Source organism: Pseudoalteromonas sp. L23 (genome assembly GCF_021728455.1).
Classification (GTDB): Bacteria; Pseudomonadota; Gammaproteobacteria; order Enterobacterales; family Alteromonadaceae; genus Pseudoalteromonas.
Genome location: NZ_JAKKCW010000005.1, coordinates 137,017 through 194,687, shown reverse-complemented (window position 1 = coordinate 194,687; position 57,671 = coordinate 137,017). Strand labels below are relative to the sequence as shown.

Annotated in this window: 53 protein-coding genes, 1 tRNA gene and 2 pseudogenes (2 of these 56 only partly in view); 22 read left to right on the top strand and 34 right to left on the bottom strand. The window is 41.2% G+C overall.

All coding sequences use genetic code 11. The features are described 5' to 3' along the window. Positions 1 to 42: the 3' portion of a 23S rRNA (guanine(745)-N(1))-methyltransferase gene (gene rlmA / locus L3V43_RS11010; RefSeq protein ID WP_102056986.1), read on the top strand. The gene continues 759 nt to the left of window position 1, outside the view; only the last 42 of its 801 coding nucleotides appear in the window; the start codon falls outside the window, past its left edge; it ends in the stop codon at positions 40 to 42. 67 nt (positions 43 to 109) lie between these two features. Here rlmA and yfbV read toward each other — a convergent pair whose 3' ends face one another. After that, on the bottom strand, positions 110 to 556 hold the full coding sequence (gene yfbV, locus L3V43_RS11005) for a terminus macrodomain insulation protein YfbV (RefSeq protein WP_010605045.1): 447 nt from the start codon (positions 554 to 556) through the stop codon (positions 110 to 112). Positions 557 to 708: 152 nt separating this feature from the next. Here yfbV and L3V43_RS11000 point away from each other — a divergent pair, with 152 nt between their 5' ends. From L3V43_RS11000 to L3V43_RS23810, 8 genes are all read left to right on the top strand, one after another. Next, complete coding sequence (locus L3V43_RS11000; protein WP_237116524.1) at positions 709 to 1,908, top strand: acetate kinase; 1,200 nt, start codon at positions 709 to 711, stop codon at positions 1,906 to 1,908. A 2-nt stretch (positions 1,909 to 1,910) separates the two neighbouring features. Further along, complete coding sequence (gene pta, locus L3V43_RS10995) at positions 1,911 to 4,058, top strand: phosphate acetyltransferase (protein WP_174169075.1); 2,148 nt, start codon at positions 1,911 to 1,913, stop codon at positions 4,056 to 4,058. A 157-nt stretch (positions 4,059 to 4,215) separates the two neighbouring features. Beyond that, positions 4,216 to 4,596: an ACT domain-containing protein gene (locus L3V43_RS10990; protein WP_010605048.1), complete on the top strand. Its 381-nt coding sequence runs from the start codon at positions 4,216 to 4,218 to the stop codon at positions 4,594 to 4,596. Continuing rightward, positions 4,593 to 5,105, top strand: coding sequence for a PTS glucose transporter subunit IIA (locus L3V43_RS10985; RefSeq protein WP_174168711.1), 513 nt, complete (start codon positions 4,593 to 4,595; stop codon positions 5,103 to 5,105). The genes L3V43_RS10990 and L3V43_RS10985 overlap by 4 nt, the downstream gene beginning before the upstream one ends. Further along, positions 5,102 to 5,449 (top strand): ArsC family reductase, encoded by a 348-nt coding sequence (locus L3V43_RS10980; RefSeq protein ID WP_237116525.1) that lies wholly within the window; start codon positions 5,102 to 5,104, stop codon positions 5,447 to 5,449. Before L3V43_RS10985 ends, L3V43_RS10980 begins: the two co-directional genes overlap by 4 nt. Next, the gene (gene dapE / locus L3V43_RS10975; protein ID WP_237116526.1) at positions 5,449 to 6,576 is read left to right on the top strand and encodes a succinyl-diaminopimelate desuccinylase; all 1,128 of its coding nucleotides are present in this window, start codon (positions 5,449 to 5,451) and stop codon (positions 6,574 to 6,576) included. The genes L3V43_RS10980 and dapE overlap by 1 nt, the downstream gene beginning before the upstream one ends. Then, a complete protein-coding gene (locus L3V43_RS10970; protein ID WP_102056990.1) occupies positions 6,569 to 7,261 on the top strand; it encodes a M15 family metallopeptidase in 693 nt (230 codons plus the stop codon). The genes dapE and L3V43_RS10970 overlap by 8 nt, the downstream gene beginning before the upstream one ends. A 143-nt stretch (positions 7,262 to 7,404) precedes the next feature. After that, complete coding sequence (locus L3V43_RS23810) at positions 7,405 to 7,647, top strand: hypothetical protein (protein WP_102056991.1); 243 nt, start codon at positions 7,405 to 7,407, stop codon at positions 7,645 to 7,647. Here the strand turns inward: L3V43_RS23810 and L3V43_RS10965 are convergent. The 8 genes and pseudogenes from L3V43_RS10965 to L3V43_RS10930 form a co-directional block, all read right to left on the bottom strand. Then, positions 7,569 to 8,072: pseudogene (locus tag L3V43_RS10965) on the bottom strand (NAD(P)-dependent oxidoreductase); the annotation flags it as partial. The gene L3V43_RS23810 and the pseudogene L3V43_RS10965 overlap by 79 nt on opposite strands. Positions 8,073 to 8,152: 80 nt before the next feature. After that, positions 8,153 to 9,025, bottom strand: coding sequence for an NAD(P)-dependent oxidoreductase (locus L3V43_RS10960; protein ID WP_237116527.1), 873 nt, complete (start codon positions 9,023 to 9,025; stop codon positions 8,153 to 8,155). A gap of 90 nt (positions 9,026 to 9,115) precedes the next feature. Continuing rightward, positions 9,116 to 10,420, bottom strand: coding sequence for a hypothetical protein (locus tag L3V43_RS10955; protein WP_237116528.1), 1,305 nt, complete (start codon positions 10,418 to 10,420; stop codon positions 9,116 to 9,118). Then, the gene (locus L3V43_RS10950; protein ID WP_237116529.1) at positions 10,413 to 12,269 is read right to left on the bottom strand and encodes an AAA family ATPase; all 1,857 of its coding nucleotides are present in this window, start codon (positions 12,267 to 12,269) and stop codon (positions 10,413 to 10,415) included. The genes L3V43_RS10955 and L3V43_RS10950 overlap by 8 nt, the downstream gene beginning before the upstream one ends. Further along, on the bottom strand, positions 12,269 to 15,169 hold the full coding sequence (locus L3V43_RS10945) for a type I restriction endonuclease subunit R (protein ID WP_237116530.1): 2,901 nt from the start codon (positions 15,167 to 15,169) through the stop codon (positions 12,269 to 12,271). Before L3V43_RS10945 ends, L3V43_RS10950 begins: the two co-directional genes overlap by 1 nt. 24 nt (positions 15,170 to 15,193) lie before the next feature. Then, on the bottom strand, positions 15,194 to 16,405 hold the full coding sequence (locus L3V43_RS10940) for a restriction endonuclease subunit S (protein WP_237116531.1): 1,212 nt from the start codon (positions 16,403 to 16,405) through the stop codon (positions 15,194 to 15,196). Continuing rightward, positions 16,402 to 17,961 (bottom strand): type I restriction-modification system subunit M, encoded by a 1,560-nt coding sequence (locus L3V43_RS10935; protein WP_237116532.1) that lies wholly within the window; start codon positions 17,959 to 17,961, stop codon positions 16,402 to 16,404. The genes L3V43_RS10940 and L3V43_RS10935 overlap by 4 nt, the downstream gene beginning before the upstream one ends. Positions 17,962 to 17,975: 14 nt before the next feature. Continuing rightward, positions 17,976 to 18,848: a WYL domain-containing protein gene (locus L3V43_RS10930; RefSeq protein ID WP_237116533.1), complete on the bottom strand. Its 873-nt coding sequence runs from the start codon at positions 18,846 to 18,848 to the stop codon at positions 17,976 to 17,978. Between the two features lie 196 nt (positions 18,849 to 19,044). Here L3V43_RS10930 and L3V43_RS10925 point away from each other — a divergent pair, with 196 nt between their 5' ends. The 3 genes from L3V43_RS10925 (at position 19,045) to L3V43_RS10915 (ending at position 20,872) form a co-directional block, all read left to right on the top strand. Then, positions 19,045 to 19,362 (top strand): hypothetical protein, encoded by a 318-nt coding sequence (locus tag L3V43_RS10925; protein ID WP_237116534.1) that lies wholly within the window; start codon positions 19,045 to 19,047, stop codon positions 19,360 to 19,362. 14 nt (positions 19,363 to 19,376) lie between these two features. Continuing rightward, positions 19,377 to 20,015 (top strand): hypothetical protein, encoded by a 639-nt coding sequence (locus tag L3V43_RS10920; RefSeq protein ID WP_237116535.1) that lies wholly within the window; start codon positions 19,377 to 19,379, stop codon positions 20,013 to 20,015. A gap of 641 nt (positions 20,016 to 20,656) precedes the next feature. Beyond that, positions 20,657 to 20,872, top strand: coding sequence for a hypothetical protein (locus L3V43_RS10915; RefSeq protein WP_237116536.1), 216 nt, complete (start codon positions 20,657 to 20,659; stop codon positions 20,870 to 20,872). A 75-nt stretch (positions 20,873 to 20,947) separates the two neighbouring features. Here the strand turns inward: L3V43_RS10915 and L3V43_RS10910 are convergent, their stop codons facing one another. From L3V43_RS10910 to L3V43_RS10885, 6 genes and pseudogenes are all read right to left on the bottom strand, one after another. Continuing rightward, the gene (locus tag L3V43_RS10910) at positions 20,948 to 21,262 is read right to left on the bottom strand and encodes a hypothetical protein (protein WP_237116537.1); all 315 of its coding nucleotides are present in this window, start codon (positions 21,260 to 21,262) and stop codon (positions 20,948 to 20,950) included. 155 nt (positions 21,263 to 21,417) lie between these two features. Further along, a complete protein-coding gene (locus L3V43_RS10905; RefSeq protein ID WP_237116538.1) occupies positions 21,418 to 22,326 on the bottom strand; it encodes a hypothetical protein in 909 nt (302 codons plus the stop codon). Continuing rightward, positions 22,319 to 22,846 carry a hypothetical protein gene (locus tag L3V43_RS10900; RefSeq protein WP_237116539.1) on the bottom strand — a complete coding sequence of 176 codons (528 nt, stop codon included), beginning with the start codon at positions 22,844 to 22,846 and terminating at the stop codon, positions 22,319 to 22,321. Before L3V43_RS10900 ends, L3V43_RS10905 begins: the two co-directional genes overlap by 8 nt. Further along, the gene (locus L3V43_RS10895; protein WP_237116540.1) at positions 22,839 to 25,019 is read right to left on the bottom strand and encodes a hypothetical protein; all 2,181 of its coding nucleotides are present in this window, start codon (positions 25,017 to 25,019) and stop codon (positions 22,839 to 22,841) included. Before L3V43_RS10895 ends, L3V43_RS10900 begins: the two co-directional genes overlap by 8 nt. Positions 25,020 to 25,258: 239 nt before the next feature. Next, entirely contained in the window at positions 25,259 to 27,175 is a 1,917-nt protein-coding gene (locus L3V43_RS10890; protein ID WP_237116541.1) for a hypothetical protein, read from the bottom strand. 372 nt (positions 27,176 to 27,547) lie between these two features. Next, positions 27,548 to 27,937 (bottom strand): annotated as a pseudogene (locus L3V43_RS10885) (NAD(P)-dependent oxidoreductase); the annotation flags it as partial. Between the two features lie 128 nt (positions 27,938 to 28,065). Here L3V43_RS10885 and L3V43_RS10880 point away from each other — a divergent pair. Both L3V43_RS10880 and L3V43_RS10875 read left to right on the top strand, forming a co-directional pair. After that, positions 28,066 to 28,581, top strand: a complete 516-nt coding sequence (locus tag L3V43_RS10880; protein ID WP_010373899.1) for a glutathione peroxidase — start codon at positions 28,066 to 28,068, stop codon at positions 28,579 to 28,581. Next, positions 28,547 to 29,527 carry a 2-hydroxyacid dehydrogenase gene (locus L3V43_RS10875; RefSeq protein ID WP_237116542.1) on the top strand — a complete coding sequence of 327 codons (981 nt, stop codon included), beginning with the start codon at positions 28,547 to 28,549 and terminating at the stop codon, positions 29,525 to 29,527. Before L3V43_RS10880 ends, L3V43_RS10875 begins: the two co-directional genes overlap by 35 nt. A gap of 79 nt (positions 29,528 to 29,606) precedes the next feature. On the opposite strand, the gene L3V43_RS10870 is transcribed toward L3V43_RS10875, so the two are convergent. Further along, entirely contained in the window at positions 29,607 to 30,194 is a 588-nt protein-coding gene (locus tag L3V43_RS10870; protein WP_237116543.1) for an ABC transporter substrate-binding protein, read from the bottom strand. Between the two features lie 322 nt (positions 30,195 to 30,516). Next, positions 30,517 to 31,497, bottom strand: a complete 981-nt coding sequence (locus L3V43_RS10865; protein ID WP_233525161.1) for a zinc-binding dehydrogenase — start codon at positions 31,495 to 31,497, stop codon at positions 30,517 to 30,519. 155 nt (positions 31,498 to 31,652) lie between these two features. On the opposite strand from L3V43_RS10865, the gene L3V43_RS10860 reads away from it, so the two are divergent. Further along, positions 31,653 to 32,624 carry a LysR substrate-binding domain-containing protein gene (locus L3V43_RS10860; protein WP_010605058.1) on the top strand — a complete coding sequence of 324 codons (972 nt, stop codon included), beginning with the start codon at positions 31,653 to 31,655 and terminating at the stop codon, positions 32,622 to 32,624. Positions 32,625 to 32,685: 61 nt separating this feature from the next. Here L3V43_RS10860 and L3V43_RS10855 read toward each other — a convergent pair whose 3' ends face one another. Both L3V43_RS10855 and L3V43_RS10850 read right to left on the bottom strand, forming a co-directional pair. Continuing rightward, entirely contained in the window at positions 32,686 to 34,188 is a 1,503-nt protein-coding gene (locus tag L3V43_RS10855) for a bifunctional diguanylate cyclase/phosphodiesterase (RefSeq protein WP_233525162.1), read from the bottom strand. Between the two features lie 252 nt (positions 34,189 to 34,440). Further along, the gene (locus tag L3V43_RS10850) at positions 34,441 to 34,683 is read right to left on the bottom strand and encodes a DUF465 domain-containing protein (RefSeq protein ID WP_010373888.1); all 243 of its coding nucleotides are present in this window, start codon (positions 34,681 to 34,683) and stop codon (positions 34,441 to 34,443) included. 385 nt (positions 34,684 to 35,068) lie between these two features. On the opposite strand from L3V43_RS10850, the gene purM reads away from it, so the two are divergent. Genes purM through L3V43_RS10835 form a run of 3 tightly spaced genes read left to right on the top strand, consistent with a single transcriptional unit; the run spans position 35,069 to position 37,480 of the window. Beyond that, positions 35,069 to 36,121 (top strand): phosphoribosylformylglycinamidine cyclo-ligase, encoded by a 1,053-nt coding sequence (gene purM, locus L3V43_RS10845; RefSeq protein ID WP_237116544.1) that lies wholly within the window; start codon positions 35,069 to 35,071, stop codon positions 36,119 to 36,121. After that, entirely contained in the window at positions 36,121 to 36,771 is a 651-nt protein-coding gene (purN, locus tag L3V43_RS10840) for a phosphoribosylglycinamide formyltransferase (RefSeq protein ID WP_017219541.1), read from the top strand. Before purM ends, purN begins: the two co-directional genes overlap by 1 nt. 13 nt (positions 36,772 to 36,784) lie before the next feature. Next, positions 36,785 to 37,480 carry a DUF3108 domain-containing protein gene (locus L3V43_RS10835; protein WP_019647394.1) on the top strand — a complete coding sequence of 232 codons (696 nt, stop codon included), beginning with the start codon at positions 36,785 to 36,787 and terminating at the stop codon, positions 37,478 to 37,480. Positions 37,481 to 37,544: 64 nt separating this feature from the next. Here L3V43_RS10835 and L3V43_RS10830 read toward each other — a convergent pair whose 3' ends face one another. From L3V43_RS10830 to L3V43_RS10810, 5 genes are all read right to left on the bottom strand, one after another. Beyond that, on the bottom strand, positions 37,545 to 38,309 hold the full coding sequence (locus L3V43_RS10830; RefSeq protein WP_010605063.1) for a class II glutamine amidotransferase: 765 nt from the start codon (positions 38,307 to 38,309) through the stop codon (positions 37,545 to 37,547). 332 nt (positions 38,310 to 38,641) lie between these two features. Then, positions 38,642 to 38,818, bottom strand: a complete 177-nt coding sequence (locus L3V43_RS10825) for a YbaK/EbsC family protein (RefSeq protein ID WP_237116604.1) — start codon at positions 38,816 to 38,818, stop codon at positions 38,642 to 38,644. A 360-nt stretch (positions 38,819 to 39,178) separates the two neighbouring features. After that, positions 39,179 to 39,439: a YbaK/EbsC family protein gene (locus L3V43_RS10820; protein WP_237116545.1), complete on the bottom strand. Its 261-nt coding sequence runs from the start codon at positions 39,437 to 39,439 to the stop codon at positions 39,179 to 39,181. Positions 39,440 to 39,643: 204 nt separating this feature from the next. Next, positions 39,644 to 39,928 (bottom strand): hypothetical protein, encoded by a 285-nt coding sequence (locus L3V43_RS10815; protein WP_010605066.1) that lies wholly within the window; start codon positions 39,926 to 39,928, stop codon positions 39,644 to 39,646. A 119-nt stretch (positions 39,929 to 40,047) separates the two neighbouring features. Continuing rightward, entirely contained in the window at positions 40,048 to 40,935 is an 888-nt protein-coding gene (locus L3V43_RS10810; protein WP_237116546.1) for a LysR family transcriptional regulator, read from the bottom strand. Between the two features lie 147 nt (positions 40,936 to 41,082). Here L3V43_RS10810 and L3V43_RS10805 point away from each other — a divergent pair, with 147 nt between their 5' ends. Both L3V43_RS10805 and L3V43_RS10800 read left to right on the top strand, forming a co-directional pair. Continuing rightward, entirely contained in the window at positions 41,083 to 41,799 is a 717-nt protein-coding gene (locus L3V43_RS10805) for a haloacid dehalogenase type II (protein WP_237116547.1), read from the top strand. 113 nt (positions 41,800 to 41,912) lie between these two features. Further along, positions 41,913 to 43,556: a HAMP domain-containing sensor histidine kinase gene (locus L3V43_RS10800; RefSeq protein WP_206470972.1), complete on the top strand. Its 1,644-nt coding sequence runs from the start codon at positions 41,913 to 41,915 to the stop codon at positions 43,554 to 43,556. A 61-nt stretch (positions 43,557 to 43,617) separates the two neighbouring features. Here L3V43_RS10800 and L3V43_RS10795 read toward each other — a convergent pair whose 3' ends face one another. Then, a complete protein-coding gene (locus L3V43_RS10795; protein ID WP_237116548.1) occupies positions 43,618 to 45,138 on the bottom strand; it encodes an aldehyde dehydrogenase family protein in 1,521 nt (506 codons plus the stop codon). A 158-nt stretch (positions 45,139 to 45,296) separates the two neighbouring features. On the opposite strand from L3V43_RS10795, the gene L3V43_RS10790 reads away from it, so the two are divergent. After that, positions 45,297 to 46,208, top strand: coding sequence for an AraC family transcriptional regulator (locus tag L3V43_RS10790; RefSeq protein ID WP_237116549.1), 912 nt, complete (start codon positions 45,297 to 45,299; stop codon positions 46,206 to 46,208). On the opposite strand, the gene L3V43_RS10785 is transcribed toward L3V43_RS10790, so the two are convergent. From L3V43_RS10785 to L3V43_RS10775, 3 genes are all read right to left on the bottom strand, one after another. Further along, positions 46,144 to 47,661: a trehalase family glycosidase gene (locus L3V43_RS10785; protein ID WP_237116550.1), complete on the bottom strand. Its 1,518-nt coding sequence runs from the start codon at positions 47,659 to 47,661 to the stop codon at positions 46,144 to 46,146. The two genes, L3V43_RS10790 and L3V43_RS10785, sit on opposite strands and share 65 nt — an antisense overlap. An 8-nt stretch (positions 47,662 to 47,669) precedes the next feature. Next, complete coding sequence (locus tag L3V43_RS10780; protein ID WP_010605073.1) at positions 47,670 to 48,932, bottom strand: MFS transporter; 1,263 nt, start codon at positions 48,930 to 48,932, stop codon at positions 47,670 to 47,672. A 129-nt stretch (positions 48,933 to 49,061) separates the two neighbouring features. Further along, positions 49,062 to 50,063, bottom strand: a complete 1,002-nt coding sequence (locus L3V43_RS10775; protein WP_102057002.1) for a substrate-binding domain-containing protein — start codon at positions 50,061 to 50,063, stop codon at positions 49,062 to 49,064. Positions 50,064 to 50,316: 253 nt separating this feature from the next. Between L3V43_RS10775 and L3V43_RS10770 the strand changes: the two genes are divergently transcribed. Beyond that, the gene (locus L3V43_RS10770) at positions 50,317 to 52,569 is read left to right on the top strand and encodes a TonB-dependent receptor (RefSeq protein ID WP_237116551.1); all 2,253 of its coding nucleotides are present in this window, start codon (positions 50,317 to 50,319) and stop codon (positions 52,567 to 52,569) included. 109 nt (positions 52,570 to 52,678) lie between these two features. Here L3V43_RS10770 and L3V43_RS10765 read toward each other — a convergent pair whose 3' ends face one another. From L3V43_RS10765 to glmM, 6 genes are all read right to left on the bottom strand, one after another. Continuing rightward, the gene (locus tag L3V43_RS10765; protein WP_237116552.1) at positions 52,679 to 53,083 is read right to left on the bottom strand and encodes a PaaI family thioesterase; all 405 of its coding nucleotides are present in this window, start codon (positions 53,081 to 53,083) and stop codon (positions 52,679 to 52,681) included. 324 nt (positions 53,084 to 53,407) lie between these two features. Continuing rightward, complete coding sequence (locus tag L3V43_RS10760; RefSeq protein WP_237116553.1) at positions 53,408 to 55,651, bottom strand: TonB-dependent receptor; 2,244 nt, start codon at positions 55,649 to 55,651, stop codon at positions 53,408 to 53,410. Between the two features lie 488 nt (positions 55,652 to 56,139). After that, positions 56,140 to 56,224 (bottom strand) — tRNA-Leu (locus tag L3V43_RS10755). Between the two features lie 23 nt (positions 56,225 to 56,247). Beyond that, complete coding sequence (gene secG, locus L3V43_RS10750; RefSeq protein WP_010373860.1) at positions 56,248 to 56,595, bottom strand: preprotein translocase subunit SecG; 348 nt, start codon at positions 56,593 to 56,595, stop codon at positions 56,248 to 56,250. A 4-nt stretch (positions 56,596 to 56,599) separates the two neighbouring features. Further along, positions 56,600 to 57,340, bottom strand: a complete 741-nt coding sequence (gene tpiA / locus L3V43_RS10745) for a triose-phosphate isomerase (RefSeq protein ID WP_237116554.1) — start codon at positions 57,338 to 57,340, stop codon at positions 56,600 to 56,602. Positions 57,341 to 57,419: 79 nt separating this feature from the next. Then, positions 57,420 to 57,671, bottom strand: partial view of a phosphoglucosamine mutase gene (gene glmM, locus L3V43_RS10740; protein WP_010373858.1) — the end only. The gene runs 1,089 nt beyond the window's last position; the window shows 252 of its 1,341 coding nt (coding positions 1,090-1,341); its start codon lies off the right edge, out of view; it ends in the stop codon at positions 57,420 to 57,422.

Genomic DNA, 57,671 nt, shown 5'->3' with positions numbered 1-57,671 from the left:
ATCACGCTCTCGTTTTTGATAAACCAATATCAGCGCATGTAACCCAACATCAGATCACCCATTATGAGCAAATCGCTGCCTACTTGCTTGGTAGGCAGGCAAACAGAAACTACAGATTTTCTTGCGTAAACGCTTTGTCCATTTTATCGAACATATCTTTTAGCAATCGCGCTAAATCTCTATATCTAGGCTTTCTTGAGGACAGGGGTGCATCGTAGCCATTGGCAACCATCTTTTGATGCAGTTCTGTATACCAAGAATACAAAGCCGGATTTAACGGCGTTTCAGCTCTTTTACCAAGCCATAATAACCCTTGGACAGGAAGCGATAAAAAGAATAAAGCAATCGCAATGGCTTGCGGCAGATATTGAAAACCCAATTGGCTGGTCTGCAAAAACAGAGTAAACACCGCCAGCATAGGCATTGTATTTAAAGCAAGTTCTGTCGCCTTGATCACCCTAAATTCGGGGAACAACGGTGCTAATTCCTTGCGCATAGGCCACTCTTTCGAGTATTGACGTCCAAGTTGCACTTGCGAAATAAGACTTTTTTGCATCATAACTCCTAGGTGCTAACTTTTATATAAAAAATGAGGTAAAATCGACGTCTTTACTGTCAACTATACCTTAGTCTAAATGCGTAGCTTATATGCGCTATAGCTTTAAGCTTAATACGCAATAACTGTTATTGTCAAAACGGAAAGTCATTATGTCATCTCAGCATGTTTTGGTTCTTAATTGTGGAAGCTCCAGTCTTAAGTTTGCAATCATCGATAACGCAACGGGAGAGGAGATATTATCAGGTCTGGCTGAACGCCTAGCTGAACAATCACCACAAATTAAATATAAGTTCCAAGGCAACAAGGAAATCGTGCCCCTCAATAGTGGTGATGCGCACCAAGTTGCGATCACAACGCTTGTAAAACTCATCAAAGATCTCGCGTTAGACGCAAATCTTGTCGCTGTCGGCCACCGCGTTGTACACGGCGGTGAGCGCTTTACACAATCTGTCATTATCGATGACTCCGTTCTCACAGCTATCCAAGAAACGGCTAGTCTGGCGCCTTTACATAATCCAGCTAACCTACTTGGGATCCGCGCAGCTCAAGCCGCATTTGCACATTTACCGCAAATTGCTGTCTTTGATACGGCTTTCCATCAAAGTATGGATCAAACAGCGTACCTTTATGCCCTACCCTATTCACTATATCGTGAGCATGGTGTTAGACGTTACGGTTTCCACGGCACCAGCCATGCTTATGTATCGGCGCAGGCCATCGAGATTTTAGGCTTAAAAGATAAGCCATCTCGTATTATTACCGCACACTTAGGCAATGGTTGTTCCGTTACCGCAATTAAAGACGGTAAATCGGTGGACACCAGCATGGGCTTAACTCCATTAGAGGGTCTAGTGATGGGCACCCGAAGTGGTGATATTGATCCGGGCTTATTCTCGTTTTTAGTTAATCACCTCAACTATTCAACACAGCAAATTGACACCTTGTTGAATAAACAAAGTGGCCTTTTAGGGATTAGTGAGCTTTCTAACGATTGCCGTACTATCGAAGAAGCAGCGCAGGAAAACCACCCTCAAGCAACACTGGCGCTGGATATTTTCTGTTATCGTTTAGCCAAACAAATTGCTAGCTTCTTGGTACCACTAAACGGTTTAGATGCACTTGTATTTACCGGTGGAATTGGCGAAAACTCTGATGTTATCCGTGAAAAAGTAGTAAACCAGCTTAACTTCCTTGGAATGCATATCAATAAAGAGTGTAACCTCAACGCACGCTTTGGTAATCAAGGTGTGATCACTGATGAGTCTCACTCTCCTGTCGCTATGGTCATCCCAACCAATGAAGAGTGGGTGATTGCCAACGATGCAGCCACGCTTGCTAAAGGAGTGTAATGATGGGTCGTCGTATTATGCTTATTCCCATTTCTACGGGCGTTGGTTTGACGTCGGTGTCTGTAGGAATCGTCCGAGCACTGGAACAAAAAGCGGTAAAAGTAAACTTCTTTAAGCCAATTGCACAACCTCGCAAAGATGAAGTCGGCCCTGAAAAGTCAACACTCATCGTTCAGCAAGGTTCTACTATTGCTCCACCCACGCCGTTTGGGCTGAGCTACGCTGAGCAAATGATAGGTGATGGTAAAGGCGATGATTTGTTGGAAGAAATTGTGGAGCGCTTTGAAGGCACAGTACAAGACGATGAAGTTGCCATCATTGAAGGAATGGTTCCTACCCGTCGTCAACCTTACGCTGGCCGTGTAAACCGCGAGATTGCGCAAACACTAGGTGCAGATATCGTGTTTGTCTTAACGCCGGGTAATGACTCTATCGACGAGCTTGAAGACCGTTTAGAGATTGCTGCAGGCAATTATGGCGGTGTAAACCACCCTCGCGTATTGGGGTGTATTTTCAATAAAGTGAATGCACCGCTGGATGAAGATGGCAGAGCGCGCGCCGATCTGGTTGATCAATACAAACCAGAAGAGCTTGAAAACGAAATGAATCGTTTGGCATCGCTGCCTATTTTCAGAAAACACCCATTTCAACTTTTAGGTGCCATACCATGGGACTTTGACTTAGTAGCGCCGCGAGTTATCGACTTAAGCAATTATTTAAAAGCCGAAATCATCAATGCGGGTGATATGGAGCACCGTCGTCTGCGCCGTGTTACTTTTTGTGCAAGAACGGTATCGAACATTCTTAACCACTTTACGCCAGGTGCCCTGTTAGTTACTCCTGGCGATCGTTCAGATATCTTAGTCGCTGCGTGTTTATCGGCCATGAATGGCACCAAGATTGGCGCTATCTTGTTAACTGGTGGATTCAAACCAGAAGAGAAGATCATGACCTTATGTGAGCAAGCGATGGATACAGGTCTACCTATCCTTGCTACTGAGGCTGATACTTGGCGCACTTCTTTGCTATTACACAATTTCAATATGGAAGTACCCAGCGATGACGAGCAGCGCATCGAGCGCGTAAAGCAGCACAACGCCCGTCACATCGATAGCGAGTGGCTGGAAAGTTTGGCCAAAGGGGTCGCAAAAACCCGCAAACTCTCCCCTCCTGCGTTTCGTTACCTGCTGACTGATTTAGCTAGGCGTGCGAGCAAAACCATTGTGCTGCCTGAAGGTAATGAGCCGAGAACAATTAAAGCGGCTGCTATCTGTGGTGCGCGAAATATCGCTAAAACCGTACTGCTTGGAGATAGAGAAGAGATTGAACGTATCGCACAGCAACAAGGTGTTGAGCTTAATGAAAACGTGACTATCTTATCTCCTGAAGAAGAGCTGCAAAAGTACATTGCGCCTATGGTTGAGCTACGTAAAAACAAAGGCCTAACCGAGGTCGTTGCGGCAGAGCAACTGCAAGATAACGTCGTGCTCGGCACCATGATGTTAGCCGAAGGCCAAGTTGATGGCTTAGTATCTGGTGCGGTAAATACCACCGCCAATACTATTCGCCCACCCCTGCAGTTAATCAAAACGGCACCAGGCGCGTCGTTGGTAAGCTCAGTATTTTTCATGTTGCTACCGGACCAAGTGCTAGTATACGGTGACTGTGCAATTAACCCAGATCCAACGGCAGAACAGTTAGCAGATATCGCAATTCAATCTGCAGATTCCGCTGCAGCATTCGGCATTGAACCTCGCGTTGCCATGATCAGCTACAGCACAGGAACATCTGGACAAGGTGCAGATGTAGAAAAAGTGCGTGAAGCCACCGAGATCGCACAAAAGAAACGCCCTGATCTCGATATTGACGGGCCGCTGCAATATGATGCCGCCATTATGGAAAATGTCGCACGTAAAAAAGCGCCAAACAGCAAAGTCGCTGGTAAAGCAACGGTATTTGTCTTCCCAGATTTAAATACAGGTAACACCACATACAAGGCGGTGCAGCGAAGTGCTGAACTTGTTAGCATCGGACCTATGTTACAAGGTATGCGTAAGCCTGTTAACGACCTAAGCCGCGGGGCTTTGGTTGATGACATAGTATACACCATTGCCTTGACTGCTATTCAGGCAACACAAATCGAAGAATAATCTTTATACCAAGGGCTCAATGCATGAGCCCTTTTCTTTTTCATCTCACTAATCCTTTCTTTTGCCTAGAATTCAGGCGAACGCTCTGGTCTTTAAATTGACTTCGCTATACTATGAATTATACCAATTGGTATTTTTCCAAAAACAAGGGTTGGTAATGTCAAAGCAAACGCTGCAATTGCTCAAACAAGAATTTACGATACATAGCTTGGATTGCGATGACGCTGTTCCACAAGCAGTGTTAAACAGTGAAATCTTTTTTATTGCCAAAACTGAGGATGAACTCTCTATAGTTTGCGCGTCAGATATCGCAGTCAGTAGCCTCGCGGCTGAAAGTCATTGGAGAGCATTGGAAGTCGTGGGCCCGCTGGGGTTTTCGCTTACGGGAATTATGGCCAATATTTCTGGTGTGCTAGCAAAGTCCAACGTCTCTATTTTTACGTTATCAACGTACGATACCGATTACATTCTGGTAAAAGAAAGCCAAATCCAGCAAGCGATGCAAGCACTTAAAAAAGATGGATATTTATTACTTTGATTGAACTCTCACCACCAATCCAATATCGGCCAATATCCCAAATCGCAAACCCTATTGCCCATATTCCAAGTCCCTTTTCTGGCAAAGTCTTACCGCTAAGTACATATCCAAACGCGGCGATTGCGTCAGGTATGTTAGGGATTGGTGTTTGTGTACAAATGCGCGTGCCTTTGCTGCTATCTCCTTGTAACGGAAAACTAATCCAGATCAGAAAAAATAACTGCGAATACATTTTACACGCCAATAACGGCTTAAAAATGTTACTGAGCTTAGAAATCGGCAATGAGTTTGCCAAACCCGAATATCTCAAAGCAAACAGCTTTGGCAAAACCACGGTAAAGCTTGGAGAGCCGCTATGCTTTTTTGATATTCCACTCAGTGAAGCAAAAACCATGGCCGCCATTGTGCTACTCAATGCACAAAAGCTTGGTGCGTGTTATTATCCTTTAAAACAAGTATCTGCGGCCAAAGAGCCGATAATCACAATTGCAAGGGCGTGTGCTTTATGACAATCACAATGTATGGGATCAGCAACTGCGATACCATTAAAAAAGCCAAAAAATATCTTCAAGACAACAATATCGAATTCACCTTTCACGACTACCGCAAAGATGGATTAGACGAAGCTCTACTCACCGCTTTTATTGACCAACTTGGCTGGGAAAACGTGTTAAACAAACGCGGGACCACATACCGAGCTCTTAGTGAAGAACAAAAACAAAATCTCGATGCGCAGTCAGCGAAACAACACCTTTTGGCGACACCAGCCATGATAAAACGTCCTATTTTGCAGTACCAAGGTCAATATCACTTGGGTTTTAAAACTGCACAGTATGATGAGATTTTTGCCTAATGAGCGAAGTAGTTAAGCTCGCTCAAGCTCTGATCCAAAGGGCTTCTGTTACACCTGATGATGCTGGTTGCCAACAATTAATAAATGAACGCTTGGCAAAGTTTGGCTTTACCATCGAAGAACACTTCTTTGTTGATACGCTCAACACGTGGGCACGAAAAGGCGACAGCGGACCACATTTTTGCTTTGCTGGACACACAGATGTAGTACCGGTTGGTGACGAGAGTCAATGGCAGCACCCGCCATTTGCTGCAGAGATTGAAAATGACATGTTACATGGCCGCGGAGCCGCTGACATGAAAGGCTCACTTGCAGCTATGGTCGTGGCAACGGAAAGGTTTATCGAAAAACACCCCAACCACAAAGGGTCATTGTCTTTTTTGATAACCTCTGATGAGGAAGGTCCTTTCGTGAACGGCACAACTCGAGTTGTAGATTTATTAGAAGCCCGAAACGAAAAAATTGATATGTGCTTGGTTGGTGAACCTTCGTCACGTCATGAGCTTGGCGACGTAGTAAAAAATGGTCGTCGCGGTTCACTCACCGGACACCTAAAAGTGATTGGAAAACAAGGTCACGTAGCCTACCCTCATCTCGCTAAAAACCCCATTCACTTGTCTGCGGCGGCGATTGCTGAACTCAGTCAAACCGAGTGGGATCAAGGGAATGCATTTTTCCCCGCAACAAGCTTCCAAGTTTCCAATATCAATGGCGGAACTGGAGCTGGCAATGTGATACCGGGCTCTTTGCAAGTACAGTTTAACTTTCGCTTTAGCACTGAAGTTACAGCCGATGAGCTCAAACAACGTGTTATTGCAATTTTAGACAAGCATCAACTTGATTATGAGCTTAATTGGATACTGAATGGGCTACCGTTTTTAACAGAGCCAGGCCCATTGCTCGATGTGACGATTGCAGCCATCAAAGAAGTGACGGGAATGCAAACCACACCGGAAACTTCAGGTGGCACATCTGATGGCCGATTTATTGCCCAAACGGGATGTAAAGTAATTGAGTTTGGTCCAATTAATGCCACAATCCATCAAGTCGATGAATGCGTGAGTTGCAAAGACTTAGATCAATTGGCCTTAGTCTATGAAAAGATCTTGGAGAAGTTACTTGCCTAGCCGCTATATGCTTACAAGCGCTGAATGCAGCGCTTGTGGCGTTAATGAATCACATCTGGTTTTTTACCATGGCCGCCATGTGCATAGCGCAATCGTTTCCGATCTCAACGCCCTCTCACAAGCTGCAAAAAAGGCAGGTTTTGAATTCTACATGGCGTCCGCATATCGAGGGTTTGAAAGGCAAAAAGCGATTTGGAATAGCAAGTTTGCGATGCGCCGTCCTGTTTTTGATATCTCTAACCAAGAGGTAGAACTGAGCAACCTCTCAGACATCGACAAAGTAAAAGCAATTATGTTGTTCTCCGCCCTACCTAGTGCTAGCCGCCACCATTTGGGTACTGATCTGGATGTGTTCGCCAAAAACCTTGTACCGACAGGACAATCACTACAACTAGAACCATGGGAATACCAGCAAGATGGACATCAGCACGAATTTTCACTGTGGCTTGATGCGCATTTAGCAACTTTTGGTTTCTACCGGCCTTATGATTGCTATCGAGGGGGAGTTGCTGCGGAGCCTTGGCATATTAGCCACCAGCTAACGGCATCAAAACTTGCCACGTTGCAGTCCGTTGATGCGATTGATGCCGTGCTGAAACGCAGCGATATCAAAGGTAAAGGCGCAATATTGGCGAATCTCAGCGCACTACATCAGCAATTTATCACCAATGTAGCGCAGCCATAACGACTGATCCGAGCTTAAGTTACTTAGACTAGGGCCTGTTGATCTTTCAAGTTTGTTTTTGCAGCAGTTTGATTGGTATTTATACAAGGCAGAGCCAGCGTAGCATAGTCATTCTATGTAAGTCTGGCTATAACACAGTAGAAATGCTAATCAAGCGCTGCCCTTTGGGTTCATCTGAGTGCGCTTTGTTCATTGTTGCTCAACTTTTGCCTAGATTACTAGGCGGCAAGTCGAGCGTCGCGACCAAAACACACTCAGAAGAACAAAAATCAAACAGCAAAGGTCAACAGGCCCTAGAAACGAAAGGTTATTTGTTTTTGTCGTGGATAGCGTCAAGCCTAGCCAGTAGACTTGAGGTATCAAAACGGTTGCCGCCAAGCGCTTGAACATCCGCATAATATTGATCCACTAAAGCTGTAAGCGCCAAATTTGCGCCGTTACTTCTTGACTCGTCTAGTGCAATGCCTAAATCTTTTCTCATCCAATCGACTGCAAAACCAAAGTCATATTCGCCTGCCAACATGGTTTTATAACGATTCTCCATTTGCCAAGAGCCAGCAGCACCCTTAGCAATCGTTTCAATTACCTTTTCACCATCAAGACCCGCCTTTTTAGCAAAGTGTAAGCCTTCTGCGAGCCCCTGTACCACACCTGCGATACAAATCTGATTGACCATTTTACAAAGCTGCCCAGCCCCCACTTCTCCAATTAATTGGCTAAAGCGAGCAAACGCGGCCATGATTGGTTGTGCTTTTTCAAACGTACTTTCGCCTCCTCCAACCATCACCGTTAACACGCCATTTTCTGCACCTTTTGCGGACTGCATCATCTATCTCAAAAAGTTGTCAACCATATCTGCTTAAATCTTAACTGTTGAATAAAGATTAAAAGTTAAACCAATCTTTTTAATAGGCTAGAAGTATCCCAACGATTGCCACCCATTTTTTGTATATCCGCATAAAATTGATCAACAAGTGATGTTAATGGAAGTGTAGAACCATTTTTCTTAGCTTCATTAAGAGCTATAGCTAAATCTTTACGCATCCAATCAACAGCAAAACCATGCTCATACTCATCTTTAAGCATGGTTTTGTGTCTATTCTCCATTTGCCAAGAACCCGCAGCACCTTTAGAAATAACTTCAATTACAGCCTCGCAATCCATTCCTGCATTAACCCCAAATTGCAATGCTTCTGCAAGGCCTTGGACTACACCCGCTATACATATCTGATTCATCATTTTTGCCAATTGGCCTGCCCCAGCTTCACCTAATAGTTTTGAATACCGACTGTAAGCTTTCATCACATTTTGAATTTTGTCGAAGTCTGTGTCTTTTCCACCACACATGATGGTTAAAGAACCATTGATTGCTCCTGCTTCACCGCCAGACACTGGAGCATCGATAAATCCGACTTTATTTTCCTCGCATTTATGACTCAATTCCCTTGCTATATCAGCCGAAGCTGTAGTGTGGTCAACAAGAACACTACCTGACTTCATTGAATTCAAAACCCCATTCTCTAGTAGTGTGACCTCACGTATATCATTGTCATTACCCACACAAAGGAAGACTATGTCCGCTCCATTAGCAGCCTCTTGTGGAGTGATAGCAATTTGTCCTTGGTATTCTTCGGCCCACTTTTTAGCTTTTGCGCTAGTTCTGTTATAAACAGTAACGCATAAATCTTTTTGTTTAGAAAGGTGGCCTGCCATTGGGTACCCCATGACTCCAAGGCCAATAAATGCGACATTTAATTTATTCATATTTATATCTTTTAAATTTGTAAAATTGATTTGATAGTAACACCTACAGAGAAATAACTCCCCCTTGGTTTAGTGCTATTTTTATTAACTTCAATCATCTAAACTAAATATAATTGAAGATAACAAGTCATTCTTCAGTTTACCTAGTGGCTCATCCCCTGGAGATTCCGAAATAAGGTTCTCGACAAAAACTCTTCTTAAAGATTTTTCGTCTTCCTTCAATAGATTAGCTATAGAATTGATTGCACTTACAGGGTACCGTTTAACTAGATTCAATGTACGCTCAATATCCTTGTAGTGGTCTCTATAATAGCCTACCAACTTTCTCTCACTATTATCGAAAGCTAAGTTGTATATTTCCATAGAATTCATAACCTTTGTTCTAGCTCTACAGTCTTCTGTTATCTGTATTTTTCCATTCAAAGAAAAATCATTATTGACTAAAAACGACAATAAATCTCCTTCATGCTCTGTTGTAAACAATTGAATATCAAGAACATTATCCGTTAAAATATTTGGATGCAAATGGGTATATGCGGCTGTGTTATCCAAGATTTTGACAACATGTTTGTCTAGCTTTGCATGGTTACATGAGTGGCAAACAGGAATTAAGTTGTAAATAGAAAGGGCAAAAAAAGGGAAAACAGATTTCGACAAAAAATGATCAAGCTCAGGTCTTCCTCCATACACATCCCCCTCAAAAACAGAGTGGGTATAACTCCTGTTGCAATATGGACAAACTGTATTTTCAAGCAGTTCAATTAACGGGTATGGGCCCCAATCACCACGTTGTCTTGAAAACTTTCTGTAGTCAAAATTATTGCTACAAAAGGCTTCAAACACATCGAAATCATCATTATCTACAAACTTTCTTAGTGGCAGTTTTATAAGACTGTCCGGCGGGAAATATTTTTTAAACTTGCTTATTAGTAGCCTTCTTGGGCCATCTTCAACCGCATCACTTACCTGTTCTAGAATATTTAATTCACGCAGTGAATTTTCTAGATTTGCATTGTTTGCAGCGTTAGCTCTTCCTCTGCAAAGTTCTCTAATTCTCAAAAACTCTGGTGTTTGTGGCCATTCAAAAACACAAAATAGAATATTAGTATTGTTATTCTTATATCGCTCCCAAAATAGAAACCTGTAACCACATAAGGTATGAAAAAGCTCTTGGTTTCTCATAACACTTTGATTGAAAACTTGAATTAAAGATGTGAGACTGTCTAACATTTGTTCAGGTGAACATGTATACAACTCATCTTTTACTGAATATAACCAATTAAAAAATTCATTTTGCGCATCAGGATTCTGCTCCGGCAATGGTGAATTTGTTTTACACCACTCTTGATGCATTTTTTCTATCTTGGGGTAATCACGGTAGTTTAGATTAAACATTAGGATTAGCACCTAAAGAGTATCGTCTAGCCAATTCCCTAATTTCTCCCTTTAACTCAGAGTTTTGTTTACTTGTAGAAAGCAACGATATCAGTTCTTCACCAATTGGAGATAAAGCGAGCTCAAATTTATTTAATTTTCTACTAAGCTCTCTCTGTAATACATTATCTCCAACATATTTAATGACATCCCTAGCTAATTCTATTTTCATGGCTATTCCATTATCATCGGATAATTCTTCTAGAGGGGTGTTAATAAGATCTATTATCTTAGTAACTTCTTTTTTAGCAGCATTTCCAATTGTTTGATTCAAGAAGAAACCATCAGAAAGCAAATCATGAATATTTGCAGCAAAGCAGTTATCCAACCCTTTTTTATCGCCTAAAAATAGTACTTTCCCTGGCAGCATATCTGATAGAATAAACGGGCTATGAGAGGATATTATTGTCTGAGGAGCTACATTGAGCTTGCTGTATAGCTCGTCCATTATTGAAATCAAAATTCTTTGCCACTCAGGATGAAATGAGTTTTCTGGCTCATCTAAAATAATAAGTGCGGATGAGCCATATTTTTCAATTTTAGAGTGTAATTCACTCAAATAGTGAATAGCACTTATTTCCCCAGAGCTAAGGCCATCTATTTTAAGAGGTATTCCCGCTCCTTGGAATGCACGGGGCTGATTTGGAAAATCGAACCAATCCTTTGAGCAGATGAGATCCAATACTTTATTTTCTTCAACTTCGGTCAACTTAACCGATAAATGGCTTCCATTTAACTCATTATATTCCACAGAAAATAATTTTATATCTTCACGAAATTCATTTACATGATTCCCAATTTCTTCCCGAAAAGTCTCCAGCCCCTGCTTTTGTATATATCTATTTAATTCTTTTTGAAAAGGTTTAATAAATTCTACTTCTTCGACAAAAAGGCTAAAAGACACCATCAGAGCATCTAAATACGGAACATCTGAATAACGCTTATTATTTTGCACAGCGCTAAATGTGATAAAGAATGCATAGACCAAAATAAAAGAGCTTACTGGATGGACATCATTTTTGAGCATTCCAAGGAACGCATTATATAGCTTAACCTGCGCAGTTCTCTTACTAAATATACTGAATTGATTTTGTAAGAGTACATCTTCTTCAATTGCAGCTTTAAAATCACTAAAAAGCAGAACTAACCTAGAATATTTATTGTTTGAAATATGCTTAAAATCTTGAAATTCAATAAGTTTCTTTGAGTTTTCAGCAAATTGTTTAGCTAACTTACTGTCTGCAATTCCGATTGAAAGTTTCTTAAATGGATTCGAAGCAATTTTTTCCGTGTTAAAGACAACATTAGACGTTGTTCCAGCGGATAAGTCATTGAGAGGGTGATATAGAATTGTCTTACCAAATTCATTATATTCTTCCAGCTTTGTACAGAACGCAACTCCGATGGTCTTTGAAAATTCTGTATTGTAGTGAGATATATTAGGTGTGATGAGATAAAAGCTTATATTACCACTCACATTTTGTTCAACAACTGCATAACTATTGCTAGTCTTGCCAACTAAACCTTCGGGGAACATACCTGTAGTATAAATATAGCTAATTAATTCTATTAAATTAGACTTTCCAGAACCATTCTCGCCAACCAATGCAGTAAATACATCCAAGTGCCCAAGTGAATTATGTCTTTTATCTTTTAAATGAGAAAATTTTGACTTAACTATTTCCAGTTTTTTCCCAATTTTATCCTCATGAATTTCATAGTCTAGCGTGAACCGTACGTCACGGTCTTTTATGTTTTTATATTTATCAATCTTTAAATAAATTAACCTATAAGTACTAACGTTATTCATTACATCCCACCATAAAACGTGTTCACAAAGCCCTTAAACTTCTCAGCAAGCCTTGGTATAACTTTCTTGCGTTGTAATACACTTGGGGGCTTTTCCATCGTCGCTACTATGTCTTCACGCAGTGGTTCTTGGTTGTTGAAGATCATGCGTTCGACCAGCTCTTTTACGTTTTCTGGAATAAGCTTTTCTTCCTCAGCCATTTGTTGAGTGGCTTTTTCTTTTTCTACTTCCCAGTAAACTGCAAACGCGTCATCCACTTCTTCGGCTGACTTCACTTCTGGTAAGTTTTCTTGGATGAATTTATCAATTAATTCTTGTTTGCTGCGAAGGTTAGGATCACCACCAATAACCTGCATAAGTGCTTTATACTGATACTGGTATTCTTCTTCAGTGTCTGTCTCTTTGAGCTTGCTAAGCAGTTTTAAGATGTAGGCAACGTTTACTTCATCCATTGCCAGTAGCTCTAGTTCAAAGTCGACTTCTTCGAGAATAGATTCTTTTTCAGGTGCCGTATTTGTCTTAACTTTGTCATAAAGGTCAAGATACTTGCTCTTATAGTCTTCGAACTCTTGTTCACTGATGTCTACGTCATCAAACTCAAAGTCGGCGAACGTTGAAAGCACATTACGCAAGCGCATTAATTCTCTAAAGGCTTTAACGTATTCCAGCTCCATATGCTCATCTAGCAATGAATCAACACTATCTACCTCTGGCGCAATCTTTTTAAGCTGCTCTAAAGCCTGGTTAAACAGCTTCAGGAATTCTTCATACGGCGGCATTATCACCGTATCTCTGGCGTCTTTGTTTGAGAACAGTGCTAAGGCTTCGTCTGTGCGCTTTTTAAGGTTACGGAAACAAACAATATTACCCTGAGACTTTTGCTCATTCAGAATGCGGTTAGTGCGTGAGTACGCCTGAATCAACCCGTGATATTTAAGGTTTTTATCAACATACAAAGTATTAAGTGTTTTGCTATCAAAGCCGGTAAGAAACATATTCACGACTAGCAGAATGTCGATTTTTCGTTCCCGAACCTTTTTGGAGATATCGTTGTAGTAGTTATAAAACGATTCGCTGTCTTTCGTGGTATAGTTACAGCTGAACAGTTCATTGTAATCACCAATGAACTGTTCTAGCTTATCTCGGCTATGGCTATACGCGACCTGAGGCTCGGCAACCTTATTCAATACGGCCTCATCTAAGCCATCAGCGTCTGGATCTTCTTCATTAGCAGCATAAGAGAATATCGTCGCAATTCTAAGGTTGTGTTTACCTTCAGCCTTTTTCTTGGCAAACAGCTCATAATACCTAATTAAGGCAGGTACGCTCGACACACAGAACATGCCGGTAAATTCTTTACTATGTGTTTTGCGTTTATGTTGAGCGATAATGTAATCAGCGATCTTTTCTAACCTAACATCAGATTCCATCAGCTCTTTGGTATCAATGCCTTCAACCTCAATATCCACCTCATTAGCGCTGTCTTTCTTCTTATAGCGGCCAACGTACTCAATATTGAATTTGAGCACGTTCTCGTCCTTAATCGCATCAACAATGGTGTATTTATGAAGTGGCTTATGGAATAAGTCTGTCGTGGTGTATTTACGAGATGACTTTGATACCGCATTCTTTTCAAGAATAGGTGTACCGGTAAAACCAAACATTTGATGATTAGAGAAGAACTGGGTGATCTTCTTATGGGTATCGCCAAACTGACTGCGATGGCATTCATCAAAAATAAACACCATATTTTTGTCTTGCACCGGCTCCATCCGTTTGGAATAGCGCTTATGGCTAATGGCGTTATTGAGCTTTTGTATGGTAGTAACAATCAGTTTGGTATTACGTTTTTCGTTAACTTTGTCCGCTGGAATTGGCGCGTCAGTAAACTGATCCACTAACAACTTTGTGTTATCAGTGCTATCAACACAACCTTTAGCAAAGCCATTAAATTCTTTACTGGTTTGATAGTCGAGGTCTTTACGATCAACCACAAATACCACTTTATGGATGTTGCTATCGCCGGTAAGAAGTTGTGCTGTCTTAAACGAAGTTAGTGTCTTACCAGAGCCTGTGGTATGCCAAATATAACCGTTGAGCTCATCGGTTGCTTGATTTTGAGCTTTTAACTGTTCACGTTCTGCAACTCGTTCAATAATGGCTTCAGTCGCGTAGATTTGATACGGACGCATCACCATTAGAATGCGGTCAGTTTCGTTCAGCACCACATACTTAGTGATCATATCCGTAAGATGGTGTGGCGTTAAAAACTCGTCAGCAAACTTAGTTAATTCAGTATAACGCTCATTTTTAACATCGGCCCAATAGAAGGTTTGTTTAAAGCTTTGTTTGCGATTATTGGCGTAATATTTAGTGTTTACGCCATTAGAAATAACAAACACCTGAACATACTGAAATAAGCCATCTTCCGCCCAATAAGAGTGGCGTTGGTAACGGTTAATCTGGTTAAATGCCTCTTTAAGCTCTAGTCCTCTTCGCTTAAGTTCAATTTGAATTAGCGGTAAGCCATTAACTAGTATGGTAACGTCATAACGGTTTTTATAATGGCCTTCTACCGTTACTTGCTGAGTTACTTGGAAGTGATTCTTACTAAAGTCATCATCAAGAAATCGAACATAACCAACCGTGCCATCGTCCTTGTCGATTTGTAGCCTATCACGTAGCGTTTTCGCTTTATCAAACACGTTGCCTTTTGATAAGGCATTGCGAATTTGCTTGAGCTCGTTATCACTAATTTCAAACCCATTAAGTTTTGAAAGCTGCTTTTTGAGGTTAGTTCTAAGTGAATTAACATCCGTAATTGTTGCTTTTTCAAAGCCACATTTATTTAGCTGTGCTACTAAGTTATTTTCTAATTCTTGTTCTGACTGATAGGCCACAATAACTCCTTTTACCTCTATCCCTTAAACAAACATCTGTTGTAAAAAGCTCTTTTTTAAAGTTCTCATCATGCTTAGTTTTTTCTCCTCTGAAGCTAATTGACGATCTAGAACTTGAAAAAGATTTACTATTTTGTTTTGCTCTTCTAGAGCTGGAACATGAATTACAAACTGAAGAAATGTATCTGCATGTACTCGCTTAGCTTTCCTTCCTCCATCAGCCAGAGAACCAAATTTTTTATAAAATTCCTGACGCTTTACGTACTCTAAAAGAAAAAGCGGATTTAGTTCCTTTTTAATATCAAAGCATGGCAAATCAACAGTAGACTCAAAGTTATCTAACTTATCCGGAATCACACCAAAAGCACAATTTAGGAAATCCAGCTTACTATAGATAAATTGTCCTGCTCTTCTTCTATAATATTGTGTGTTTTCACTACCTTCATGAGTCTTTGTTTTTTCTACTACGCCTTTTCCCCATAACTTTACTGTCAGCTTTTTAGCTTTATCTCCTTTTGTTCCTGTACACCTACTTTCCTTTAAAAACATTTCTAGCTTATTTGGCGACCAACATGGGTACTCATTACCTTTTATATCTTTAAAACGAACTTCTTTTTTAAATACCTTTTGCACTATTGACTTCCTTCTCTGATGAAGGAGTTCACATCTTTTCTCAAGTAAGCCAATATATTTATCAAACGACTGAAAAAAATCTCTTATTTTTAATTGTTCGTCAATTGATGGAGTAAATATTTGGTCAATCAAGACTCTTTCCGCACTGATTTTCATATCATTTTTGGCGCCTTTGTGAACTAATGGCCTCAAATAACGATTTAGATTATCTGTTAACTCGAAGTAACGACTGACAAACCCCCCATCAACTTTTTCTCTTACTTTATAGACAGCATATAATGTAGAAACGATCCCATCTTTAAATGTATTTTCCTTAATTATTCCATACGGTGCAGTTTTAAGAGGGCTTTTGGTGTATACGATGTCACCTACTTCTGCAACTCCATAATTAGTTAGGTCTTTACCTGCAAAGGAACGGCCTAAGTATTCTATTTGATTTACAAGCCCATACTCTTGCGTTACAGATAAGACATCATTTCGCGCAAACTTACTATTCTTGTTTTTCTTTTTGGAGGGAGAAAGTAATTCACTAAGTTGAACTGGCTTCCAATCTTCTTCAAACTCTTTGAATCTAACTTTTGGTTTTGAGGCGCTTAAACTCATAAGTTGTCCCCACTAAGACCTAATTTAGTAAAAAGTTCCTTAATTTCTTTTTCCGTTTCATTAAGTTCTTTACTATTTTTCTGTATCTCATTCATAAGTTTGGAAAAATCGATTTCTTCTTCTGGTATGAAAGTGTCTACATACCTAGGGATATTGAGGTTATATCCGTTTTGTTCGATTTCCTTTAACGAAGCCAAATGAGCAAATTGTTTAACATCCAACCTATTTTCTAGAGTTGATATTATTTTATCTACGTGCTTTTCATCCATGTAGTTTTGACCGGTACCTTTTGTGAATTCTTGGCTTGCATCAATAAAGAATACACCGTCATCTAAGCATCGATCTTTTTTAAATACCAACACCAAAGTGGGTAATTCAGCACCATAGAAGATGTTCGCAGGCAAGCCAATTACAGCATCTAGCCAATTCTTATCTTTGACTAAAAACCTCCTTATGTGCTCTTCTGTAGAAGGCCTAAACAACACACCATGAGGGAGTACTACCGCCATAGTACCGTCGTCTTCCAATTGATAAAGCATGTGTTGTACAAAAGCAAAGTCTGCTTTTGAGGCAGGCGCTAACTTGCCATAGTCTTGAAAGCGCTCATCAGTTAAAAAGCCAGCCGATGCACTCCACTTTGCTGAAAACGGAGGGTTTGCCACAACGGCTTCAAAGCGCTTTTCTAAATGATGTGGCTGCTCTAATGTGTCGTCTTGCTGAATATCAAATTGGCGATAATGAACCCCGTGTAAAATCATATTCATTCGAGCAAGGTTATAGGTGCTAGGGTTTGACTCTTGACCGTAATAGTTACCAACTTCTTTTACTTCTTTTGCTACCCGAAGTAATAATGATCCTGAACCACAAGTTGGGTCGTAAACGCTGCGCAGCTTGTCTTTGCCCATAGTAACGAGCTTTGCCAGCAATTTTGAAACCATTGGCGGAGTATAGAATTCACCGGCTTTTTTGCCGGCACCTGAAGCGAATTGCCCGATTAGGTATTCGTATGCATCGCCTAATACATCGATTTCTGTTTCGTGGTGTAGGAAGTCGATATCATCAAGATGAACAAGGATTTTTGAAATCAGCTCGTTCTTGGCTTTTTCCGTTTTACCTAGCTTGTTTGACGTTAAATCTAAATCATCGAACAGACCATTGAAGTCATCTTCTGATGCCGTGCCCATAGTGCTTTGTTCGATATGGTTAAGCACTTCAGATAACGCTTCAAGGATAAACTCACCGTTTTCACCTTTTTGAGCAAGCACATGGAATAGCTCGCTTGGCTTTAAAAAGTAACCTAAGTGATCAATGGCTTCTTCTTGAATAGCCTCTAGATATTCTTTGCCTTCATCGGTGCTTTCGTCAATGGCATCAAACTTAATACCATCCTCTTTTAATAGCTCGTCTGCATATATATCCATACGCTCAGACAAATACTTGTAGAAGATAAACCCTAAAATGTAATCACGAAATTCATCAGCACTCATGTTGCCACGTAAGGCGTTGGCAATATTCCATAACTGTTTTTCGAGTGCTTTTTTGTGTTGTTCAACCATCTTGGTTACTGTTCCTAGTTAAGTTGTTGGCCTGGTGTTATTGAGAAATCGATTAAATCGACCAGACTATTTTTATTCTTCAAATACAATTGGTACTCGTCGCCCGTTAATGCTGCGTCATCAGTGCAATCTACATTCCACTGACGGAGTACGTAATTTGCTAAAGCTACTCGAACTTCTAGTTCAAGTATGCCCTTTGTCATGCCGTAATCCATTTCAATGGCCTTGCTATGGCTAAGCCTTGGATGAGGTGCTAGCTGCAATTCACATAGCGTATTCCAAGCACTATCTGCTTCGGCCAATTCTTCGCTTTTGGGCTCTGCTACTAAAAGCTCGACATGCTTGAACCGTGTGCAAACAAAATCTCGAAACTCTTTGCTCTTACGGTCAAATGCTCGCACATGCCAGCGATGACCATTGTTAACAATGGCGTGTGGCACTAACACCCGCTTGGTTGCACCACTGCTAAGCGACTCATATTCACAATGAATCGCTGAGTTAGAGTAAATCGCTCGCATGATGCCCGAAATGATTTCAGCGTTTGGATGAATCAGCCGAATCGCATAAAAGCATGCCGATGACTTCTCTTGTGGCAACGAGAAGCCATCTCCAAAGCCTTTTGCCAATGTTCTAAGTACAGACTCAGGTTCGTGCTCAAAAATGGCTCTGAATGCGCCTGAGCGCACATAACGCTTATTCTCATGCATGAGCACAGCATTATCTGGTGCCAATTCTCTATACAGAGAAAGATCGCGAGTACATGAAGCTAAGCCAGTTCCAAATTTTTGGATCAAGTCAGCCCTTGCTATTTGACCAAAGAATTCAAGGCTAAAGTCAATAAAAGCAAGGCGTTCACGTTGTGCATGGTTCAGGTTTTCGAGCTGCATACTTTAATAAAACCAAGTTTTAATCAAAGTACTTTAGCTTAATCAGAGCAATGGAACAATCAAATTGATGTAATCATTTTGATTATTTCAGGGTTAATGGTGTAGTATAAAGTGAATCAGAGCATTCTAATTTACGTTTAGCTGCACATATCTCGATGTATTTAAATACAGTCACATTAAGCAAAAAGGTGAGCATATGAACAAAGATGTTAATGATGATGAATTTGTATCTATGATGAGACTATGGGTCATTAAGAATGGTACTTACCCGCTCGAATTAATCACATTTCTGCGGGCAAAGAATCAGGAGAAAATTATTGCAATTCCTCAATACGTCGCTCCAGATGAATACCTTTACCTGGGGGCAAAATCGTATGCAACATATCAGTCAGCATTAACTAAAGTAGGAGCGCTTATGGATAAAATGAATTACTCAGAAGCACTACATATATTTAAGGAAAACCACCCCCTAAGTGTGTCCGAAGCCGCTCAGAAAAATGATTTTTATAAATAGAGTACCTGCTTTAAATGTTTGAAGTTATAGTTAATTTTGAAGTAAAAGATAATTTATTAACTATGGATGAGATAGATGATGCCCTCTTTGAAGCTGGATTCGATGATGCGATTGTTAGTCATCCAAGAGACGGAAGAGTTGCAATAGAATTAAGTCGAGATGCAACTAGCTATTCTGATTTAGTCGAATCAATTGTTGCCGAGGTAATGAATGCTATCCCGCTTGCAAAAGTCATCGGGGCTTCGTGTGAAAGTTGGCAAACAAGCCAAAAGGAACAACCAAACCCTTTCAATAACAACGGTTTGGATAACCCAAGAGTTGATGTTACGACCTCTAGAATTCGCAGCCAACAAAAGCTTAAATATATTGCTGATATTGAAGACGATGATATTGTGAATGTTCCAGATAACAAAGAGGTGCTACATCCTGCTAGATATTTCGAGGCTCTGTACTTACATAAATTCCGAGCTCAAGGACTGGGCAATACTGACCTCAGTAAAATGTTAGACCTCCCGATCGAACAATACGATGATTTTCTAAAAGAGAAAATAGGCGTAACAGTTTCTTTAGCTGAACGACTTGAAGTGGTAAGCGGAATGCCGCGTGAATTCTGGTTACGCGCACAACGAAAATTTGATAATTCGCGTAAATAAAATTGTTGATGATCAAAATGAAGGCTTATTTCAAAGTTTGACCTTATCTTCAAGGCTTCATTTCAGTACTGCGATCAGAATGAAGGCTTATTTGAATATTTGAGCTTATCATCAAGGCTTCATTTTAGTATTGAGATCAGAATGAAGCCTTATTTGAATATTTGAGCTTATCATCAAGGCTTCATTTCAGTACTGAGATCAGAACGAAGGCTTATTTCAATATTTGAGCTTATCATCAAGGCTTTATTTCAGTACTGCGATCAGAATGAGGGCTTATTTCAATATTAGAGCTTATAATCAAGGCTTCATTTTAGTATTGAGATCAGAATGAAGCCTTATTTGAATATTTGAGCTTATCATCAAGTCTTCATTTCAGTACTGAGATCAGAATGAAGGCTTATTTGAATATTTGAGTTTATCATCAAAGCTTCATTTTAGTATTGAGATCAGAATGAAGCCTTATTTGAATATTTGAGCTTATCATCAAGTCTTCATTTCAGTACTGAGATCAGAATGAAGGCTTATTTGAATATTTGAGTTTATCATCAAAGCTTCATTTTAGTATTGAGATCAGAATGAAGCCTTTTTCAAAAATCAAGAGCTGATTCAAGGCTAATTAAATACCATGCGCAGGTTGATATATGATTGTGAAAGTAGGTAAAAATGGGGCTATTCCGCTACCTGAAAACGAAGAATGCAAGTTTGCTATCGGTGATATTATATTATGTAACCTTACTGAAGATAAGTGCTCAATTGAGCTTGAAAAGTTTTCAGATCAATCTTTAAATGATGAACAAATAAAAGCCCACGGCTCTTTAGTTCGTGTTGAGCCACTAAACCCTGATGACTACAAGTAAGATACTCTAATTAAATAACATACTCAAAGATTACTGTCAGCTAGTCTTCTCAAATCAAAAACTCTAGAGCAACAGTTAATTTTTAGCTGATAAAATTATTTCCAATAAACCATCAAAATTAATGAGTAATTCTTCTTTTGTCATTTTAGAGTTTTGCAAATCAAGTTTTATACTTTGTAATTCTCTATAAGTAGCTTCAAGTTTTGAACGTATTGCCAAAACCTTATCTGCTGTTTTCCATGCATCAAGTTCCGCAAACGCTATATCAATATATGGTTTTAGACTAGCAGGATCTTGATGACCTGATAAGGATGATACTTTTGTTAATATAGTGTCAATAACATCTATTGGTAAATTTTCTTTTTTAAAATCTTTAATTCTAGTAGCCACTTGAATTGTTATGAACCTATGTCGAAACATATGTGCACAAGTTTTTTCAGAAATATTGGCCGACAACTTTAATTTTGACATCATCTTTGTGATGTAAGTTTCGGATAACTTTGCCCCTGTAGATAAGTTAATAAACAAATAATTAGGGTTATTTTTTAATTTCCTTTTTTGATTAGTTCTTTCACTTTTTTCTTTCGATGCGTGTTAATATAAAGAGAGATTGGCTCTATCCACTCTTTCGCAACTGGCACTTGCCTAGGCTCTATTTCATTACTTTTAGCTGATTGCAAACGTAAGATTCCCGTCGAAAGTGCTAACGCAATATCCTCAAGCGTAACTTCACTAACTTCGACTCTGCGACCACCAGATGCCTCTAGCAATTTAAGAATACATTCGTTTCGCTTTCTGACGTCCACGTTAGCCTCTGTCTCTCTCAATACATCGTAGAGCGTTGTTATTCGCTCGTGACCTATCGCGAAGACTTTACTCGGAGTATTATTGTTGGGAATGTGACGATGGTTAACACTAGCTTCTTTACTAGAGTTGCCCCTTTTATTGGCGCCTTCGAACTCGATAGTAATTTGATTGCCGATTTCTTCTCCAATCAAGTTATTGTGAGGAAGCATTACTTTCTGGTACCAAATAAGAAAACTTAACCCAGCCCTCATTATTCTGCCTATTTGAGTATTTTTTCTCCGTTTTATTAAAGGGTTTTTAGGATCCTCTTCGTTTTCTAATGATTTTTTCCAATCACCAATATGATCATCATTCAGAGAAGCGAAGTTTTTATTATTTTTATTGAAAACATACTTAACAAAATGAGTAATTAGACTAGCTCTAGTAATGACCGTACCGCTACTATTGCCTCTAATTCCCTTTTTACCGGCTTTACTGTAATAGAATTGTGCTTTTTCTATTAGCCACATAGTTACAGGCAAACACACTTTATCATCCGGCCAAAACATAACAGGTGTGTTAGGCGCTGATACTAGAGAAGACTCTTGGCCAACAGAGTAATCTACAAGCTTGCAATTTGCATCGGTTGTCTTCCATAGTTTAGTCATCGTTGGCAGCGCTAACATTTTGAATTTGATTAAACGGTTCAGTATCAGCATACCTTTTTAAATGTCTGCAAAATAAATCTTTAAAGTCATTATCTTGTCGAGCATGAATATGGCATATATGTAAGAGATGCTTATATTGTTCTGAAAATCTAACAATTTCGTTTAAATAAGATTGAGAGGTGCACTTTTCTTCTTCAAGTTTACGTTGCAAATATTTTTTTGAACCTCGTGAGTGATTTTCTTGCTTCAAGCTTTCAGACTTAATTTTACTTAGAGCCTGTTTTCTCAATTTATCGAGACCTCGCCAACCAATTGGTATTGCATCATCAGCATATTTTTTCCATCGGTTCAAACTCATAGAGACTATATTTCTTTCTGGTAGGTTCAGTTTAGCAAAACGCGTCTGATCCTTCAGACATAAAATATTGAAATCGGAAAAAGAGTGAGGTTTAGCAATAATAGCGCGCAAAAGTTCATAAGAACTAATTACGCTTCTAATCTTGATAGACACACTATCCATTTAAATTGCTCTCTTTCAATATTTCAAAAACCATCTTGTACTTCACTTTCTGTTCGGTTGTGAAATAGACTGGCCTTATCTGATAAATTCCTCCTTCAATAAGCTCTCCCATGTAAAGCTCTAAATCTTCCTTTTCAACTAGCGTTATGTCATCACAACCGAAGTGTTTTAAAGCCAAGTTTCGAAGTCGATTCAAAGCACATTCGTTATCATCATCAAATTTTGCCGCTAGAATACTATCGGCAGAATATGCGGCTTCTACTTTCGTTAATTCCTTTCCTCCGATACTTTCACGAATATATACATAAGTGTGCTCTATATTTACATGGCCTAACATCCAAGAAATAGAGGCTAAATTTGCAAATTTGAACTGCCAAAAAAAGACTATTGCAAAAAAACGACGAAACTCATGAGACTTCGGGTACCACCTTCTGTTGTGTGAAGTCTTTTCTAAGTTTATAAAGTCACAAAAGCTATGAACAAAACGGTCTATGCTCTTGATTGACGGCTTATTGCGCGTATGATCTTTAAAGCTATAAGGAGCAGAAAATAAATAAGGTTGTTGAGATTTAGTGTGTATATTTCCAAGCCCATTGTGAATTTTTTCTAATAAAAATATAGCCTTAGCTAAAATATTTGGAATAGGCCTTCTTAATATAGTGCGCTTTCCCGCAAACTCAGACTTTCGCAAAGCAAATTCAAGTTCATATGACCCCTTATTGCCCTTTACACATCCACATCGTAATTCGCCTAATTCCATTCTTCGTCTAGCTGAGAGTGAAGCTACTAAACAATATGCAGATGCAAACAAGAACTTAATAGCATCTTCTAAGGACATTTCTTTTCTGCAAGTACTTGCTCCTGGATGTCCCCCGAGTTCATTTCGGATAAAGCCTTTAGAATTTCCCCATGCAGAGTGCTCTTTAACAATATTTAAAGGAGCTAACGACGGGGGAATTATCAGCCTCTCAAACGCTTGTAATTTCAACTTCTCTAATGACCAATTCGACAATCCTGAGTTTTTTAACTCAAGCTCATTTAATTGTTGCTTCCAAATTAAAAAAGTATCAACTAGTTCATCTCCATAATTGATAATATAACCCACGCTTGAGTCGATTAGCTGCAAAGCTATTTGCACTGGAGTTGTTCTATGGTGTTTATCACCTCCTGCACCATAACTTTTTGCTAAATTAGAAAAGTTCAATGAAGCCAATACAACAGGCTCTGGTAATCCTGATATGAAGGGCGATAACTGTTCAAACACATCTAGTAAATCAGTCAAATGTCTACTTGACCCTAAAGTGGATGTAGCTAGTGACTTCTCTTTTAAGGATAAGTAATCGGATGGAAGGAATTCTGTAGTCTGATAGCGATCTGCCAGCTCAACTAGTTCAAAATCTCTTGCCATTTCGAACTGACGCAAAAAAAGCTTGGCCTTGTTTCCAATTTGGTTGCTACGTGCACCTATTAATTTACTGTATATATTAGAGTTTAGGAGATAAGCGACATCATCATTATCACTCAGTGAAAATTTTTTTGTATAGGCTTTCCGATAAAAACCTTTTAAGTAGAGCCAACTTCTAAGCTTTTCTGATTCCTCTGCTGTAAACGTAATTAAAGAGCTATCAACCCAATCAGTGCGAGTTAAATTTTTTGGTATTAAGCTAGCATTTGTCTGGACGAAATCCATCTCACACTTATTTTCAAGAATAGAAGTCAATTTAGCTTGAAGCCTAACAGTAAGTCCTTGAAGGCCATCTTTCCCATGCTCAATAAATAATCGAATTAAGCCCTTGATAGCATCACTGTCTAGTCTGGAAAATGCATATTTTTTGGGGTTATACAAATCTTTATTTAATATTATCCACTCAGCAACACAAACTAAGATATGGTAGTAAATTTTTAGCCTTTTAGAGCTGATCTCACGTCTAAAGTAATAAGGATTTTTCAAATTGAATAATGTGCGCCTGCAAGCTTCAAGTAGTTTTTCATTTTCTTCGGCTAACATAGAGGTTTCATCAGGTAACAGAAAGTCCCAGTTCAGTTTTACAAATCCATTTCCTGACTTAATTATCCATGTACTTGCGTAATAGTTATTTAGCCAATAAGCCTCTGGTAATTGCTCTTCGCTTGGTGGCTTTTCATTTAAGAAATCTAGATCTGCTTTGTACACATTCAGTCCCCAACCCTAGCACTTAACTTTCGGAAAGGTTATCTTTCCTCTTAACTCATCTACTTTTGCCATAGCTTTGAAATAAATTGAGCTAAACTCTCGTTGCAAAGGATGATTGGGTAATAACTGATGAAGCGTTTTTGCTAACTCAGACCAAAAGCTAAGATTATTTTGACCCTGGAAGCCTTTTGAGAAAGAACAGGTATTATCTAAATGCTCTTCAAAGAGAAAAAGGGCCGCTAAGCTTTCAGCAGAAATTGAAACATGGATTTTTTTTGTGATTTAGCAACTTTCAAGGTAGAAGTTAATCTATCTGTTTCAGTAGGTTTGATATTTCGATTTGCCATTAAAATTTGTTTGATTGTGAGTGAATATTCAGTATCTTTCCCACCGCTTCGTTCCACCAAAAGCATATCAGACAAAAACTTCTGTACGTCATCAATACTCGAAAAATCTGTTGCCTCTAACATATAATCCCTGCCTGTAGTTGCAGCACAAATAATCAAATTTTGAAAACGTCTTATCATCCTAATATTCATCAAGTGTTGGATAGGTTTAGGAATATAGCTTTCCATAGTCTTTTTTTTAGTATTTCCAAGAATTGTTGCTGCTTTCGCAGAATCACCAAGAGATTCAAACCATGTCAAAATCCCCTGAATCGGCGGGAGTTTTTTTAATGTTGCTGTGCCTATATATGGCGAAAGTTCGCAATGGGAAGCTAAAAATGACTTCTTTGCAACAGCTAAATCGTTTCTTGCTAAACTACCTGTTTCTATGAGACGAGCATTTAGCCCAAATGTTCGTCGCAGCGCTTTTTGATTCATGGGCCTAGGCAAACCGTAACTATCTCCACCATTAACTACTAGCCAAAGCTTCTTGTAGTTTGGGGCTTTCTCGTATTTAAGCTTCGCTCTGAATGGCGTTGTTAATTCAATGAGTAATTGAAGTATTTCTTTAGCTTCATCATCTAAGTAACCCGACTTTTCATCATGTGCACGCAGTTTATCGATAGTGAAACGCAATGTTTGACTGTTTTCGCCAACAGAGGTGTAATTACTCATTAGGCTGGACTTACCCTCTATTTCCGCATCTAATAGCGAGTAAACACGGAAACTTGGATACCTAATCAGAAAATAGACAAAAAAAGGAGTTAACATTCTAGTTGTTACTCTTCCTAAGTATCCACCAAGTTTTGATGCGGAAATACCTCCACATGCACGATGGATGTATTTAAGTGCGTCGTCAGCTTCGCTATCTAACCCGCAATTTTGATACCCCAAAAAAAGCCCATGGTGCTTATTTTTGATATAACAAAGAACATTTGATATGAATTCGGGATGGTTTTGCCTAAACAGATGTATTGGTGTTGAGTTTTCAAAGTCATGGTATGGACTACCTTTTTTTTCTGCTAGCTCAATTTTTTTCTGTAAGCTTTCCCAATTAACCCTTTTAGCGAGGGTTTTACCATAGTTAAATGCTTTTTTTATTTCATTTATTTCACGTAATGAAGCTGATAAGAAGGCCTCTTTAACATCTATAAATTTTGACTCAAGCTCATCGAGATATTCCTCGTCATTTAAAGATAAATTAATTGATATTATTGATTTTTCGTCGTATGGATTGTCTGAATTAATCTTCTCGATTAACTGGCTTTCTCTAACTAGAGAACGGTTATTTAGCTTTTTACTTCCTGGTGGTATTAAGCCTTTTGCAATGACTCTTTCAAGCATCAAAAATTGAATATACCTACGAAACGTCATCCAATAGTTATTTCTAGTAGGTAGGTTAGAGCGCAAATTTGAAGTTGTAAAAAGATAAGTACGAAAGCCATATAGGAAATCAGTAACAGATTTTACGTCGGTAAAATCGACAAATGAGCTTTTTGCGAAAATGGCCATTTGTAAAAGTACAGTTCTACAATTTTGATACGGGGGTTCACCGTTGAAGCGAGAAAAATAGTCATTATATGCTTTCACCATTTTAACCCCTACCTCTCCAAACACTTTGAGAGATGATAAATCTGGTCGCCTAACGGCTCTACCATCATTTACAAAGGCTACAAATAAGCTTTTACGATCCTCTCCCATATTTTTTAACTCATTTAAAAACTTCTCACATGATAAAAATATAGCAACACCACTAAATAATATAAACACCAAAAAGGTCGTTAACACATTGTTTTAAATATACATTTAACTATTCCCCCGTAAACTCATTAGGTTAACAAACGAATTAGATTTTATTTTTTTTCTAATAACATCATTTCTGTTGTAATTAAGTTAATAATAGAAAGTACATTTAATTTAAATATAGAGGACAACCTTCTAAGTCAGCCACAATGAGCTCTGTAGGCTAAGAGATGAAATTATTAAGGGGAGTTGTTCAATTTGAGAAATATTGACAATTGTCAACATTTTTAAATTTTCATATTTCGAGAATTACAAACTCTAACACTATGAGTTTAAATGTTTTAACTAATAACATTAAAAGGATAATCTAGAGTTGATAACATGTGTCAATCAGCAAAAAGCCCCAGCCTGACCACCAGATACAGGGGCATCTAAGAATTCAACTTGTAATTTTCTGGCTTCTTGCGCTATATCACGGGCAACTTTTGCAGATGTTGTCGTATGGTCAACTATCACCGCTCCCGGCTTTACCCCCGCTAACACACCACTCTCGCCATATACGACTGAGCGTAAATCGTCATCATTGCCAACACACATAAACACAAAATCACAGTCAGTCGCTGCATCTTTAGGTGTAACTGCAAAGTTGCCAGTATACTCAGCGGCCCATTTTTCGGCTTTGCTGGTGGTACGATTGTATACCGTGACTTGGTAACCCACCTTTTGCAAATGCCCAGCCATTGGATACCCCATGACGCCTAATCCTATAAATGCGACTTTCACTGACATATTTCTGTCCTATTTCGTTGTTATCTTAATAAGAATGGAGTTTTTATACCCGACCACCTCTGTCATAGCAAATGAAAAAACCGCTTTGATACCGAATAACATGAATAAATCACACGGAGCCTGAAAGGATGGAGAATATTTATCGTTTTAGTGCACAGCTTATTGATGGCCAAGTTTTGCCATTACAGTCCTTAGCGGGAAGACCGCTATTGATCGTTAACATTGCGAGCAAATGTAGCTTTGCTCCGCAACTGTCTGCACTTGAAAAGCTATACAGCAAATACAAACCTTTTGGATTTGAGGTATTGGCCTTTCCTTGTAATCAGTTCGGTCGCAATGAACCACTTGAAGATGAAATGCTTAAAGAGTTTTACAATACACATTTCAATTTAAGCTTTAAGATCTGTACTAAAACACAAGTCAACGGACCTGATGCACATCCATTATTTAGCTATTTAAAATCTCACACCCGTGGTATCGCGCAAAACCGCGCAATTAAATGGAATTTTACCAAGTTTCTAATAAACTCTGAAGGCATGCTAGTATCAAGATATGCCCCAAGAACAAAACCAGAAACGCTTAAGTCAGTGATAGAGAGCCACATTAATCATGAGAATCGCCCTATTCAGTTCGCAAAACTATGAAGTGCCGTTTTTTGAGCAAGCCGTAAATACCTACTCAGAACTTGAAATAAGTTTTATTAGTGAGTCACTCAATGAAAAAACGGTTTCGCTGTGTCAGCACTATGACGCGGTTTGTGTATTTGTAAACGATACTGTAAATGCACAAGTGATTGATGAACTGGCTGACTATGGCGTTAAAACCATCGCCCTACGCTGCGCAGGTTTCAATAACGTTGATATTCAACAGGCAAAACAGCGTGACATAAAGGTTGTCCGTGTTCCAGCCTACAGCCCAGAAGCGGTTGCAGAACACTGTATCGCGTTGATGCTAACGCTCAGCCGCAAGACACATAAGGCCTACAATCGAGTTCGAGAAGATAATTTTGATCTCAACGGCTTACTCGGTTTTAATATTTACAATAAAACGGTTGGTATCATCGGCTGTGGCAAAATTGGCCAAGCCTTAGTCAGTATCTTAAACGGCTTTGGTGCCAATGTCCTAGTTTATGACCCAAACATAGGGGAAGGTCCTTATACCTTGGTCTCTCTAGATATCTTACTGGCGCAATCGGATATTATTAGCCTACACTGTCCGCTTAATGAACATACCCATCATATTATTGATGATGCTGCGTTTGCCAAAATGAAAGCGGGTGTCATGCTTATTAACACTAGTAGAGGCGCCCTGTTAGATAGCAAAGCCTGTATCGCCGCGCTTAAGTCTAAACGACTCGGTTACCTCGGCTTAGATGTATATGAGCAAGAGTCAGAGCTATTTTTTAAAAACCACAGTGAAGAAATAATTCAAGACGATGTTTTCTCGCGTTTGGTTAGCTTCCCCAATGTGCTAGTTACTGGACATCAAGGTTTTTTTACCAAAGAAGCACTAAAACAGATTGCAACAATAACCTGTGAAAACCTCGACGCAGCAAGACTTGAAAGGCCACTGACAAACCAAGTAGTCTAATTTCAGAAACCAAAAAAAGAGCATATCAGCCATGATGTGCTCTTTTGGTTACTTCAAAGTCGGGGGGAAGTAATTTGATTTATGCTTTACTCTTCAATTCAGCCGTAACCTGAGCCAAACCTACTTCTGAGATTCTCATCGTGATTTCTTTTTGCTTAGCACTCAATAAAGAAATACCCTCAGCAACCATGTCATACACTTTCCAGTCTCCATCTTTGCTTTGACGAAACTTAAAATGCATGTCTATATCTGGTTTTGATTGCTCTCTTATTACCACCTTTACCGTCGCAAAATCAGCACCATCAGAAACTGGTAACTCTTCAAACAATACGTCTTGGCCTTTGTACTGTAAAAGTGCATTAGCGTAGGTAGATACAAGATAGTTATCAACCGCACCAATAAACTCGATGGCTTCGTCTCTTTTTAGCCCTTTAATATGTTTACCAAGCAATTTAAAAGATACAAACTTCACATCGATGTGTGGCATCAAGCGACTACGTACTATGCCCTTCATCTGAGTTTCAGTTGCTTTGCCATCTTTATTAACCGTTTTTATATCAGCAAATAGCTTATCGCCAACTTGGTTAATTAATTCATAAGGTGTGTCATTCGCAAACGCAGCACCTGAGAAGATGAGAAAACTGAAAATAACAAGTAACTTTTTCATTGTTTAATCCTTATTAAACTGATGACACTAGTCTATCCAATTTGACGAGTGCAAATAAACATATCAATTCGCACCAAATTGATGCCCCTCCGACATCAATTAACGCAATGTAAAATTTCGCCTTACGATGACAATGACTATTTATGAAGTCGTAAAGGAAATGCGTATTCCCTTCATGGCGAGGCCTGGAGGGAAGTATACGGTGTTCAAGCGATGAAAAATGTCAGAAATTGTATCAATTTATTTGGACGCTGAGCCCAGCGAATATTGCCAGGCTCAGTATTGTTGCGTGAAGAGGATAAATTATCGCTACTGATGGGGGCTACAGATTCATATCTGCCGCAAAAAACGTGATGTTATCGTTGTTTTCTAGCTTTTTCAGCGTTTCAATTATCGCATCATGCTGCGGTGAAATTGATTCAAGTTGCTGCAAAGTAATTTCATTTTTTTCAAGCTTTTCAGCCAGAGTATTTCCGATGAATGCCATTCTCTGCTGCGCACAAACACTATTGGAAAGCCAACTACCACACAAAGAAACAATGCCTATGTTTGGCGCTTTCTTCATTAAGAGGTGTTGCTCAATAGCAGGTAATCCCGCTAAGCAACTTACTCGACCACAAAATATCAAATGCGCAATCAATTGTTGGGTATGTGTACCTGTTAAATCTAGTGCGCCTTGCACCTCTGCTGCGCCAAAATGAAGCTGCAGAGCATCGGCTAAGCCGGCAAAGTCAGACTGGGTATACACGAGATCTGCACCTAGCTTTTCAAGCAGCTTTTTATATTTAGACTCGGAACATGCCGCCACCCCAAGCCCCACCTGTTTGGCAAATTGTATTGCCATTTGGCCAACTGGATGATGAGCTGATTCGATTAAAATCGTATCACCTGTATTCAGTTGAAGCTTAAATAGCGCAATCAATGCACACATAGCAGGTGCGATTGCCGCTGAGGCGAGCTTACCATCAACATTTTCTGGTAGTACAGTAAGTGCGTGACTTGGCACCAAGGCAAATTCACTCATCGTGCCTTGCTCTCGAATGTCTCCATGCCAAAAAACCCGCGTACCTGGTTCTGGAAATCCCGTTTTACATGCTTTTTCCACAACACCCACAGCATCCACACCAAACACTCTATTCGGTGTTTCTTCACAGGGACAATTCGCCACTTTGGTATCGATAAAGCTTAAACCAACGTATTCAACTTTGACCAAGACTTGATCATCGGTTGCCTCAGGTAAGTTAATTTCTCCCTGCTCGAAGGTAAGTCCATTTGTGTGATTGAATCGGACTGCTTTCATCATATGCCTTTGCGTTAGGTTAAAAATAAAGTAGTGAGACTAAATTCATTAAACCATTGTTAGCATGTTGCCACAACTTTATTAGTGTAAATATGCCCCTCGCAATTCCAATTGTTTAGTGTCACAATGGCATCAGTCTTAGTGAACTTTCTCGCATTATGGATATTAGCAGCAGATTATTAATCTTTTTAGACGTTGTGGAACGTGGTTCCTTTGCCAGTGCCGCACAACTGAGAAATATCGATCGCTCTGTCATTTCTAAGCAGATGACCAAGCTGGAAGAAGAACTCGGTGTAAGATTAATGAATCGTACGACTCGTTCCTTTTCGCTCACCTCTGCAGGTTCCGAGATGGTAAAAAAAGCAGAAGAGCTAAGGCTGCTACTAAACGACACTCAGCGCATCGCACAGAATTATCACACCGAGCCTAAAGGTTTGCTTAAAATTGCCAGCTCTACTGTGGTAGGTCGACGCTACGTACAACCTGTTATCAATGACTTTCAAAAACGTTTTCCTCATGTTGAGGTTGAACTTAGGCTTGAAGACAGACTCGTGGACTTAGTGGGTGAAGGCTTTGATTTAGCTTTTCGTGTCGGCGAGCCGAAAGATTCATCACTTATCGCCCGCAGAATTGCACGCAATCGATTGCTCATATTAGCAAGCCCGACGTTCTTAAAAACTCATGGCACGCCAAACTCGCTTGAGGAGCTCAGCGAATTACCTGCAGCAACCTACGCCAGTGATGCGTTAAGGTTTACCAGTATCACCTATCAAGACGAGCAAGGCATCGAGCAGCAAATGCCTGTAAAGAGTATCTTCAGAACCAACGACGGAGATACATTGATGGAAAGTGTGCTGTCTGGTACCTGTTATATTGTTGCACCAGCCTTTCTAGTCGGTAAAGAAATTACTGAAGGCAAATTACAACCGATTTTAACTAACACAAAACTGGTCGATTTTGCTGCGATGTATGCGCTCTATCCTCATCGTGATTTACCAGTCAGAACTAGGCTGTTTCTTGATGCATTCCGTGCATATATCGGTGAAGAAACCCCAATATGGGAAACAGAGATCCCTGGATTTGAACAAATGTACGGTTTTATCCCACCTAAGCCGATGTTAACTTTCTAGTCGACAGCAATTTATTCGTATATCTGGATATCAAGCTTTTTGCAGAGAGAGGTTATAGACCTCATCCGTCTAACCTTTTCATTGCGCCTTTCACCATATTCTGGGAATTAATCCACTTTACGCATTCGCTTAGCGAAAGTGGTTCACATATCTGAAAGCCCTGAATATACGGACAATTCAAGCTATACAAATACTGCAAACAAGCATCGCTTTCAACACCCTCAGCAACAATACTGCAGTTCAATTTACGTGCTAAAAACATACTGGTTTCTACTATGGCTTGATCTTTTTCACTTTCATGACTTAGCCTTACAAACGAACCGTCTATTTTGATCTGCGAAATTGGTAACTCTTTTAAAATAGAAAATGAAGAAAAACCAGTGCCGAAGTCATCAATACTCACTGCAAATCCCATATCTATTAATGTTTCAATTAGGCTTCTCGCTTTTTCCACTTCTTCCATTACGGTGCTTTCTGTAAGCTCAAATACTATATGAGTTGGGTCTACTCGGTGAGTATCCAGTAGCATGGCAAGGGTATTAATTAGATTCTGTTCAGCAAAATCTTGGCAGGAAAGGTTGATATGCACAACTAACTTGTCATCTATTTCAATCAATATTGCAAGGTCTTGGAATACACGGTTAATCACAAATGCACTCAGCTGCCGGATAAGATTATTACGCTCCGCTAACTCAATAAACTGATCTGGCATTATCATTGTACCGTCGGGCTGAGGCCACCTTAATAGCGCTTCTACTCCATGAATATCACCACTTTGAGAACACACTATCGGTTGATAATAGAGCGCCAATTCACCTCGAGCGAGCGCAACTTTGAGATTAGCTAAAAGTTGGAACTCGGCCTCAATTCCCTCATGAAGCTCTTCATCAAAAATGACGATGCTTTGACGGCTATGCTTGGCCGAATACATGGCGATATCAGCTTGCTTCAAAAGGTCAAACACATCAAGTTGGCGCGATTTAGTCCATAAGCTTGCTCCTGCGCTGTAGGTCACATCCAGTTGTAACTCCTCAATTTCTATCCCAGACTTTAACTCGCTCAGTAGTGCATTGTTTTGAGAGTAAATACAGTTTACGTCTGTAACGTCCATCAGGATAATGAATTCATCGCCGCCCATGCGATATAACTTGCTACGAGGAAGCAGTGCTGCACGCATTTTGTGTGCAAGTTCCACCAACAATTTATCACCAAAGAAGTGCCCTTTTGCATCGTTGATCTGCTTAAAATTATTCAGATCAACCAAGATAACACTAAAGTCGAGCTGCTGATGCTTACGTTCATTAATGGCGTCAATGCAGCGCTGGCGATTCTCTAAATCCGTTAAAAAATCATGTTCAGCGTTATATTTGGCCTGCGTTGCAATTTCATTTAATTCTTGCAGACTTGTTAGACTTAGACAATTCACCACAAAAACAAAAATGGAGCCAAGAAACAGGATTAAACTTAAGCCTTGCTCAATGAAACTAGCGCTATTGTGATCGTACAGAAAGTAGGCAAAGCTCAAGTATCCGAGTTCAAACAGAGCCATAAGAATTAACAACACTCGCCACCCGACCGAAGAGGTTAATCGACATATTTTAAAGGCCGGTGAAAAAGCTAATCCCATGATAAAGCTGCCAGCTAATACTAATATAAGTGCAATCAAAGGAGTCGTCGTGCATGGAATACAATGGTTAGAGTATAGATTATAAATCTGCCCTTGCTCGGGACAGGCTAAATTATTCAACAATTGGTGGGGAATTTAGTAGCGGACTTGGCAGCCCGCTCACATAGACCAGTTGGCCTTGATTAAAAGTTAGTCTGCACTTTTTAGAATTCGGTAAAGTTGATCTTTTAACCACAGTCTCTTTTTCTTCAGTGACTCAAGATACTCATCACTTGAGTGCTCTACACCGTCTTCAATTCGAATAACTTCATTGTCTACTTCATGATAATCTTTAAAAAGTTTTGAGAAATGTCCATCAGACAGTTTTAATTCATGAATTCTGTCTTTAAACTCTGGCAGTTCTTTAGCTAGGCTGTGGCGTTCAATATTCATCGTTTTATTCCCATAAATAGCTAGGTAATCTGAGTTTGGGTATAAATCTCAGATTAAGGCTGAAAATGCATTTGAGTTTAGGGTAGACCCAATCAATGCGCCGTTAGTGACAGTGATTTCGAATACATTTTTTGAAGTTACTGTCTGATTGGGCCTGTTTCCATAGTACGCTGCCACCTTCTTTGAGTATTGATCTAACGCAAATCACATTCAGTTATAAACAATCAAGTTTTTGTCGTTTCTTTATACTGTTCGAGATACAAAATCGAGGACCTTTGACCACATTCTTAGGGTTTCTCGCAAAGTCGCTAGCCGCCTAGATGCAATTGTTGTAAAATGTCGGCGTTTCTAAGCAAATCTATCTAGCAACTTTTGAGGAAAACCTGTGAGCGAACAAAAACAGTCTCTTAGTTATAAAGACGCTGGCGTTGACATCGATGCGGGCAACGCATTGGTCGAAAGAATTAAAGGCGTAGTGAAAAAAACTCGTCGCCCAGAAGTAATGGGTGGCATTGGTGGTTTTGGTGCACTATGCGAACTCCCAACCGGATATAAAGAGCCTGTTTTGGTTGCTGGCACTGACGGTGTTGGTACTAAGCTACGCTTAGCTATCGATTTGAAAAAGCATGACACAGTAGGTATTGACCTAGTTGCTATGTGTGTTAACGATCTTATTGTCCAAGGCGCTGAACCCCTATTTTTCTTGGACTACTATGCTACAGGCAAGTTAGACGTTGATGTTGCGGCAGATGTAGTATCTGGTATTGGCAAAGGATGCGAGCTTTCTGGTTGTGCGCTTATCGGTGGTGAAACGGCTGAAATGCCAGGCATGTACGAAGGCGATGACTACGATATGGCTGGCTTTTGTACTGGCGTGGTAGAAAAGTCTAAAATCATTGATGGAACTAAAGTTGCGGCTGGCAATCAGCTAATTGCACTAGGTTCAAGCGGTCCGCACTCAAACGGCTACTCTCTAATCCGTAAAGTACTAGAAGTATCTGGCGCAGACACTAACGCAGAGTTCGAAGGCAGAACCCTAGGCGAGCACCTGCTAGAACCAACGCGTATCTACGTGAAGCAAATCTTAGCGCTATTAAAAGAAGTTGATGTTCACGCACTTTCTCATATCACTGGCGGTGGTTTTTGGGAAAACATCCCTCGTGTGCTACCTGAGTCAGCAAAAGCGGTGATTAAAGGTGATAGCTGGCAATGGCCTGCAATCTTCAACTGGTTACAAGAAAACGGTAACATTGCAACGCACGAAATGTACCGCACATTCAACTGTGGTGTTGGCATGATCTTAGTTGTTCCTGCTGATAAGCTTGAACAAAGCCTTGAAATCCTGAAAGCACAAGGCGAAAACGCTTGGCACATCGGTGAAATTCAAGACGCTCAGGCTGGTGAAGAGCAAGTTGAGATCTTAGGTGGTGCCGAGTAATGGCACCCACTCGCCTTGTTGTTCTGATCTCTGGTAGTGGTTCAAATTTGCAAGCAATCATTGATGCTTGCAAATCTGGCTATATTCAAGGTGAAATTGCAGCCGTTGTTAGTAATAAAGCGGACGCATACGGCCTAACCAGAGCGCAAGAGGCTGGTATAGCGACTTCTGTTTTAGACCATAAGCAATACGCATCTCGTGAAGAGTATGACGTTGCGCTTGGTCAACTAATTGATAGCTTTACACCAGATTTGGTTGTATTAGCTGGATTTATGCGTATTCTAACTCCAAACTTGGTGCAAAAATTTAGAGGAAAAATGTTGAACATTCATCCTTCTTTGTTGCCTAAGTATCAAGGGCTGAACACCCACCAAAGAGCAATCGATGCAAACGATGCAGAACATGGTGCTAGCGTTCACTTTGTCACAGAAGAGTTAGATGGTGGTCCTGTGGTCTGTCAGGCCAAGGTCGCTGTTCTTCCAGATGATACGGCAGAGTCACTGGCGCAACGTGTGCATAAGCAAGAACACATTCTTTATCCTTTGGTGGTCAAATGGTTCAGCGAACAAAGACTAACAATGGAAGCAGACTATGCTGTTTTTGATAACAAAACCTTACCAGTTCAAGGTGCGCCGTACCCAGAAAAATAAAAAATGGAGCGCTGTGCTAATTGGTATTAGCGCTCTACTTTCCACTTCGACATTTGCGAACTCTCTCACTGAATATCACGCCGAATACCAAGTTTCACGCAAAGGTAAGGTTCATGGTAGTGCCACGCGAGACCTCACAAAAATAGCGGATGCAACATACGCTGTACGTTACAAAAGCGATATCGAATGGATGATTTTTTCAGATGTAAGAACTGAAGAATCATTGTTTAAAGTCGCTGAACATACCGTCAGCCCACTACATTACAGTATGACCCGTGAAGGGACTGGTCCAGATAAAAGCTACAAAATTAAGTTTGATCATCAAAACCAAGCAATTACCTCCAGTGAAGAAAAGTATCCACTGAAAGTGAAGTGGCTTGAGAATCAGCAAGATTTAATTAGTTATCAAGTACAGCTGCGAGAGGATTTAAAGGCGGGAAAGACCAAGTTTAGCTATCCTATCATAGACAAAAAAGGCGACCAGCGAAGCTATGATTTTGAGGTGGCTGGCGAGGAAATGATCACTCTACCTTTTGGCAACGTCAAAACCATCAAAGTTAAACGCGTTTATGATGATAGCGATCGTCAAGCCATTGCTTGGTTTGCACCAAGTTATGATCATATGCTGGTTAAAATGTACAAAGGTAAAGATGGTATGGAGCAGTTTCAGATAGAGCTTAAAACCTACCAACCCAAATCAGAGAGTTGATAGCTACATCGTTAATTCATCAAGGCGGCTCAACTAGGCCGCCTTTGCTTGCAAAAACTCAGAACTACACCTTCTCACCTAATTTGAATAAAGCAAACTCGCCGGGCTCAAGTTTCTGCCACTGTTCATCATTGGTCAGCGGTCGAGTCGCAATAACAGTGACAACATCATCTGGTGTGGTTTCCTTTTGAAAATCCACCACCATATCCGCATCAATTAAGGTAGCCTTACCAAATGGGGCTCTACGGGTTATCCAATGTAGATTATTGGTGCAATACGCCAACACATAAATACCATCGGTTATCAACATGTTGAATACCCCTTTGTCTCTCAATGTGTGCGCTAGCTTTGCGATATACCTGAAAACTGAGACCATGTTTGACGGACGACTTGGGTATTTTTCTCGTACTTTGTCCAAAATCCAACAAAAAGCAAGTTCACTGTCTGTATTCCCAACTGGTCGGTAGAAATCAGTTTTTAAGTCTTTATAGTCCGAAAGCTGGCCATTGTGGGCGTACGTGATCTCCCGACCCCATAATTCTCGAGTGAATGGGTGGGTATTTTCAAGACAAGTTCGTCCCCTATTTCCCTGTCGAATATGGCTTATTACAGACACGCTTTTAATCGGATATGCTTTGACTAGTTTAGCAATTTCAGACTGACAGCTAGGCTCTGGATCTTTAAAGGTTCTACATCCTTTCCCCTCGTAAAAGGTGATACCCCAGCCATCTTTATGAGGACCCGTATTGCCACCGCGCTCCAACAAACCAGAAAAGCTAAAACAAATATCTGTCGGTACGTTCGCCGACATCCCCAAAAGCTCACACATAAATCACTTAAACCCTAAATATCATAAAGTTATGATTAAAATACACATCACAAATATCAAAAGGTCACACGTTTGGTCACACTTATGACTAGTAGCTCGATTATCTTAGATAGTCATACTACTGAATTATTGGGGGTAAGTTTATCATGTATCTCTGTGTCTTTACTTTTTTAAATTCAACTACCTTGAGAGCGATATTAATACGATTATTTTGAATGACTATCGGGCTGTTCTCATCTAGAAAGCACTTTATTGGTTGAAAACCTTAATAACCACCCCAAGTTGACTGATAGATGGATCACATAGACACAAGGTCGATTACGAACTGAGGATTACTTCGCAATATCTATCCAAGTGCCACCCGTAAGCGTATCTAGATCATGCGCTTTTAACTCAAAAACCGAGTTGGGCGTGCCTGCAGCAGCCCAAATACGATCGTATTGCTTTAAATCTTTATCAATTATCGTCAACACAGAGTCAGTGTGCGCCACAGGAGGCACACCGCCAATGGCAAAACCGGTTTTTTCCCGTACAAAGTTTGCATTCGCTTTTTCGAGCTTTACATCAGGGCTTGTAGACCTTTGCTGTTTGATTTTTGTTCTTCTGAGTGTGTTTTGGTCGCGACGCTCGACTTGCCGCCTAGTAATCTAGGCAAAAGTTGAGCAACAATGAACAAAGCGCACTCAGATGAACCCAAAGGGCAGCGCTTGATTGGCATTTCTTCTGTGTTGCCCCACAAGGATGTGGGGTAAGGTGACTTTGCAGGAGCACAAAGTCTTTATCGCCAGACTTACATAGAATGACTATGCTACGCTGGCTCTGCCTTGTATAAATACCAATCAAACTGCTGCAAAAACAAACTTGAAAGATCAACAGGTCCTAATTGCTGCTTCCACTTTTTTCACGGACACTTGGTTGCTACCAGAAGCAATTATCAAGACCGCCTTTTCAGTATTGCTATCTTTAAATATCAGAGACTTGGCGATTTGAGACTCAGTGCAACCAATCGCATTTGCAGCATCTTTCGCGGTACGAGTAGAGTCTGCAAGCTCTGTAACGGTGAAGTTATGCCCATGACTGGCTAGGAACTCTTGAACACGTATTGATGAGGATTTTAACGGCTGTGACATTCAATTGCTCTTCCATGCTATGGTAGTTAAAACCAATCTAACAGCTAGTGAGCGGATTTTAAACATCATGTATGTTTTATACTATTTGTGATATCAGGCTAACCCTATCTCGGGGGTAGCATTGAAAAATATCCGAGTATCCCATTAAGAGAAACTCGGATCATGGCTGTATATAAACACTCAAGATATTAAGTTCAGTAAAGTCTATATTGTTACCACATGCCATTGATACGCAAGGCTAGCGCCAGCCAATGAGCATGCTAATAAAAAGTTCATTACCTCTTTTGAGCTAAGTGAACGAGACTCCCGAGAAAAATGCTTAGCATGTAATCTCATACCTAGTGGTTGCAATTCTTTTTCATGTTTTGGCAATGCTATCAATCCAGCAAGTAGCATGACTAAACAAAGCATATAACTACCTTGCACGATAAAGAATAGAGTAAGTGAAAATGCGGTGACAGAAAAAATCCAAGAAATGAATTTGAACATAGCAGCTCCGTTTGCTATCAGTGTTACCAGTTCGATTTTACAATCATCAAGCTGGCTAGTTTCTAATTTTAATACGGAGTTTAGAGTTATTAGTTTAAAAGCACAAGCAGACTAAAGTATTAGCCCTTATTTTCGAACAATGCCTTCATAAATTCATAGAATGCCTCTGCCTTGCGTGTCTTCAGCGAGTGCTGAGACCTGACAAACCAAATAGGTGCGTCGTCACTTTCGAGACAACCTGGAATTATAGGCACTAACTCACCTCTTTTTAGGTTATCTCTGATGGCAATGTGAGATTTAACTGCAATACCATGCCCAGCTAGGGCAGCAGAAGTCATATTGTCTGAGTTTGAAATCGTAAAACGAGTTTTTGCGTTAAAGTGTACAATTCTACCGTTTGGTTCTTTTAACTTAAATTCTCGTTGCCAAGGTAAGCATACAAAAAAGTGGTTTTGTAATTCGCTGATATTATCAGGCATGCCATAGCGGTCAATATAGCTCGGCGCTGCACATAATATCCGATGGTTATCGCATAGTTTTCTCGCCAACAACCCAGAATCAGCCAATTGTCCAACGCGTATCGCTACATCTTGAGCACCTTCAACTATGTTTACAAACTGATCGTTGATCAGGAAATCGAGTGCTAATTGCGGGTGCGCTTGCTCAAATTGACTTAGATTTGGCATCACAAATTGTGAAAACACCCAAGGCGGCATAGTGACACGAAGTAACCCGCTCACCGCTGAGCCCCTTGCACCTATTTCGTGCTCAGCATCATAAAGCGCCTCTAATATATGCTCCACCCTCTCTCTAAAAGTACTTCCGGCTGGGGACAATGTTAGCGTTCGACTATCTCTAAACAGCAAAGTCATGCCTAAATGTTGCTCTAACTTGTTAAGACGATGACTAACTGTCGCAGGCGAGAGTCTCAATTGCTTCGCAGCATTAACCACTCCTTGATGTTTAATAATAGCTAAGAATGTTTCGAGTTCAGCGATTGAATACATGTCGATTTAGTTTTTTCGAATCTTGCTTTCGAATATGCGCGCTTTGTTTAAATTTATCAAATAAATATACTGCTTCTCATCGCAACTAAATTGGAATTATCAATGAAACGCACCTTAATTAGTCTATTCGTTATGTTAGGAGGCCTAATGCCGAATATTAGCCAAGCCAACTCAAAGGTTGAACGCCCGGAAGTTATTTTCTTCGATGTCAATGAAACCTTACTTGATTTAGAGTCAATGAATAAGCCGGTTAGCCAAGTTTTAGGTGGCGATGAGCCCCTATTACCCCTTTGGTTTTCCACTATGCTACATCACTCGTTAGTGACTACAGTAAGTGGTGATTATCAAGATTTTGGCAAGATAGGCGTTGCCGCGCTACAAATGGTTGCAAAGAACAAAGGCCTAACGATAACTGACTCACAAGCTAAACAAGCAATCGTGCCCGCCCTGCTCTCTTTGCCCCCGCATAAAGACGTCATTCCCGCGCTAAAACGGCTCAAGCAAGCTGGGTTTAAACTCGTGAGTTTAACCAATTCATCGAATGCGGGGGTTAAAGCGCAGTTTGAAAATGCCGGTCTAATTACCTATTTTGACCAACGCTTGAGTATTGAAGACATCAAAGTGTATAAGCCCGACCTTAGAGCCTACGAATGGGCGTTACAGCAATTAAATATTCGTCCAGACCAAGCGCTAATGGTGGCGGCTCACGGCTGGGATGTTGCCGGCGCAAAAGCCGCGGGCATGCACACAGCATTTATTGCAAGACCACAAAAGCAGCTCTACCCACTGGCAAAGACACCAGATTACGTGCTACCTGACTTAACAAGTTTGGCTGACGAGCTCATCACTTCTGGAAACGAGTAACATTGGAAAGTATCAGCTGGCACCTTGATACCAGCTGATAAAAATGCTCAGCATGCTTTATCTACATAATAAATGTACTAGATTTAAGGAGGTGAATCGAAGGAATAGCCTCCATGAATATAAATAAAAACACCCACATTGTGATCTGGATAATCATAGGTGTTAGCTTAACTATCCACGGCGCATCCCTTTTACTGAGCAATACGCTTCTTAATAATATAACTTGGCCGCTGATAGAAGCGCATGCAGTGGTTGAAACCTTCGGCTCCGCTGTCGCCCTTTTCATTGCATTGGCGTTGTTATTTTTTGAAAAGTACAACACCGGTACAAGTTTTAATATCGAAATCGCCACGGCGCTGCTGGTAATGGGGATCTTAGATGGATTCCATGCCGCCGTAAATGTTGGCCAAACCTTCGTTTGGCTTCACAGTATCGCGACTTTCTTTGGTGGTCTCACTTTTATCACCCTGCTTGCTCACAGCCGATTTACTTGGTTTAAAAACCGCTATTGGCTGATCAGCGCATGCACAGCCGCTATCATCATCGGCACCATGAGCCTAGCTTACCCTACGGATTTACCACACATGGTTGAGCAAGGTCACTTTACTGGTACGGCGATGGCGCTCAACGTCATTGGCGGTACTATGTTTTTTGTCGCCGCAGTTAAAATTCTCCTTGTATATCGCGACTCTCATAATGTGAGCGATTTGCTCTTTTGCTTACATTGTTTCCTATTTGGCGCAGCCGCTATTATGTTCGAGCAATCCAAGTTGTGGGATACCGCTTGGTGGGGCTGGCATATTTTAAGGTTAATGGCCTATATCGTCGCTTTAGGGTTTTTACTAGTTGAAGGAATGCAAATCTTACAAGAGTTAAAACAACATAAAGAGCAGTTAGAAGAGTTAGTGAGTGAGCGCACTCGCTCACTAGTCGAGACCAATCAAAAGCTAGAAGAAACCGTTGCCTATCTCAACCGTACTCATACGCAATTACTTGAACGAGAGAAAATGGCATCGCTTGGCGATTTGGTTGCGGGTGTTGCACACGAAATCAACACCCCCATCGGGATTGGCATAACTTCCACCACTTATCTACAGCAGCACTTAGACGACCTCACCATGAAGTACCAAACCAAAGTGCTCTCTACCGGAGTATTGGAGGACTTTATTTCAGATTCTACTGGCGCTTGCAAATTGCTATTAAAAAACCTCCAACGCACCGCTAATTTAATTAATAGCTTTAAGCAAGTCGCTGTCGATCAATCTTGCGAGCAAGTGAGGGCCTTTAATGTCCATGATTATGTTCAAGAGATCATCGCGGCGCTCAATCCAGAGATTAAAAAGCATGACCATAAAATCAAGTTTCATTGCGATCCCGGCCTTATCGCCACGACCTATCCCGGTGTTATTTTTCAGATCATTTCGAATTTAGTCGCAAATTCCATTGCACATGGCTTTAAAGAGTCGGAACAAGGTGAGATCACCATTGAATTCTTTAAACATGATGAACACATTGAGCTTATTTATAAAGACAATGGTAAAGGCATGTCGGAGCTTGAATTAAGTAAGTTATTCGAGCCATTTTATACCACCAAAAGAGGAAGTGGCGGTATGGGACTTGGCGCTTATATTATCTATAACTTGGTGACTCAAGGGTTAGATGGAGATGTACACACCGTCAGCGAGCCCGGCAAAGGACTCGAATATAGGATAGCATTTGCTAATAAACAAGCGACGCCATTAAAAGTCGTTTCTTAACCGGGTGACTGGTTGAGTACTGTCACAATGGTCAGTACTCAATACTTCTATAATAATTAAATTAGAAAAAGCCTAAAGGACTGGTGCTATAGCTCACCAAGAGGTTCTTGGTTTGTTGGTAATGATCCAGCGCTTTTTTGTGAGTTTCTCTGCCAATACCTGATTTTTTATAACCACCAAATGCCGCGTGTGCAGGATACATATGATAACAGTTAGTCCACACGCGACCCGCTTCGATTTGGCGACCAAATTGATATGCGCGATTCATATCTCTAGTCCACACCCCAGCACCTAAACCAAACTCAGAGCTATTCGCCAATTCCAACGCCTCCGTTTCATCTTTAAAAGTACATAAAGAGATCACCGGACCAAATATTTCCTCTTGGAATACCCGCATTTGGTTATGCCCTTTTAACAGCGTCGGCTGAATATAAAAGCCTTTATGATAACCCTCGCCAAGCTCTGCGACTTCGCCACCGATTAACACTTCAGCCCCTTCCTTCTTGCCAATATCAATATAGCTAAGAATTTTATCAAATTGAGCTTGTGAGGCTTGTGCACCAACCATGGTTTCTGTATCAAGCGGATTGCCGCGTTTAATCGCCTTAGTGCGTTCGATGACTTTGGCTATAAAGTCATCGTATATATCTTCTTGCACGAGCAATCGCGATGGACAAGTACATACTTCTCCTTGGTTAAAGTAGGCCAGCACCGCGCCTTCAATACACTTACTTAGGTAATCATCGTCAGCTTGCATCACATCACTAAAGTAGATATTAGGCGACTTACCCCCTAGCTCCACCGTTGAGGGAATGATATTTTCAGCAGCACATTTTAGGATGTGAGAGCCCACAGGAGTCGATCCTGTAAACGCAATTTTTGCGATACGTGTACTCGTAGCAAGCGCTTCACCAGCCTCTTTCCCGAAACCATTTACAACATTAACCACACCACTTGGTAATAAATCAGCGATTAATTCCATCAACAACAAAATAGACGCAGGCGTTTGCTCCGCAGGTTTTAGCACTACGCAGTTTCCAGCTGCGAGAGCGGGTGCCAGTTTCCAAGCGGCCATAAGTAATGGGAAGTTCCATGGGGTGATCTGCCCCACAACGCCCAGAGGCTCATGAAAATGATAGGCCACGGTTGACTCGTCAATTTCACCTATGGCTCCTTCTTGAGCACGAATGCAACCTGCAAAATAGCGGAAATGATCAGCAGCAAGCGGAACATCAGCGGCTAGCGTTTCACGTACAGCTTTACCATTATCCCACGTTTCGGCTACCGCTAGATATTCAAGGTTTGCTTCTATTCGGTCTGCGATTTTGAGTAATATATTGCTTCGTTCAGTGACCGAAGTTTTACCCCACGCCGCCTTTGCAGCATGGGCGGCGTCAAGCGCCAGTTCAATGTCTGCATTATTTGAACGCGGGATCTGACAAAACACTTCGCCATTAACAGGACTAATATTGTCGAAGTACTGGCCGTCAACGGGTGGCGTCCACTCACCACCAATAAAATTTTGATATTGCGACTTAAAGTTGACGACTGCACCTTCAGTATTTGGATTTGCGTATATCATTTTTACCTCTGCAACTTGTGTTATTTATTTGGGCTTCATTCGTCCCAGTTTTGTTTTTACTAATATTTGACATTAGTCAAATTCACCTTTAAAAACTTAACTTAGGGTCTCGGAATGTATACGCACAGTCCAAAAGTAACCGAGAAGGAGTGCATTGTTTGCAGATCTCTAAACATCGCAGTCGTATCGAACGCTTAGTTGAAAACAAAATAAGTTTTGCCGCCAATCAGGTAGAGCTTAGCGTCTATGACACATACGAAAGTACCAATAGAGTCAAACTCGCCTCTAATGAAGTGTTGTTTTGTGCGATGATCACTGGTAAAAAAGTGATGCACGTAGACAGTTGCGACTATCACCAACCCTTTTTACCTCATCAAAGCTTCGTATTGGCACCAGAACAAACCGTATTTATAGACTTTCCCGACGCCAGCTTATCCGCTCCCACCACCTGTTTAGCAATTGAGATCAGTCGAGAGAAAATTAATACCGTGAGCGAGAAGTTAGCGCTTTCGCTTCCTAGTGATTTTAATTATCAAAAGCAGCTGGTGCACACCGAGCATAACTGGCAAACCCAGCACTGTTTGGGGCGATTGCTCCATCTGTTCAGTGAGAATGAGGCTGAGCGGGGATACTTTATCGATTTGGCAATGGACGAACTAATTGCAAGACTACTACAGCAACAAAGCCGAGATCTGCTGTTAGGCGCAGTAAAACAAACGCCTGATCAAAACGGTTTGTATCAAGCGGTGCATTATTTGGAGACTCATTTAGACGAGCCATTAGATGTAGAGAAGCTTTGTAAACTTAGCTGCATGAGTAGAAGTCGCTTTTTCAATCAATTTAAAAAGTCATTTGCGACGACGCCACAGCAGTGGCTCCAAGCACGTAGACTAACTGAAGCAAAGGCAAAACTAAAAGCAGGAATTCAGATCACCGCAATTAGTTTTGCACTCGGCTTTAAGCATCCAAGCCAATTCAGTCGAGCGTTTAAACAAGCCTTTAATATCACACCAAAGGACTATCAACTTCAGGCACTAAAAGCCGATAAAAACGACTGGTTACTCCGTTAGTCCAGCCAAAGCCCTGTTGCACCACATATTCTCCGCCACTTGCCTGTTTATCCGGTTCAACCACATTGTACTTTTCAAGCAAACAGCCGGTTTGCTCAAAACCGGTTTCAACAGCATAAAGCCATGCTTGCATAATCTTATTCGCGAGTTGATTTTGACCATATGCCCTTAAACCTGACACCGCAAACCACTGAAGTGGTGCCCAGCCATTAGGACTGTCCCACTGCTGTGAAGTAGTGACTAAGGTACTAACCAATCCACCTTGCTGCAAAAACTCTGCCTCGAGTTTTTTGCCAATATGCTCTGCCTGCTCAGGTGTAACCAGCTCTGCAAACATAGGCACAACGCCCGCTAGAGATTCAACGGAGGTACGCGCATAATCATTAAGATCTACATCGTAAAACCAGCCTTCTTTATCACACCAACAATATTTCTGTATCAGTGCACTGCGATTTGACGCTAAATTGGCATAGTACTGCGCTTGCGTTAGCTCGTTTAATTTCTCAAAACAACGTGCGATTTGCGACTCAAGCAATACTAGTAGTGCATTTAAATCCACAGGGATAATGTCTGTTGTACGAATGCTCGCTAAATCGTCAGCGTTTGCTAACCAACGGCTACTAAAGTCCCACCCCGACTCACAAGCCGCACGAATGTGCTGATAAAAGGTTTCGCTGTCCGTAACCGCTGCGGCTAATTCTATATCCTCAATAAAAGACTCTGGGCGCGGCGCTGCAAGCGGATCCCAGTAGCGATTCAGTTTGCCCCCACATGGCATGTTGACGACTCGGTACTGCGCTTTTTTATCCGTGCAACTCAAATCCTCTCCGGTCTGCCAAAACTGATGCTCTTTCAGTAATGCCTGAGTAACTCGCGACAGCCACTGCTTATCATGGGATTTTTCCTGCCACAGTAAATCAACCATTAATGCCGTTACAGGTGGCTGGGAGCGACTTTGGTAATAATCTCGATTGCCGTTAGGTACATGTCCAATACGATCAATAAGACTCACAAAGTTATCTAACATTCCCTCAACGAGATCGCTTCTGTTCGCATCTAAAAGCCCAAGTGCCGTAAAGTAGCTATCCCAGTAATAAATCTCATTAAAACGTCCACCCGGTACAACATACGGATGGGGTAAAGGTAGCAAGGAGCCCTTAGCAACGGTGCTCGGCTTTCTAGATAAACGCGACCACAGCGCACTGATATACTGCTGTGCACTCGTAAAATCGGGTAAGGCATTTAATTCTTTGTTGGCAACAAAGTCAAAATGCGCATGCACAAATCTAAGTAATGCCTCTCCCGTCGGCTTTTGCATCACATACTGGTTTTCTATCTCTGCAAGCGGAATTTTTGCGATGGCATCTGCAAAAACCTTACTGTCTGAAAACAGGCCAGCGCTTTGCACCGCCTTAAAAATCTCTGTGGAATAAAAGTTTGATTGGTACTGCATGTAAAACCTCAGCTCACCTTTTGTTGACTTGGCGTGTGAGCATGATTTGATTGGCTAGACTCACTCATCGATTTAAAGAAATATAAACACACTGCAATCACCAGCATGGGAATAAGTGCCCCATAAAACGCTTGTTGACCACCAAAATGTTGAAATACTAAACCTGTGATCATTGAACCCGTGCTACCACCCAGCGCTGAAAATACAACGATTAGCCCTGTCATCGACGCGTGCTGTGTAGTGGGTAAACTACTTAGCATTACCGAATTAATCACTGGATAAATAGGCGCCATAAAAAGACCGATCAGCGGCATGAGAAAAGCCACAAGGGGTGCGTCAAATAACGAAGAAATAAGCGTTTTCTCAATACCCTCAGTCATCGGTAACGTTAAAATCACTAATCCTGCCATAGCGGCAAGGCAAACATTTAACACCACATACCAATGTACTTTGGTGAGCACAACGCCGGCACCGAGCCGACCGAGTGCTAAGCAAGCAGCAAAAACACTGGTAATTTGCACGCTAATATTCACCGGTAATGACAAGATCTCATTATTAAAAGTAGGCAGCCAAGTGCCTATACTCTGCTCTATCAATACGTATAAAAATGCGGAAATCACAAATACCAGCACAAGGGGCTTAGCCACAAGCTTTAACATCGCTATAAATGCAGAGACACTAGACTCGGTGGCTTGCGTTGGCTCTGGCTTTGCAATTGGGGAGATCCAAACAATAAATGCGGTGAACGCGCTCAGCACAGCTAACACGAAATAGACGTTTAACCAGCCAAGAGAGTTATCGCCGCTGTCAATAAACGCCGCAAAAATCCAATAACCGCCGAGGACCCCTAACATAAACACGCCCTCAATAAAATTAAGCAGGCTTGAATGTTGGTTGCTTCCTTCAGTGACTTGGCCAACGAGCGCATAAACCGACACTTTGACCACCGCAAATGCCGCACCCACGCAAGCAAATACTAGTTTAAGAATCCAAAACTCAGCGACCATAGGTGTGATACTGCAAATCAATGCCACGCCCGCGAGCACTGCGGTCAAAGCAATTTTAAATCCAACCCTGGGGATAACCGACGCAACCAGAAATGAAACGATGGCGATGGGAAGATCTTTAAATGCCTCTAAGGTGGCGGCCTGCGCTTTTGTAATGCCAAAGCTATGAATAGACTGCAAGATGACCGTCCCTACGCTATTGAGCAAAATAGCAAATAGGAAGTAACTAACGGCCATGGCAAGTATGATACGTGCTCGATTCATTGTTATTCTCGTTAAAACACTGTGATTCCTTTTTAGTCTAGACAGACTTTCTTATTTTTGCAATCGTTTGCATTTCAAATCACATCAAAACAATTTAAGCTAATGATTGTTATCGCATATTGTGCTGCTTTAACTAGACTGTCTGATCACTAATAATGACGGCACCTCTTGAGACGCACATGTCTCACCACTTAGCTGAGAGAGCAGCTTTTCCACCAATAACTGTGCCGCTGCATTGGTGTCTTGTTTAATCGTAGATAGCGCAGGGAAGCTGATCTGTGCCATGGCTATGTCGTCAAATCCGACTATTCGTACGTCATTTGGTACGCTAACGTAACGCTCTTTTAGCGCTTTTAGTGCCCCAAGCGCGACCATATCACTACACGCAAAGATCCCATCAAAGGTTAATCCTTGTGCTCGCAACAAAGCGTTTATACTCGCGTAGGCAGCCTCTGAAGTAATGTCGATTTTAATCATTTGCGCTTCTACCTTGGCTTTTTCCACCGCATGGCAAAATCCGCGATAGCGCTCACCGAGTTCGGCATGGCCCGGATCGCCCAAAAATAGAAGTTTAGACGCTCCCTTGGCAATTAAGTGCTCCGTTGCGCTAAGGCCACCAATAAAATTGTCACTACCAACGATAGGATAATTTGCAGAAGTTTTAGGGTCGCCCCATACCACGATCGGCGTGCCAGCTCTTGCAGCACGTTCAATTCGTGCTTGCTCCTTGCCTTGCCCGACAACGATAACTCCATCGGCTCGACGGCCAGAAATAAAATAACCATGCCAGTCTTCCCCTGCCATATAAGAATTAGAGAGTAATAACTCGTACCCTTTTCGGTTCACCGCACGATTAATATCGCTCACTACTTTAAGTAAAAATGGGTCATCGACGGATTGTTTGGTTTCGGCTTCGAGATTGATAATAACGGCAATGACTTTGGTTTTTTGCATCCGTAAGCGACTAGCCGCCGCGTTAACGCTAAAGTGATGCTCTTTTGCAAGCGCCTGAATGCGCTCTCGAGTTTCCTTTTTTATCAGAGGGTTATCATTGAGTGCACGGGAAGCTGTGGAGGTAGAGACTCCAGCTAGCCTTGCTAGATCCGATAGCTTTAATTGTGTTGTTCCCATCGCAAACCCCTTCTTAGCACACGTTATTACATCGCTATTCTTACAATTTTTTGATACTTAAACCATAACTAATTGAATCTCCTACCCTAACCAAGCAGAAAAGATAAGCAATCACTGTAAATTTGTAACGCCTTCCATCATTTTATGACAAATTTTTAAACAACATCATTGCAAACGTTTGCATTAAGATCTATTTTAAAAAATAGACAGTCGTTAAATACCAGTCTATGACAACAACAAGAGGGCTTTAGCCGTGATAAAAACTAACTCCTTAAGCTTGATCGCTGCAGCTATAACGCTTGCGTTAAGCGCATCAGCTCAGGCTGAACAACAACCGAACAATAACAAAGAAAAAGTAGAAACCATCATTGTGTCAGGTACACCTGGTGGCGCAGGGATCAGAAAAATTGATGCAAGCTTTGCTGTGACTAACATCGATGCCGTGCAAATTGATAAGCTCGCCCCCAAAAGTACCGCTGACTTGCTTAAAGCGGTGCCTGGGATCTGGGTTGAAAGTTCAGGAGGTGAATCCGGTGCCAACGTTTTTGTTCGCGGCTTTCCAGGCGGTGGGGATGCACCATTCTTAACGGTTAGTTTGCAAGGCAGTCCTATATATCCCGCGCCAACGCTCTCATTTTTAGAAAACACCTCGATTTTCAGACTCGATGAAACCATCAGTATGATGGAAGGCCTGCGTGGTGGACCAAACCCCGTGGTGTCTAATGGTCAGCCGGGCTTAACAACTAACTTTCAACTTAAACGCGGCCAAGCCGACACCGAAGGGACGTTTAAATATACCACCACAGACTATGGTCTTAACCGCATTGACGGCGTGTTAAGTGGTGAGATCTCCAATGATCTTTACTACATGGTTGGCGGCTATATCAAACGCTCTTCTGGGATCCGTGATGCGGGCTTTACCTCAGAAAAAGGCCATCAATTTACCATAAACCTAACCAAAGAGTTTGCTGATGGTGAATTTAACCTTTATACCCGTCAAACTGATGACAGAGGCGCATGGTATCTGCCAACCCCACTTAATGTTGAGGGTGTGGATGCGGGCTTTACTCAGCTGGGAACGAATAATCGCAAAGCTATTATTTATGTCGGTGATGCAAATGCACCGATGAGCGTAGATATGGGTGATGGTCGCGGCTGGAAAGGCCATGTTTCTGGAGGTAGCTTAAAAGTAGAATTCAAAAATGGTTGGCAGTTAAATGACCGCTTTAGCTTAACGCAAGGCGATGCAAATACACTAGGCCTTGTGCCTGCTGGCAGTGCCATGCGTTTAAGTGAAGTGGCGGACAATGGTGAAACCGCAACAGGTAGCGTCACGGGCGATGAATACGCGGGTGATACCATGGTACAACAATATGGTCGCTGGGTTGTATTAAAAGATATCGAAGCTTTCACCAATGACTTAGCCTTAAGCAAAACCTTTGGTGATTGGTCAAGTGCCTTTGGTATTTATACAGCAACTACTTCTGCAAAAGACTGGTGGAGCTTAGGCAATACCGCCTACCACGTTTTGGAACAAGGTGGCGAAGCATTGAATGGTATCGCGTGTAATAGCGATGTTGCCGGTTGCGCCTTCAACTACGACATTAACAGTTCTGGTGATGCCACGACATGGGCAGTTTATACCACTCATAGTTACCAAGCTACTGAAGCGCTTAAATTAGACTTAGGCCTGCGTAGTGAGCAGCACGAGGTAGAATACTCTGTAGATGAAGATTTAGACGGAGTGATCACAAAAGCGGTTGACTATGATGAGCGCAAGACTTCATGGACCTTAGGCGCTGACTATAGTTTGAGCTTAGATTCAGGTGTTTTTGTGCGTATGAACAAAGGCTACAAAATGCCTTATTTCGACGACTTCAGAGACAACTATAGCACCTATGAATCGGGCGAGTCGCTGATTAAAGAAGTCACACAAGCTGAGCTTGGCTATAAATATATGGGTGAAACCGGCGACCTCTTTGTTACTTTATTTACCAACGAAGTAAAAGGCGACACGTTTGTAAGACGCCCAGGTATACCTGCGGAAATTCTAACCAATGAAGCAACCGGTGTAGAACTTGATTACAGCTACAACCATGAATCGGGTTTATCGATAAACTTGAATGCCACTTGGCAAGACACTGAAATTACTGAAAGCCCAACAAATGAGGGAAATAAAGCACAGCGCCAACCAGATTGGATGCTGCGCGTTACACCAAGCTACGACTTTGAAATGTCAGGTATGTATGCCACCTTGTATGGCACACTCTCAGCTGTAGACGACCGTTTTGGCGATAATGAAAATACTGTCGTGTTAGAGGGCTACGAAAAGCTTGATATTGGCCTTATCGTAGAGCCAACAGAGGGCGTAAAATTACAACTAGCGGTAGATAATCTTACTGATAAACAAGGGATCACCGAGGGGGATCCACGTAACCCAGATTCACCTAACGGCCGCTATATCATGCCAAGGAGTGTAAAGTTTAGCGTTGCGTATACGTTCTAGTTGCTGTAACTAAGCGTTTAACATAGCGCTGCCCGCTTATATCAAATGCCTAAGGCTGGTAGCGCTAAAAAGACCTAATCAAATACACTTCAGAACACCGCCTGCTACCCTAAACCTTAGTTATTGTGCCAAGAGAAACCGCCACCAACTTTTCTTCGTCACCGCTTTGCGCATATACCTTACATTCGCATGTCGCCTGACGTTTACCCGAATACAACACGGTTGACTTCGCAATTAGCTTATCGCCAATAGCGGGTCTAACATAATTCACTTTATACTCTGAGGTAACACAGCTGCCCAGCACCGATGCACCAGCAAAAGTAATACAATTATCAGCTAGATAGCTAACCACGCCGCCATGTGCAAAACCATAGTTTTGTTTAAGATCATCCTGAATAGCGAGACTTAACTCAGCAACGCCAACCTCAAACACCTCCAACTCAGCGCCCAACAACAAACTAAAAGACTGCTGTGCTAGGATCTCCTTTCCTTCCTCTAACATAGTATTGCTCAACTTCTTCTCCTTAATTATATTTAAAATATCAACGCTCAAATAGACTCGACGTCGCGAATAGTCTTCACGTTATAGTAAACAATCATAGTTAATTAAAACCGCGATATGATTAGCTCAACACGACTAAAAACTGTGCTAGAAATACCGCCTATCACTAAACTCCCATAGGTCAACTACAATGTAAACAAGCAGCTATATCAATTATTTTACGTATTCTGAATGAGTTTGAAATGTTGCCACATAATTTAGGACGGGGTAGCTACAATAAAAAAGCCGCTTAGCTAGAAACTAAACGGCTTTTTCTATATTCAAGCTAGGGTTGGATTAATCTAACCAGAACTCTTTTTTGAACTTAATACCAAACTCACTGCGGTCATTGCTGCGCATGACACCAACAAAGCCACTTTGCTGTAGACGACCTACATCGTACACTTCGTTTAGCACGTTTTCACCGTATAGCGTTACTTCCATATCACCTTCAGCGTTGGTGTATGAGATGTTAAAGCCTAACAATTCGCGAGAATCAATATGCTCGCTTGCTCGTGTTACAGACTGACCTTGCATGTCTGAGCGGTACGAGTAGCTTGCGTTAACTGCAATCGTTGCACCATGCTCTAAGTCATGGAAGTAAGATGGTGCGACCATCACAGTCCATCGAGGTGTGAGTGCTGGCGCATCGCCTTTACCAATACCAATAACACCTTCATCAACATGGGTAATTTCTGAGTCTAGGTAACCGATTGAGCTGCGTACTGAGAAATCATCAGTAATTGCGATTGTCGTTTCAAGTTCAATACCTTGTGCTTTCGACTCACCTGCATTTTCCACGATAGTGACGAAACCACCGCCAGCAGTCGGGTCGTTGAAAGGTAGCGCCAGATCAGTGTAATCCGTTACAAATGCAGCAACCATCATAGATACGTTGTCATGCACTTGGCCTTTGAAACCGATTTCGTAGTTAATCGCTTTAGTTTCATCAAACGCAGCGAATTGATCTGGACCACCAAATGGACGTGGTGGGAAGCCGCCACTTTGGTACCCTTTTTGGACCTGCGCGTAAACATTGATGTCACGAGTTAACTGGTATGACGCATTCACGTCCCACGTAACTTCGTCAAAGTCTGCGCTTACATATTTACGAGCACCAAAGCTTGGGAATAGTGCGTTTGCCTCTTTTTTGTCTTCAGAGTAACGTAAACCACCACCTATGCTGAACAGCTCAGTCACGTCAAAGCTTGCATTTATGTAAGCCGCATAGGCATCGGTTTCTTGGTTGATATCAAAGTAACCGTAGTCACCAAAAGAAGCTGTCTGACCATCGTTTAATAAGCCATTTGGCGTGTTCCACGGGCTAAATACGAACGGACCAGAGCTGGTAAAACCGTCTTCGTTAAAGTAATAAAGACCCGATACAAAATCCCAAGAGTCATAAGTACCGTTTAGTTGTAGTTCAAATGAGTACTGATCTGCACCGCCCTCTTCTGGGAATTCAGATAGATTAAGTGCTACCGCATCGTCATCTAGGCCACCGGTATATTCAGAACTACGCTTGCTTGCGATAAATTTAACAGAGTAAACATCACTTGCTTGCCAATCAGCAGTCACTGACCCACCCCAACCAGAATAATCTGTGCTTTCAATGCCAGCAACCGTTGTTGCCAAATCATCAGGATTGTTTGGCAACATAGACTCATCTAGCAATGGGAAGTCACCATTGAAAGGGTCATTTGAGTCAAGTGGACCTGTTAATTCAATAGTATACGGTGATTGACCAGACTCGTTCTCAACGCCGTCAAATGCAGCGGTGACAACTAAATCATTCGTTGCTTGCCATCTAAGTGCTAAACGGCCACTAAACTCTTGCTCTTCGCCGATTTCCTTTTCAGGATTTGCTAAGTTGATTGCTTTACCTACACCGTCGCGCTCTTTATAAGAAGCACTTGCAGAAAAGCTCAGTGTGTCTGTTAACGTCTGGCTTGTATACAGGTCAGTCGCTAAACGACCGCGAGAACCTACTTTAGCTTCAACGCGTGCAACTTCTTCAGCGCCAGGTTGTTTAGTGATCACATTTACCGCACCGCCTAATGTGTTACGGCCGTACAGTGTACCTTGTGGACCACGTAGTACCTCTACGCGTTCAACATTAGGCAGTGAAAGGTTAGAACCCATCTGACGGCCAAGGTATACGCCATCAACGTAAACACCAACACCTGGGTCCGTTGTGATCACATGGTCTTGTAGACCAATACCACGGATAAATACAGAAGCATGTGCAGCGTTACCTACACCATAGCGAGTAATATTTAAGTTTGGAACGAACTTACCAATATCGTCTAGATTGCTGATATTGGCTTTATCAATATCACTAGCACCGATAGAAGTAATCGCAGTAGGCGTTTCGAACAAGCTTTCAGTACGTTTACGAGCAGTCACTTCTATTTTTTCAAAAACTTGTTTTTCTTGCTCTACATTAGCTTGTTCAGCCAATGCTGTACTAGGAAGGGCTACTGCTGCTAACACTGCAGCTGAAATCGCAGATAAACCAAGGCGAGGTAAAACTGTAATCATATAATCTCCAAAGGAATCACCGTGTGTGTGCTAGTTGCGAGAGGTCACAACTAGAGAAGTAACAAGCTAAGTGTCATTACCTCTAGCCCAGTAATCCGTTAAATCTAAATAGACTTAAACACTACAAATTTTGGGCATAAAAAAAGATGCACTAGGGGCATCTCTTTCCTCTGGAGGGGTATTATAGTCACAACCAGAGTAAATTGAAATATTTATTTAATAAAAATTACTTTTAGGGTTTTTGTAACCATAATAAAACCAATATTAGAAAATTAATTTTAATAAAAAATCGTTACAGAACAATTGATTATACTAGATAATAGGATTATATGTTACTAAAGTGAAACTTCAGCCTAGGTTTTTGCCGTGGTTTTAGTTTGTTTGAAATAGCTTCTATTAGCGAAGCTGTGAATGATAAGACTAATTGGTATTAGGCTTAGTGGCAAACGGCAGACGAAAAAAAACCAGCCTAAGCTGGTTTTTTTATTTGGTGCGAATGGGGGGACTTGAACCCCCACGGCCGAAGCCACCACCCCCTCAAGATGGCGTGTCTACCAATTCCACCACATTCGCAAATTCGGTGTATTTCCTAATGATTAATTAGGTACGTCAGAAGCTGGATTTTCTTCTGTCGCTGGCACATCATTTGTTGCTGGAACTGTTGTTGCAGCAGCTGGTGCCTCTAGGTTTTCCCACTCATTAGTCTTTTTAATCTGACCCGTAGTTAGGTTACCTAGAACAATACTTAGTACAAAGAATATCGTTGCTAAGATTGTTGTTGTCTTGGTCATAAAGTTACCTGCGCCTGATGAGCCGAAAACTGTCGCCGATGCACCTGCACCAAACGAAGAGCCCATATCTGCGCCTTTACCTTGTTGAATTAACACCATACCAATTAATGCTAATGCCACAATTAAGTAAACAACCATTAGAATTTCGTACATTTACTTATCCTTTTGCACTTCTGCATATAGCTGCGAAACTCTCAGGTTTTAGGCTTGCGCCACCTATAAGTCCACCGTCTATATCGTCTTGTGCGAATAACAATTGACTGTTCTGTTCATTAACACTGCCACCGTAAAGGAGCTGCAGTGATTGTGCAATTTGCTTGTCATTGTCTGAAAGCAAATCACGTATAAATTTGTGTACTGCTTGCGCTTGCTCAGGAGATGCTGTTTTACCAGTACCAATAGCCCAAACAGGTTCGTATGCTATCACAGAGTTTGTTAGCGCTGCTACACCTAATTTGGTGATAACTGCGTTTATTTGCCTAGCAACCACTTGCTCTGTCTGCCCATTTTCTCTTTCTTCTTCGGTTTCACCAACACATAAGATTGGTGTCAAACCTTGTTCTTGAGCATGTGCAAATTTGTTCGCAACATCTTCATCGCTTTCGCCGTAAATAGCTCGCCGCTCTGAGTGACCAACTAAGGTATATGTTGCACCTAGCGATTTTGCTAGGGACGCCTGAATTTCTCCAGTATATGCGCCTTCTTTATATTCCGAAACAGTTTGAGTTCCGACAGTAAGCCCTTTACTTGCTGCTTGCTCAATAAGCATAGCAGGAGGAAAAATAATAACATTTGCTTGAAATGCTTGATTGCTTACTGCTTCTGATATTTGGTCAACAAGGGCTTTTGAGCCATTCATTTTCCAGTTACCAGCAACAATTTGCTTTCTAGTTGTCATACGATACTCCGCAGTAGAAAGCGGGTGAGATACTAACTCTACTCACCCGAAGTTACAAGAAATAAATTTAATTTTTGGTTTAATTGCTCACAGATTCAACAACTTCAGCGATTTTTTGGGCAAAATCGATAACTTGCTTCTGTTGCTGAGCTTCAACCATGACGCGAACCACTGGCTCTGTACCAGATTTACGCAATAGCACTCTGCCCTTTCCGGCAAGCTGAGTTTCAACTTCAGCGACAACCGCTTTAACAGCGTCCTGCTCGGTTGGATCATCTTTAGTGCTATAGCGCACATTAATCATCTTCATTGGGTATTTGCTAAAACCTTC

Bases quoted from the DNA above. Each gene is read 5' to 3' on its own strand.
- L3V43_RS10955 (WP_237116528.1), bottom strand. From the start codon at position 10,420: ATGTTTAATCTAAACTACCGTGATTACCCCAAGATAGAAAAAATGCAT.
- L3V43_RS10830 (WP_010605063.1), bottom strand. From the start codon at position 38,309: ATGTGTGAGCTTTTGGGGATGTCGGCGAACGTACCGACAGATATTTGT.
- L3V43_RS10960 (WP_237116527.1), bottom strand. From the start codon at position 9,025: ATGAATAAATTAAATGTCGCATTTATTGGCCTTGGAGTCATGGGGTAC.
- L3V43_RS10810 (WP_237116546.1), bottom strand. From the start codon at position 40,935: ATGTATTCAATCGCTGAACTCGAAACATTCTTAGCTATTATTAAACAT.
- L3V43_RS10805 (WP_237116547.1), top strand. From the start codon at position 41,083: ATGCCGAATATTAGCCAAGCCAACTCAAAGGTTGAACGCCCGGAAGTT.
- L3V43_RS10930 (WP_237116533.1), bottom strand. From the start codon at position 18,848: ATGCAGCTCGAAAACCTGAACCATGCACAACGTGAACGCCTTGCTTTT.
- L3V43_RS10950 (WP_237116529.1), bottom strand. From the start codon at position 12,269: ATGAATAACGTTAGTACTTATAGGTTAATTTATTTAAAGATTGATAAA.
- L3V43_RS10875 (WP_237116542.1), top strand. From the start codon at position 28,547: ATGAGAATCGCCCTATTCAGTTCGCAAAACTATGAAGTGCCGTTTTTT.
- L3V43_RS10820 (WP_237116545.1), bottom strand. From the start codon at position 39,439: ATGTCACAGCCGTTAAAATCCTCATCAATACGTGTTCAAGAGTTCCTA.
- L3V43_RS10780 (WP_010605073.1), bottom strand. From the start codon at position 48,932: ATGAATCGAGCACGTATCATACTTGCCATGGCCGTTAGTTACTTCCTA.
- L3V43_RS10785 (WP_237116550.1), bottom strand. From the start codon at position 47,661: ATGCAGTACCAATCAAACTTTTATTCCACAGAGATTTTTAAGGCGGTG.
- L3V43_RS10920 (WP_237116535.1), top strand. From the start codon at position 19,377: ATGTTTGAAGTTATAGTTAATTTTGAAGTAAAAGATAATTTATTAACT.
- L3V43_RS10775 (WP_102057002.1), bottom strand. From the start codon at position 50,063: ATGGGAACAACACAATTAAAGCTATCGGATCTAGCAAGGCTAGCTGGA.
- purN (WP_017219541.1), top strand. From the start codon at position 36,121: ATGGCACCCACTCGCCTTGTTGTTCTGATCTCTGGTAGTGGTTCAAAT.
- L3V43_RS10940 (WP_237116531.1), bottom strand. From the start codon at position 16,405: ATGAGTTTAAGCGCCTCAAAACCAAAAGTTAGATTCAAAGAGTTTGAA.
- L3V43_RS10860 (WP_010605058.1), top strand. From the start codon at position 31,653: ATGGATATTAGCAGCAGATTATTAATCTTTTTAGACGTTGTGGAACGT.
- L3V43_RS10795 (WP_237116548.1), bottom strand. From the start codon at position 45,138: ATGATATACGCAAATCCAAATACTGAAGGTGCAGTCGTCAACTTTAAG.
- dapE (WP_237116526.1), top strand. From the start codon at position 5,449: ATGAGCGAAGTAGTTAAGCTCGCTCAAGCTCTGATCCAAAGGGCTTCT.
- L3V43_RS10850 (WP_010373888.1), bottom strand. From the start codon at position 34,683: ATGAATATTGAACGCCACAGCCTAGCTAAAGAACTGCCAGAGTTTAAA.
- L3V43_RS10900 (WP_237116539.1), bottom strand. From the start codon at position 22,846: ATGGATAGTGTGTCTATCAAGATTAGAAGCGTAATTAGTTCTTATGAA.
- L3V43_RS10925 (WP_237116534.1), top strand. From the start codon at position 19,045: ATGAACAAAGATGTTAATGATGATGAATTTGTATCTATGATGAGACTA.
- L3V43_RS10915 (WP_237116536.1), top strand. From the start codon at position 20,657: ATGATTGTGAAAGTAGGTAAAAATGGGGCTATTCCGCTACCTGAAAAC.
- L3V43_RS10980 (WP_237116525.1), top strand. From the start codon at position 5,102: ATGACAATCACAATGTATGGGATCAGCAACTGCGATACCATTAAAAAA.
- L3V43_RS10870 (WP_237116543.1), bottom strand. From the start codon at position 30,194: ATGAAAAAGTTACTTGTTATTTTCAGTTTTCTCATCTTCTCAGGTGCT.
- tpiA (WP_237116554.1), bottom strand. From the start codon at position 57,340: ATGACAACTAGAAAGCAAATTGTTGCTGGTAACTGGAAAATGAATGGC.
- secG (WP_010373860.1), bottom strand. From the start codon at position 56,595: ATGTACGAAATTCTAATGGTTGTTTACTTAATTGTGGCATTAGCATTA.
- L3V43_RS10815 (WP_010605066.1), bottom strand. From the start codon at position 39,928: ATGTTCAAATTCATTTCTTGGATTTTTTCTGTCACCGCATTTTCACTT.
- L3V43_RS10990 (WP_010605048.1), top strand. From the start codon at position 4,216: ATGTCAAAGCAAACGCTGCAATTGCTCAAACAAGAATTTACGATACAT.
- L3V43_RS10865 (WP_233525161.1), bottom strand. From the start codon at position 31,497: ATGATGAAAGCAGTCCGATTCAATCACACAAATGGACTTACCTTCGAG.
- pta (WP_174169075.1), top strand. From the start codon at position 1,911: ATGGGTCGTCGTATTATGCTTATTCCCATTTCTACGGGCGTTGGTTTG.
- L3V43_RS10935 (WP_237116532.1), bottom strand. From the start codon at position 17,961: ATGGTTGAACAACACAAAAAAGCACTCGAAAAACAGTTATGGAATATT.
- L3V43_RS11000 (WP_237116524.1), top strand. From the start codon at position 709: ATGTCATCTCAGCATGTTTTGGTTCTTAATTGTGGAAGCTCCAGTCTT.
- L3V43_RS10760 (WP_237116553.1), bottom strand. From the start codon at position 55,651: ATGATTACAGTTTTACCTCGCCTTGGTTTATCTGCGATTTCAGCTGCA.
- L3V43_RS10905 (WP_237116538.1), bottom strand. From the start codon at position 22,326: ATGACTAAACTATGGAAGACAACCGATGCAAATTGCAAGCTTGTAGAT.
- L3V43_RS23810 (WP_102056991.1), top strand. From the start codon at position 7,405: ATGCTAATCAAGCGCTGCCCTTTGGGTTCATCTGAGTGCGCTTTGTTC.
- L3V43_RS10800 (WP_206470972.1), top strand. From the start codon at position 41,913: ATGAATATAAATAAAAACACCCACATTGTGATCTGGATAATCATAGGT.
- L3V43_RS10880 (WP_010373899.1), top strand. From the start codon at position 28,066: ATGGAGAATATTTATCGTTTTAGTGCACAGCTTATTGATGGCCAAGTT.
- yfbV (WP_010605045.1), bottom strand. From the start codon at position 556: ATGCAAAAAAGTCTTATTTCGCAAGTGCAACTTGGACGTCAATACTCG.